The organism is Burkholderia sp. RF2-non_BP3 (assembly GCF_001522185.1).
Lineage (GTDB): Bacteria > Pseudomonadota > Gammaproteobacteria > Burkholderiales > Burkholderiaceae > Burkholderia > Burkholderia diffusa.
Genome location: NZ_LOSU01000028.1, coordinates 854,600 through 912,270 on the forward strand (window position 1 = coordinate 854,600; position 57,671 = coordinate 912,270).

The following is a 57,671-nucleotide window of genomic DNA, read 5'->3' on the forward strand; positions in this document are numbered from 1 at the left end:
CGGCTGTCGCGCTCGCGCCTGCTCGCCGCGAGCGCGTGGACGTTCGTCTGGCTGTTCCGCTCGATTCCGCTGATCGTGCTGCTGCTGATCCTGAACAATCTCGGTTACCTGTACGAACACGTGCGGCTCGGCGTGCCGTTCACCGACATCGTGTGGTTCGACACGCCGACCACCGACCTGATCAGCCCGTTCCTTGCCGCCGTGCTCGGCCTCACGCTGAACCACGCGGCGTTTTCCGCGGAAGTGATTCGCGGCGGTATTCTCGCGGTCGACCAGGGGCAGCTCGAAGCGGCCGCCGCGCTCGGCCTGCCGCGCGGCCGCCAGACCACGCGCATCGTGTTGCCGCAGGCGATGCGCGCGATCCTGCCGACCGCGTTCAACGACCTGATCACGCTCGCGAAAGGCACGTCGATGGTCTACGTGCTCGCGATGCCCGAACTGTTCTACACGGTGCAGGTGATCTATCGCCGCAATCTGGAAGTGATTCCGCTGCTGATGGTCGCGACCGTCTGGTACCTGATCATCCTGACCGTGCTGTCCGCGATCCAGGTGCAGGTCGAGCGCCACTATGCGCGCGGTGCGCTGCGCAATCCGCCGCCGTCGGCGCTGACGTTCGTGCTGGCGCGCATCGGTGCGCTGCGGCGGCGTGCGGCGACACACAGCGCGACGGCCGATGCGACGTTTCGGGGCAACGCTGAGCCAGTGCCGCGCACCGGCGGCGAGGTCGCCGTGCACAACGTGTCGAAGCAGTTCGGCATGCAGCGCGTGCTCGACAACGTGTCGTTCGTCGCGCCGCGCGGCAGCGTGACGGTGATCGTCGGGCCGTCCGGCTCGGGCAAGTCGACGCTGCTGCGCACGATCAACCATCTCGAACGCGTCGACGACGGCTTCATCGACATCGACGGCGAGCTGATCGGCTATCGGCGCGACGGCGACGTGCTGCACGAGCTGAAGGAGCGCGACGTGCTGAAGCGGCGCACGGCGGTCGGAATGGTGTTCCAGAACTTCAACCTGTTTCCGCATCTGACGGTGCTCGAGAACCTGGTCGAGGCGCCGGTCGCCGTCGGCGGCGTCACGCGCGAGGCCGCCGAGCGCACCGCGCGCACGCTGCTCGCGCGCGTCGGCCTCGCGGACAAGGCCGATGCCTACCCGCGCCAGCTGTCCGGCGGCCAGCAACAGCGCGTCGCGATCGCGCGGGCGCTCGCGTTGCGCCCGAAGGTGCTGCTGTTCGACGAGCCGACGTCGGCGCTCGATCCCGAACTGGTCAACGAAGTGCTCGACGTGATCAAGGAACTGGCGCGCTCGGGCACCACGCTCGTGATCGTCACGCACGAGATCGGCTTCGCGCGCGAGGTCGCGGACAACGTGCTGTTCATGGAGCGCGGCCGCATCGTCGAGTCGGGCCCGCCCGCCGTCGTGCTCGACGCGCCGGCCCATCCGCGCACGCGCGCGTTCCTGTCGCGGGTGCTCTGATGCGCGCCGCTCACGACTTCCGAGGCACCCGACGATGATCGACCGACGCCAGTTCATCACCGCCGCGCTCGCGGCCGCCGCCGGCCTCCGGTGGCACGCGGCCGCGACCGCCGATCTCGATCCGCGCCAGGCCGGCCGGATCCGCGCGTCGCGCGACGATGCGGCGATTCGCGCGGCCGGCAACTACCGCTGGGTACGCGACGGCGCGTTCACGGTTGCGATTTCGCCGCACGCACCGCCGGTGTCGACCTATGCGACCGACGCGCGCACGGTCGTGGGCGCCGATCCCGACTATGCGCAGCTCGTCGCGGACGCGCTCGGCCGCACGCTGGTGCTGGTGCCGATCGCGTGGGCCGACTGGCCGCTCGGGCTCACGTCGGGCAAGTACGACGCCGTGATCTCGAACGTCGGCGTGACCGAGAAGCGCAAGGAGAAATACGATTTCACGACCTATCGGCTCGGGCTGCACGGCTTCTACGTGCGCACCGCGAGCCTGATCGCGAAGATTGCCGAGCCCAAGGACGTCGCGGGCCTGCGCGTCATCACGGGTGCGGGCACGAGCCAGGAGCGCATCCTCCTCGAATGGAGCCGACGCAACGTCGCGCAAGGGCTGAAGGCGACCGAACTGCTCTATTTCGACGACGATGCGGCAGCCCGCGTCGCGTTGCTGTCGGGCCGCGCCGACGCCGAGCTGAACCCCAACGCGTCGCTGGCTTACGAGGCCGCGCGCGACGGCAGGATTCGTCGGGTCGGCGTCGTCAACGCGGGCTGGCCGGCGAATGCGGATGTCGCGATCGCGACGCGTCGCGGCAGCGGGCTCGCGCCGGCGCTGACGCTCGCGACGAATGCGCTGATCGGCAACGGCCGCTACGGGCAGGCGCTGGCGCGCTGGGGGTTGCAGAGCGAGGCGGTTGCGCGCGCGGAGACGAATCCGCCGGGGTTGCCGTCGTTTTGACGGTGCGGCGTCATGGCGGGCACGCCATGCGGTGCCGAACCTGTCACGGACAACGTTGCGCCACGGCCAGTTTCACGTCCGTCGTCGCCACCTGATTGCCGTTCACATGCAATTGATCACCGGGATGCATTCTCAGATGCCCCGGCAGAAAGCAGAAGCTGATCGACCAGTTCGAGCTTCAACGGCTTGTCTGCGTCGAGCTTCTTCTTCTCGATCACGACCTTCCAGTCATCGCCGCTTCCAGGGTTGCGGTAGAACGCAACGATCGCGACATACTTCGTATCGACCTGCATCGGCTGCGAGAGGCTCGCGGCCGCGCCCGGATTCAGGACCGTCGCCATGTTGGCCTGCAGATCCTGCACAAGCATTGTCCGATCGTTCTTCAGCAGGTCGTTGTAGGACGCGCCATCGAACATCTTGCGGTCCTTCAACTGATACACGCGCACCGCAACCGACGTCGGGCGGCCGGCGTCGTCCGGATTCAACGCCTCGCGGGCCGACAAATCGATGTTGAGCACCTTGACCTGCTTGAAGAAGACAGTGCGGTAGGCGCTCGACGAGGCATCGGAGACGGTTTGCCATGCGCCGCATGCCGACAGCAGCAGAACGGATGCAAGGGTTGAAACGGCGAAGCGGATAGTCATGGTCTTCTCTGGTCAAACATGTTGTGTCAGGTGTGGATTGGTCCCGGGCGCAGGAAACGCTTCATAGACGCCGAGCGCGATGTTGATCACGCGCTCTTCGTCGGCGGGCAGCACGGTCGTCCAGCCGAGGCGCGGCGCCTGATCGGCATGTGCCGGACCGATCGTCGGTTGCGGCGCATGACGTGACGACAATTGCATGCGCAGGTGCACGTCGGCCTTGACGCCGACATACAACTGCACGAACGCCATCAACTCACGATGCAGCCACGCGCCAGGCAGGAGATCGCGGGCCTGCTGCGCATCCGCTGGCCGTAGCGTCACACGCACCGCGCGACTGCGATAGGCCATCCGTTTGCCCAGCACGTAGCCGCCCCCGAGGCCCCAGCGCCTGCCCTCTTCCGATGAACCGGCAAACTGGCCGGCCGACGTCAGCGGCTGCGCTTGTCCGACGCGCATAGCCACTGGAAAGAACTCGTCGACGCGCACCTCGATACCGGGTACGGCCAGTGCGATGACGCCGGTCAGACCTTCGGGCGTGCGCGTGTGCTGGATCAGCAGCCCCAGCAGCGCGAGCAATCGCGAATCCGGCAGGCCGGCGCGCCGCGGCTTGTCGCCCCACCCAAAGCCGGCCAGGCACAGCAGGTTGCGCGAATGCGCGTCGCTGCCGCCCGGGCGGAAGCTTTCCGGATAGCGGTATTTCTTCCACGCGCGGTACAGCAGCGTGACGTACCGATGATTGAACTGGTCAAGAAACGCTTCGACGACCTCATGCCCCTCCTCGCGCAACACGATCTCGTCGATCATGTGCGGCGGCATCGCCGCGTCGACACCATACAGGCCCATGAACGTCGTGCGTACGGTCGGCGGCGCATCGGGACGCTCGTCGTCAAACTCTACCGCCGAGATTTCTCCCGCCGGAAAGCCGACGCGCGGCCGCGGCCGGAAGCGCACGCGCTCATGCTCGGCCGTGTCCTGCGTGCCCAAGCCCGGCAAGTCAGGCACCCGCACCTCGAGCAGCCTGCAAAGCTGCATGAAGTTCATGCGTGGCGCGCGGGCCAGCAGCGACGCGACCAGCGGCTCGAGATTCGGCAACGCGTCCCCCAAGGGGACTTCCTGCGGGGCGTGCGGCTTCATAGCGGCGCCCGTTGCGCCTTGCTGCGCGGCCACACGGTCCGGGCCTGCGACGGCAGGCTGATGATCGACAGCTTCGTGAACAGGTTGATCTCCGCGTATTGTGCAAAGAAGCGATGCAGCAACTCGCCGAACAGCATCACGTCACCCTCGCCCGCGAACGCATGCGAATCGAGCGTCACCTCGATCAGTACGCCGCGCTCGACCGAGCCGCCGGTTACTTCCTCGAGCAATTCCTGCGAAACCCACAGAATGCCCGCCAGCCGCCGGCGGTTCAGCTCATCGTCGGTCCAGTCATACAGCGCGAGCGCCCCGCGCAGCACTTCCGCGTTCATCATCGACAGAAAATTCGGCGCAAGATGCGACAGCACGCGCCACTGGAAGCGGTCCTCCGTCGGCGGATACAGCGGCAGCGTCGGCGACACGAGATTGCGCACGCCCGCGACGTTCGGCGTGCTGGCCGCGAGCTCGTTGAGACTGGCTTCACGCAGCCCCTTGCGCGGCAACAGGCCATTCGTTCCCGTCACGCGCAGCGACAGGCTTTCTTCCGGCAGCGTGTCCATCGTCTCCCACGCGTGTCCGCCGAGAATCACCCAGGTTTCATGCAGCCCCGACACCCCCGGTCGCACGCGCGTATGGAAATAGCGCTCCGGCGCCTCGTGTCGCAGCATGCCGCCGCGGTGCCGGAACGTCGCGAACGGCACATATTCGTAGCGTTCGGCCGAGTCGTGATCGAACGTCGCGATCGCGTCGACCGAATAGGTTTCGACGTGCTCGCCTTGATGGCCGGCCGGCACCACGCGATATTCAGTTTCGTGATGGTCGATCTCGATCGGCTCCGCGTCCAGCTCGAACAGGTTGATCACGGGCGAGCAGAACAGTCGCACGTTCTCCGCGGTGAAGCGCTGGTCCGACGGATAGGCATGCGTCAGTACGATCTCCAGCTCGAAGCGGGTCGAACTTTCGGGCAGCTTCGCGATGTCCAGTCCGCACAGGTCGACGAACAGAAATTTCTCGCGGAACGTGAAGTATTCGAGCAGCATCTGATAGCCGGAAAAGGCCGCATCGGCCTTGGGCCACAACCGCTCTTCGGCCGAGAAACCGGCCGGCTCGATCGTCACGCCGGCGAGCGGCACCGCTTCGCCGTCGCGGACTTCCGGAATGCGCCACTGGATCGCATCGACCTGCCGCGTGAGCGCGAGATGCATCGCGAACGCGGTCGGCAGATCCGCATTCAGGTGCAGGCGCAGCCGCGACAAATCCGTTTCCTTGCGAAGTGCCGAGCCGTCCAGCGCAAAGCCAAGCCGGATCACCGACCGTCCGTCGTAACGGACGAACGGTCCGGCGTGCGTAATGGCGACCGGTTGTAGCGCGACAGCCTGCGTGGTTCGGTACAGGCACTGCACGGTTCTCGGTGCCGTGCCCTCGGCACCGGGTGCAGGCGGCACGGCAATCGGCGCGGCACGCACCGGCACGCCGGCCGGCACCACCTCGGTCTTCTGAAGCTTTTCCGCGAGCGGGATCAGTTCGACCACCGACAGCGACGGAATCATCCGCAGATAATGCGGCCAGAGCAGGCTCACGAGCCCTTCGGTGAGTTCCGGCAGTTCGTCGTCGAGCTTCTGCCGAAGCCGGCCGGTCAGGAATGCAAAGCCTTCGAAAAGCCGCTCGACATAGGGGTCGCGATCGCCGACGCGATCGAGGTTGAGCAGGCGTGCGCGATCGGGATGTGCCTTCGCGAATTCCTTGCCGGACTCGCGCAGATAGCGCATTTCCGCTTCGTAGTAGCGCAGGATCGGGTCGTCGTTTTGCATTGATCTTCGTTCTTATGAGAGGGTCAGGGCGCGCGCCGGGTCCAGCACGGTCAGTTCCGCCTGCAGTTCGCCGATGCGGCGCGCAAGTGCCGGTTTGTCGGCGTCCTTGCGGTTGCTCATCGCTTTCAATGCACGAACGAGCTGTTGCTTGACCTCGAACACGAGCGCCGGCTCCCAGAGCATCAGCGGCAGCGCCCGGGATGACGTATCGAGCTCGGCAAGCAGCGCGAGCGCCGTATCAGGACGGCCGGCATGATCGGCAACACGCGCCATCACGAGCCGTTGCAGATAGCGGTGGCGTTCGGTCTTCACGCCCGGCAGCGCTTCGAGCCACGCGAATGCGGCCTCGACGCCTTCACGCGCGGTCGCGTCGCGCGCCTGCGCCTCGATTTCCGGCCAGTCGCCGGCGGCATCGCCCTCGCTGTCGGCCGATACGGGCAGCGGGACGACGGCCTCACCCGCTTCGAGGTCTCGCACAACCGCGTGCCGCGCGATCCATTCGAGCGTCGTGTCGTCGGCGAACGGTGTGCCGTCGTTGAACGCCAGCCGCTCGATGCCCGGCAAGCGTTCGAGGAACAGCGCGAAGTCCGCGCGCAGCAGTTCGCGCCATGTGCTGTACGGCGCACCGACGTGGTCGAGTGCGACATGCTGGAAGTACTGCAGGTCGAACCACAGGTGATTGACGCCTTCCATGAACGCGCCTTCGACGCGTTCGAGCAGTTCGTGCCACTGCTTCTGCAGCACGAGCCGTTTCATCTGCTGCCTCAGTTCACCACGTGGTGGTACGAGCCGCGTATGCGATGCTGCGTCCGCCGGCGGCACCTCGTGCAGCGTGTCCCAGCGGATGCTGCGTACGAGCCGCACCGACGGCAGGTAGCCGTTCTCCTGGCTGCGCAGCCACACCGCCATCGTGCGCGCCTGATCCAGCAAATCGCGTGTCGACGCTATCGCGCCGGACGTCGTCGACGCGGTTGTGGTTGTCGACGCAACCGTCTCGGTTTCCATGCTGCGCGGCGCTTCGCCATTGCGCTCGAAACGAGAGACGAGCGGCTGCAGGTTCGGGCGCGCTGCGTCTGGCCACGCGCCGGTGATGGCGACCAGCACATCGAGCGCGGCGAGCGCCCGCTCGAGATCGGCGGGCGCGAACTCGCCGCGGCTTTCCAGCAGCTCGAGCACGCGCGCGGTGGCCAGCATTTCGAGCGCGCCCTTCTTTGCCTCGGCGCGCGCGGGCAGCACCGCTTCTCCGAACCGGTCGACGAGCGCGGCCGCCAGCTCGAGTCCGTCCGCGAAACCGGCGGGGCCGTCCTGCCGCAACCGCGCAAACGCGTGGTAGCCCGCCAGACGCAGATCCTTGCCGGTTTCCTTGAGCAGCTGTTCGCAGGATCGGACGATCAGTCCGTCATCGATACCGGAAAGCTTTTGCGTTTCTTCCCGAAGCGCGAAGAATACGTCCTCGTAGCCGGGATCGCGGCCGACCCCGCCCTCGCCGGCAAGCGGCTGCAACCATGCACTCCATGTGTCGAGCCGTGCACGCACGAGTTGCTCGGCGTCGTCGCGCGCCGGAAAGAGGCTCTTGAACAGTCCACCCAGCATTATTCGACCTCCGAAAACGTGCCACGCGGCAAGGGCACCGCGGCGTGCTTCGCCGCCGCGATCATCGATGCCGGTAACGGCGGTGGATTGCTGGACGAAAGCTTCAGTCCCGATTTTGTCGAGCCTGTCACGAAGATTCGCTTCGGTAGCGTGAAGTTGCGCAACTGCAGCACGTCCAGCGGCCCCGCGCCCGTCTCGCTGCGTAGCTGCACCCTGAGCGGAATGCCTTGGCTCGTATCCGGCGTCCAGGTCAGCAGATAGCGCGCGCCGTCCTGCTGCGACACCTTCGCACGCTCCAGCAGCCGGATCAGGCCGAATCGGCCCTGCGAATCCAGCGCGGTACGCAAGCCGCCCTGCTCGGTCTGCCATTCGATGTGCGACAGGTTTTCCAGCGACTGGCCCGGCCACTCGAACGGCGTCCACTCCTGCTTCTGGTTGAAGTAGTGCAATTCGCGTCCGGACAGCACGAACCGCATGTCGGTGACGCCCGGTGTCGGCACCGCCTGCAACTCATAGCGCACGCGCGCGTCGCCGGACGGGAACAGCACCGTCGAGATTCGCGTGAGCTTGTTCAGGCTGGCGAGGAAGCCCGGATCGATCGTCAGCGCGCCGTGGTCGGCGCCCTGCGCGGCCACCCACCGGTCGCCCTGCCGCTCGATGACGCCGGCCAGCTGCGTCATGACGAACTGCGTGATCACGCCGTTGTCCGGGCGCATGAAGCGCGCCATTTCGGGTAACGACGCATCGTTGTCGGAGTCGGCGAACGGATAGCGGCCGCCGAATGCCCTGTTCCAGTCGGCCAGAATCGCGGTGCGCCAGATCTCGTTCAGGCTCGCGGCGGCCGGCTGCACGACGACCTGCCACGACTGATCGAACGGCGCGCGGAACAGTTCGCCGAACCCCGACCACTGCTCGCCCAGGCTGGCGGCCAACCGGCTTGCGTAGTCGCGGCTGTCGGCGATATCGGATGTCTTGCCCTGCAGCACCGACTGCGCTGCCAGACGCGCCATCGCGTCCGGATCGGCGCCGGAAACGATCTGCGACGCCTTGAGCCGCATCGCAGTGACCCGCTCGAGGTAGCGCGCGAGACTCAGGTCTCCAGTCGCGGCGAGCTGCGCGGCGGCTTTGCCGTTGCCTGGCGCACCTGACACCAGATCACTGCCGGTCAGGCGCAAGATCGGGCCGAAAACCGTGGCAAGCGGCGCAAGCTGCGGCTGAGCCTGCTTCGACGGGTCCTTCTCGCTGCCTCCGACAAGTTGCTGCGCCTTGTTGATCAGGTTGTCGGCCAGCGACTGCGCATTCGCGCCCGTGCCGGCCTGGTAGACGACTGCGTTCATCAGCGCGACGAGCGGCGAACGTTGTGGGTCGCCCAACAACGTCAGCTGGTCGGCCGTGGCCGACAGCGTTGCGGCGGGTTGCCAGCGCAGGCCGTTGAGGAACAGCGCCCAGGCGCGCGCGTAGTCGTCGAAGTAACGCTGGCGCAGGTCGGCTTTCAAGGTCGACGGGGTGGCCTGGGTAGTCTTGACGTCGGATAACACCCAGTCACCCGCAGCGTTTTGCCGCTCGCTCGCTTCGTCGATCGCCTTCGCGATCCGTTCGTCCCACGCGGCGCGCGTGAACACGCCCGGGACCGTCGCCGTCGTGTTGAACAGGCCGCGGCTGGTCGTATCGCCTAGCAGTGTCGCGAGCGACACGGGCGGATATTTGGCCTTCGCGTCGTCGAGGATCTGCTGGTACACAGCGTCGGTCGAGTTCTGGATGCCGCGCACGCCGATGACCGTCTGGCGGGTCGAAGCAACGAGGCCGAGATCCGGGGTGATTGCCGGCAATCCACCGCGGCCCAAATGGTCCGCAAAGAAGGCAATCGTGTGCTGGCGCAGGTCTTCCCAGGCGCCCGACGATAGCGGCGAGTTGCCCGGTCGCACGGGAGCCGCCGTTGCAGCGAGCTGCGGTGTCAGGAATGACGCGACAGCGCGTTCGGGCTTCGCGAGCATTAGGTAGGCCTTCAGAGTGTCGTAGGCGGCCTGTACCTGCGCATTCCCGCCGCTGGCGATCTCAGCGTCTGACAGGGACGCGAGCTGATGGAGGCGTTCCTCGAGCTTCTGACGGATCGGTGCAACGAGGATGCGGCTCGCCACGTTGGCGTAGCGCGGCCATAGTGCGTCGAGCAGCGCGCCGTCGCGGTTCAGGCCGAAACGGGTCAGCCAGGGCGCGCCGTCGCGCCGATGGACTTCGAGCGTGTCGATCTGCTTGTCGAGACGGTCCAGCGTCAACATCGCCTGGGTGCGATCCTGCGTTCCCGACAGCTTCGTGAGCGTGTCCCCTGCGGCCTGAATCGTCGCGCGGTTCGTGAAGCCCGACACCATCGTGCCGACGATCCACAAACCGATCAGGGTCGTGGTGAGCCACGCGGCCGTCGTCGACAGCGAGAAGCCGACCCGGCGGCCGTGGATCTTGCGACTGTGCTCGGCGACCATCTGCCAGATCGTTCGATGTTGCGGGCCGAGTGGCACCTCGTCGTCTTCCGGGGCGCCAGATGCCGGGGGGGCCAGTTCCCGCGCCTTGAACAACGGGGCGAACAGGACGCCGTGAACCGTGTGCCGCCAGACGCGGGACTGGGCGGTTTGCAGCACCAATCCCGACAACGCGACGCGCAGATCCGAAATATGCCGCGACAGCTCGGCGGGATAGCGGTCACCCGCATCCTTCGTCAAACGCACGACGCCCACGTCCGCGAGGTTGTAGGCGAGGTCGCCCAACGAAGCGTCGATCTCGTCGGCCTTGATGCACGCGTTCACCCACGTGAAGCCGATCGCTTCGTCGGGACTCGACGTTTCGTCGCCGAAATCCGTGACGTTGAGCAGATATGCGGGCGCGGCCCAATGCAGTGCGCGTGCGTGACGGGCGAGCCGCTGCGAGAGATTGTCGGCGTCGAACGGCGCATGGGCCGTGCTGCGGTTACGCGTCACCGCGACGATCGCGTCGACCGGGCGGCGACGGCGCAGGCGGCGGATCTGGTCGAGCCATTCTGCGTCGAGCGTGTTGCTCGTTTGTTTCGCGTAGAGCAGGACGGTGTCGCCTGTGATCGCGTAGCCGGCGTCGGCGAGGCCTGGTGCCAGGCGCTTGACGAGCGGTTCGTCGCCGGCAACCAGCACCCAGCGATCCCGGTAGCGCCAGCGCCAGCCGTTGCGATCCTGTAGCGCATCGCGCAGCGCTGCAGCCCGGTCGGCATGTTCGAGCGGTTGGTCCTGACCGTCGGGTTTAGCAGTTGCGGCGCGCTTGCCGGCGTCATATCTAGCAAACCAGCGGGAAGCCCCCAGCGACGCGATCCAGAGCAGTACGCCCTCGAAGTACTTAACCAGCAGGACCACCACTACCACGATAAAACACAGCGAAAACTCGATGATGATCCGCGTGTCGCGAGACCACCCGTAACGAGGGCCTTCCACCCATACTGCGATACCAAGCGCGAGGAACACGATGGCGGCGGCAATGGCAATGAAGAGGCCCGCAGGTAAAGTCTTGTTGTCGTTCATGTTTGTTTTCTGCACACGAGGGCGATCAGGTCTTGATCTTCTCCACACAGCACCATTTGCGAGTCACCCGTTGTGCGGGCATTTTCCGTGGCAAGGGCGACAGCCAGCCACGGTCCCGCGCCAGAACAATCGCCCACGGACGTCTCGATCAGGTTCCAACGGGTCTCGTCCGGAAATGATGTGGCTCGCCGAACCGCACCGACGCCGTCATCGGTCAGGCCGTGTGCCCACACTGTGCGCGGACAATCGCGCAACGCGTACCCCCAACGGGCAGCCAGCCCGACCGTTCGTGCGGCGGCATCTAGCGAGTCCTTGGCAGGACGATGCAACCGTAGCCCGGCGGGATTCGCCTGTGAAACGAGGCGCGGACTTCCCACGAGCAGGGCCACGCCCGCCTCTGCGACGCCACCTGACAGGACGGTACTGATGGCATCGCGAAGCTCAACGGCAATGAGCAGGTGGACCGTATTGACGGCTCGATTGTCAAGCCACGCGTCCGCTCGAAAGAGCGACGATGTGTGCTCTCCGGGCTTCAGGTCGACCGTTAAGACAGGGGCCCGTTCCGCGATCAATTCCCGTATCCGAGCCTCGACGATCTCCGGTTTCACTCTTGACCGGTGCTGAAGCTCGATCTGAAGCCGTGTTCGTGGTGGAAGCGCGCTGAGCTGTGGCAGCAGAGCGTCGATCAAGCGTTCAAGCAACCACATGCCCACTGCATGATGACGCGCATGTTCAGCGAGTTCGTTCCCCGGATAAAAAGGCTGATCGGGAATGTCGAGCCAACGTGCATGGACGTCGCTATCCGCGACAGCACTGCTTGGCCGTAGCGTTGACAGTTCGGTGCCGTTCAAGATACCGTCAAGCGCGTTCTCCGCATCGTTCGCGGTGAAGCACCAGGCATGGCCCAGTATCGCCAGCGGTCTGGCCGCCAATGCATGGCAGGCTTGCTCCGCTTCGTCGCTGACGCGGTTCGTCGCAAGCGCCTGATTCCGGCAGGCGTACCCGTACCCGAGCCATGCGAACAGCCCAAAAGCCCAAGCCAGAAAGGGGTAACCCACAACGCAAAACCAGAACCACAGCGTGTTGGTTGGTCGACCCGGGGGCCAGAGCATGATCGTCAGCCCCGCTCCCGCACCCATGACAAGCACCAGCAGGATCGTCCATACGATCATCGAAACCCGAGGCGGAGGCGGCACCACCACTCGCGGCGGCACGCGATTGAAATCAACAGGCATCGCTTACCGGACCCGTGCCCCGCCGGTCGACGCAATGAGTTCCGCACCACACCGCGTGTGATCGCCGTCGCGCGATAGCGGCGTCGTGCCATCCTTCATCCTGCTGCTGCCTTCGGCGATTTCATTATCGCCGTGGATCGGACATGAGACCTTGTCGCCAACACGGGCGGCCCGTCGCCCCTTTACCTTGATACGATCCGAGCCGGTCAGAATCTTGCCGCCATGACTCGTTGCGTCACCTTCATATACGAGATTTTTCATTGACTATCATCTTTTAATTGATATTGCGTGCGGCACCACACTTCCGCATTTCATGCCAAAAGTTTCCATGCAAATCGAGCCCAGAATGCTTTGACGAAAAAACCGCCACCCAATTGTTTAACAATCAACAAAATATGGGACAACATTGCCGCCCGCAATCAGCTCTGGACACCAAAATTTCGCCACCGCTTACCGCCTTCCAATCCGAATAGACAATTCCATAATCCGCCACACCACCGACACTTTTAGCAACACCCAGAAAAAAGGCCAATTCGACCCGACACCTCAAATTAGCATAGCGAGATTCAAACTTATAATAATTTCTTCGCTTCATTTCATGACGAACATATATCCGACCCAGCTCTCACGCTGGATTTACGTCACAACCCAACGGAACATCACGGACCTCAAAAAATATTTCCAAGAAAATCGAAACTAGACGATTCAATTTCCCGCAGAGCACACACTTACATCCTCACAGCGAATCCATCGCTCTATAATATTTCCACTCTTCTGACGATACCTTGAAACCACAAATCCCCTCGACAAGCTAGATTCATTCAACAATACCAAATCACCTTGCACAAGATATGCTCTAGTAACTGATGATTTCTCGGGCATTGCATACAGATATGCCTTCTTTGAAATCACCGTATGTCCAACCCAGGTGCCCGACTCAACTGGCGCTGCGTGAATAGATGTGCCATTTCGGCCGAGAATCAGAATCCTATTCAGCTTGGCGGCGTTTTCGGCATCTCCGTCCCTCTGTAATTTGGCAAATAGTTTCGAATAAACATTCCTGTTCCCTGCGCTGGGTGGATCGCATGCAAGTAAATTGTCAAACGCGGTACCTTCCGCCAGATATGCTAGGATCGGTGGCTGTGAAGTTTGATATCCGCTTTTGTGATTCGACGAATAACCAGCATAGATGTCGGTTACATTAGGTGGATTATCGAAGATTGGCTCAATGTTGACGGACCATTGATGAGGCGGGTGCCACTCGCCACCACAAACAGCATCTTGCGCCACATGCACAACGCAACCGTCCTTCATACGTACGAAGGCACACAGATACTCGGAATGCACCGACACACCGCTGGAATCAGCGAGATCTCCTTCTGCAGAAAAATTAACGATCGAGTACTGTTTGTCCGGCGACAAGCTGTTCGCATCAGGCTCGTAAAATCTCAATCCCTCATCGAAAGGGGTAAAAATCGTGCCATCTTGCCGCTTAAATCGAAGCGTTCGGTAGGAATTTTGCTCGCGATTGGTGTACTGCAAAGCATTCGATTCTTCGGGTACACTCACCTGGGCCTCAACGTGGGCAGACAGCACGGTCAAGAACAAAAATAGGGATCTATGAATCATTTGAAGCCTCGCCGCATCCTACGAATCTATTCCCGTCGGCTGCGCCAGTATTTCTTAACATCGGAAGCCGTTCTATATCGAAATTTTGACTCTACGCCCTGGGAGTATCCATCAATCCCAGTCATTGAGTCATCTTCAGAAACATGCTTATTTTCAACCAGCATGCCATCTTCATCAAAAAAATAGGCGTACACCTGATAGAGTCGCCCATAAGTGCCATCACCGCGACTGCTTATATCCCACGCAACAATGGAGAATACATTTACACGACCATGAAGCGGCATAAAAAATATCGATTCGACTGTCGGCGCCCCTCCCTCAACAGAATATCGTGCAAATTCAGTTTTTTTACACCCATATTTTGTTGGTCGATAAAAATCAAGAATAATCGGATATTCCGCAGTGCCATTCTCAATGGACACCCATGAGTTCTTTGCAAGCACCGATGCATCGAAGACATTCTTCTTTATGTTTCCGACGGAGCAGTGGGCAACATTTTCTGCCAGATAATTAGACTTGACCGATGAATGAGACACCAGGATGGCTTTTTTTGGAGCATAAAACTCCCCGTCGGCCGGGATTTTCACAATATGCCACACAAGCCTTCCATTACTGATATTTAAACTCGCCTTTCCATTTCTCGCCCCGAAGAAAGATGAGAAATTGACGATCGCCGATCGTCCCGCAATATCAACAATTCCATTGATATTGGCATCTGCTTTCCCATCGCAGTCCACCTTGTTTCCATTTTGAGCTACCGCACAATATTGCCCGTAGAGTTTGGTGCCATTCTGCGTCAAATCAATTGAAAATGTCATTGTGTCTGGCGCATCAACCCAGTCCCACTCTCCGGAAAATGAATCAATCGGTGACGCCACCCCGTTGATTGAGATCGCCAAAAATACGCAAAGAATAACCGAAATCTTAATTTTACCCATGACATCTATCACTTATAATTCAGGCAACGATCAACTCTTTTTATCCACCCATCCAGAAACTTGTAATTTTTGTTTGGCTTCCCCTCTTTATCGTACGCAAGCGATGTATAGTATTGCTTGCGGATTACGCCAATTTTTTTCACAAGCTCGCTTTGGTCCTCGATCGAATTTATTTTATGCACAAAGTCTTTTGACATTTTGTTATTTTGCGCGATTTCGATTGAATATTCCGACGTTAGCATTTCCTGAATTTTTTTAATTGCTCGACCGGATGTTATCGTCCAGTCATATATATTTAGAGCGGTTTTTTCGTTGGGTATGCCACAAAAGCCGCGAGGCTCCCAGTATCGTTTCAGATATATCGTTTTCGCTTGATCATCGGTCAGCGCTATCAGATTCTCTAGCGTAGGCTCTACCCCAATATCTTCCTTGGCATAAGCTTGCCACGTAGCCCATGCAATACCTTTGTTGGTCGCCCCTCCAGAGTCATCGGGATCGTTTACATATCCCCCCTCGTTAGCCAAAACGATCTTTGATACTTTTTCAAAGCGGACCTTGCAATCACATTCAACTGCGAAATTTTCAACAAGCCCAATTGGATTGATGTGGTAAACATCCTGTGTCGGAAAATCTGAAACGCCCGCTGCCACGTCATTCCACCACGCGAGCTTCTCGATCCGCTTCTGCTCTTCCCCATGTTGAGGCTTGGATCCCGTGTGCTTCTCCAGCTCGGCGATCAGCTGCGTCCATTTCGACGGGTTCGCCCACTCGCTCTCGTGCTTGACGATCAGTCGGGACGCGGCCTGCATCAACCACGGATATCCCCCGCGCCCGGCCTGCGCCAGCGTGCATAGTTCGTTAGCCGCCCGCTTGCCATCCCCTCTCGTGAACAGGGTGTCGTACACCTTGAGCATCAACGGGCTGAGATTCGAACGCGAAGCGATGTCGGCAACATTGGCGCCGCGCTCACAGTCGACCCACTTTGGGGTTGTCGCAAAGATCGTATGCGCCGGATCATGGGTATCCTCTATACACTCGAAGTCGATCCACTTCTGCGCGAATTCCCGCGTCACCCGCCCACTTGCATGATTGAAGTCGCACACCCAGCCGTCGATTGGTTGACCTTGTGCATTCACGCCGTCGACGTGCCACCAGTTCACCGGGTAACCCGGATTAGGATTCGGATGCGGCTCGGGGATTCGTCGCTTCGGGTCACGCGCCAGTTCGGCGAGCGAATACACCTGAACCGCGTCCGTCTTTCTCGACTGCGGATCAGCGCCTGGAACGAACTTGTTATTCTGGGTACGTTGATACAGCACCGTGCCTGGCGCGATCCGCAGGATTGTTGGCTCGGATGGCAGGCCCAATGCCGCCCAGTCCTCTTTATGCGCTCCATGCTCGTTGACCCATGCCCGGCCTTGTTCGAGAAACGATTGGATACTGTCGTCGCAAAACACTTCGATATGCGCCATCCGGGTTCCAGACGTGCGTTGGTTCAGCGAGTCGTATCGACCAAGGTGACCGACCAACTCACCCGCTTTGATCGGAATGCCGGGTGTGTCGCCTGGCTTGGTTTGGTCCGTCACCACAACCACCCGATCGAAAATCGAGTCCTGGATAGTCTCCTCGACAACCGGCCCACCGTTTTCCTGACCGAGATAGACCCACTGATCAATTGCACTTGACGGCTCGACGTATCCGCCTGCTTCTTGCGGATACAGTGATGTTCCGTGAAGAGCCGTCAACTGCCCCCACCGCTTTCCGTGCTTCGTCTCGATCTTCCCGATGCCAACGGTGGCCCCCTGGGGCAGAATGCCAATCGGAGTGCCGTTCGGAGTCTTGCGAACGCGCAGTCCCTGCTGCGCCGAATCGGGAACCTGCCCGTTTCGACCAGACGATGGCTTATCCTGCGCGTACTGTGTCACTCGCCATTGCCGCGGCCAGTATGATGGCTTGTCGCGCTTCGGGAAGTTCGCGTAGTCCTCGTACGACATCAGGTGCATGTACAGGCTGTAGAACGTCAGCTTCCTGCCCCGCGGAAATTCCATCGTGTGCCGCACTAGAGCAAAGCCGGTACTGTACGGTGCCTGATCGGGCGATTCGCTCCCGATCGCGGCTATCTCACTGAGTGGATATGTCTTGTCGGCGCGATACGCGATCAGTACGCCGTCGGCAATGCAACGCAATCCCGCCTCGAGATCCAGCGACTGTCCGGCGCCCGCTTCCGTGACGTGAATTCCACCGTGCCACATGCCTTTGCGGCCCACGAGATACGTGCCAGCCGGCTCATGCTCGGCTAGCAGCCGATAGATCTCATGCTCGTCCGTGAACTGCGCGGAGGCCTTGGACTGGCCCTGCCCCTTGCGCAGGAACGGAAACGCGAACGGCAGTGACTTCAGCTTGGCTGGTGCCGGCGTAGGCGCTTGCGGTTTCTTCGGTGCGGGTTGAGTTGTCATGGATGAGCTTATTCAGAGAATCCGAAGTTCGTGGCGTTCTTCACGTCGTTGAGTGGCACGTCGGACCACGTCGGAAATTTGAAACTGCCGCCGTCCGGGTCGTCGATTTTCAGGTTGCCCTTGAGCTCAATTTCTCCGGCTGGACTGCCGAGGATGATCTTGCCGCCCGAGAGCTTGATGTATGCTCCCGCCCCGTCGCCGATCGTGACACCCTTGCGACCCGTGACGATCACCTCGCCATCTGATGAACTCGCCACAAGATTCTGCAGCGACATCAGTTCCATCCCATCGCCCTGGGCCTGAACCTGTACCTTCCCCTTCGCTGCTAGGATCCGGATGCCCAGCTTTGCCGCAAAAAAGGAAAGCGCTTCGCCGGCGGCCATCGTGATGCGCTTCATGACGCCGATGTCGAGCCCCTCACCGGCAGTCACAAACATCTGCCTGCGAGCGGCGACCTGCACGTGCTGACCGCTGGCGATACCGACGCCCTCCGGTGCGGTTGCGACGATGACCGACTTCTGAAGATTGCTCAGCTTCTGTTCGATCAGGGTGCGCTGCTGCTCGACTTCGGCCTGAAGCGCCTTCGCAGCATTCGCGGTGTCATTGAGGGAGCGCAGGATTTGTATAGCCTGCTCAAACGTTGCATCTCCGTCCTGCATGGCGAGTTGTTGACCAGACGCGCCAGGTTGTGCCTCGGCACTGAACAGCATCCCCTTCGCGCCGCGCACGGCGACGTGGCCGTCTGAGCGAAGCTCGGCACCTCGGCCTCGCTCCTTGCGCTCCCCATCGACCATGTGCCCGAGATTGAGCTCACTGGTCTGAAACGGCGTCGTCAGATGAATATGCTCGACGCCTTCCTTATCCTCCATCCGCAACTCGTTCTGCGCGGCCGTGCGGATCAGGTTCCGGGTGTGATTCAGGTTGTTGACGAGATCCGGATGCAGGCTGTCGTGCATCGCGCCGATAATCACGGGCCGATCCGGATGGCCGTCCGTAAAGACGATCGCCACCTCCGCCCCGTCGATCAGCGGGAAATGATGCCCATAGTTGTCGCCGCTATACGGCTTCGCGAACCGCACCGGCCGGCTCGTGCCACCCGGACTCCACTCATCGAGGTCGAACGGTAGCTTGATCACGTACCAGCCCTGCTCGGTCAGGTACGCGTACTTGTAGTCGCCCGGTGACGTAATGCGGGCCGGCAGGATGCCGTCGATAGCCGGTCGCTCGATCGAGGCCATCGGCGTACGCCAGACCCGGTCCGACGCAATTCCCTCGAAGCTCACCCAATACGCGTCGCTGCGCCCGCCGCGCGATTCGACCGACGTGATGAAGATCCCGTGCTTCGCATCGGCCTGAACCGGGTCGACGCGCATCACCTCGCCCGCTTCGAGCCAGAACGGATTGCCCGTGCCGTTGAAGGTGATCTGCGCGGCTAGATACTCCTCGTGGCGCCGACGGGCGATCTGCTGACCTTCCTCCGGCGTCTCGTAATGCTCGCCCCAGCGATAGTCGATGCCGTTCGTCGACTTGTCCGCTCGCGCGGCGTTTTCCTCGACGAGCAGCGACACACCGGCCTGCCGGTGGTTGTAATCGTGCAGCCGCACGGCTTCAGGCACGCGCCGGGTCCGCTTCTCGAGCGTCTTGATCGCGTCCCGGCCGGCGCTCTCCAGCCCCGAGTCGCGCCGATACGACACGGTACGCTGCTTGCGCGCGTACGCATCGAGATCATCGCCGAACACCAGCACCGCGTGATCCTTCTTCTGCTCCCAGCGAAACCAGATTCCCTCTTCCGCGCACAGGCGCCGGATAAAGGCGAACGTGGTCTCGTGATACTGGGTGATGTATTCGTGCCGCTTGTACTTCCCGCGTAGCTGGAACTGGAAGTCGACGCCGGCCCGGTAGCCGTAATGGCGTAGGGTATCGGTCACGATCTCCTCGACCGACTGCTTCTGGAACAGCCGGCTCGTCACGCCCCGATTCAGATCGGCGAGCGTCGGCTCGAGCCGGACCCGATAGTGCGTCTCGTCCGCCGAGGTGCCGAGCTCATCGAACTCCGTGATAACGCCGTGGATCGTGTACGCCGGCGGCATCTTGCTGAATTGCGCCGCCCGCTCGCCGAACATCCTGCGCAGATAGTCCATGTTCGGATCGACCGGGGCGATGATGAATTTTGCCGGGCGACCGACCATCTGATCCATCGGAATACCGGCCATCGGGCTCGTGAACTCGATGTCGTAGCGATACAGCTCGCTCACGGCATCCCGCCCCGCGAACTTGAGGACGGACGTTGGCGCCGGATGTGGCGCCAGCTTCAATTCATAAGACTGGGTAGGCAGGATCATCGACATGCAGGAATTCTCATAAACGCGCGAGAGGGACGGACAACAACGCCGGGCCATGACGGCCCCGGCGGCTCATGCGACAAACGTCAAATCAGCTCTTGGCCTTCGGCATCTGCGACACCAGCGACAGCCCGATGTCCATACCCTCTACCTGGAAGTGCGGGATGATGAAGAGCTTGATACGGAAGAAACCCGGGTTGTCCTCGATGTCCTCGACTGTCACCTTCGCGTCGCGCAGCGGGTGCGAGGCCTGCAGCTCGTCGCCCGGATCCTTCATCTCGGTCACGAGACCCTTGATCCAGCTGTTCAGCTCGAGCTCGAGCAGACGCCGATCCTTGGTCGTGCCGATGTTCTCGCGCTGGATCAGCTTCAGATAGTGGGCAATCCGCGACAGCAGGAAGATGTACGGCAGGCGTGCGTTGATGCGGCTGTTGGCCGTCGCTTCCTTGGTCTCGTACAGCGCGGGCTTTTGCGTCGAGCTGGCCGAAAAGAAGCACGCGAAGTCGTGGTTCTTGTAGAACGACAGCGGAATGAAGCCCAGATTCGCGAACTCGAACTCGCGCGTCTCCGGAATCAGCACTTCCGTCGGGATCTTCGGCTGCACGCCGGTGCCGAGGTCGTACAGGTGGACCGGCAGGTCCTCGACCTTGCCGCCAGCCTGCGGGCCGCGGATCTGCACGCACCAGCCGTTGTTCACGAAGCTGCGCACCATGTTGGCCGCGAACGCGAAGGAGGCGTTGACCCACAGGTACTTGTCGTGGTCCGGGCCCTTCACGGCTTCGTCGTAGTTGAACGCGCGCACCGGCGTCGTGTCCTTGCCGTACGGCAGGCGCCCCAGCACGCGCGGCATCGTCAGGCCGACATAGCGTGCGTCATCGGTGTCGCGGAAGCTCTTCCACTTGATGTACTCGGCGCGATCGAAGTAATTGCCGATGTCCTGAATGGCCGCCACTTCCTCCATCGACTGCTTGCCGAAAAACGCTGCGCCGACCGAGCCGATAAACGGCATGTGCGCGGCGGCCGCCACCTTCGAGATGTTGCGCAGGAGCGCCACGTCCATCGGCGAGTTCTCGAACTCGAAGTCGCTGATCATCGCGCTGATCGGCTGGCCGCCCGGCGTGTCGTATTCCTCGATGTACGTCAGGCGATACAGGCCGCTCTGGATCAGTTCCGGCGTGTCCTCGAAATCGCGTTGCAGTGCATCCTTCGATACGTCCAGCACTTCGATACGCGCGTTCTTGCGGAAGTCCGTGCGTGACACGAGCATCTTGAGACCGCGCCAACGCCCCTCGAGCGCCTGGAATTCCGGCGTATGCATCACGGCGTCGAGCTGGCGGCTGATCTGCCGGTCGAGCTGACCGATGTGGAAATCGAGTAACGACTTGTCGAGACGGTCGACCGGCTTGCTTTCCTTCGCGATCAGGTTGAGCAGCGCGCCCATGCCGCGCGCGACGCGTTCGTCGGCCGATGCCTCCGACAGCGTGTCGTTATCTCGGAACGCTTCGAGCGGACGCGCCTCGGCGACCGTCTTCAGGTTGATCTTGTTGCACAGCGCGGCGTAGACGCTGTCGTTCTCGAGCACAACGGTCTCAGCTGCCCCCTGACGGGATTCGTTCTGTTTCATTGCTTGTCCTGTCTGCGTATGTAAAGCGATCTGGTTGCGGAATGCGGTAAAGGCTCGCTTGGGCCGGCCGCGTTCAGGCATGGCCTTCCGGTTGCGTCGCTGCCGTCGCGATCTGCGACAACTCGCCGCGCAGCTTGTCAGACAGGCGCTTGTCCTTCAGGATCTTCTCGAACTCGCGGCGGAACGTGCCGTTGTCGAGCAGGTTGCTCTTCAAATCGCGCATCAGATTTCGCATCGCCAACATCGCCTGCAGTTCCGGGATCTGGCGCGCAACCTGTTCCGGCTCGAAGTCCTTCATCGAGCGGAACGACAGATTTACCGGCAATTCCGAGCCATCGCCGGCCAGGGTGTTCTCCGCGGCGATCTTGAGATCGGGCGCATAGTCCGCCAGGACCGCATCGAAGTTGTTCTTGTCGATGTTGACCTTCTTGCGCTCGGCCAGCGGCGCCTGCTCGCGGCCCGCGCTGAAGTCGCCAGCCACGAGCAGCTTCAGCGGCAGCTCGATCTTCTTCTGGGCGCCGCCCGTATGCAGATCCAAGGTAATTGAAACGCGACTTTTCGGAATTTCTCTCTGGAAGCTATCCATTTGCAATCCTTAATTGTTAATGGTAGAGCACGGCGCAGACGCACATCGCATCCGGCACGATATCGACGTGGTCGCCACCTTGCGCACGTGTGCCAAGCACCTGATGCAGGGTGTGTCCCGATCGATTATTCATCGTGTGGTCTCCGTTCGTACGGCGAAATCGAACGGGACTTATACATGGGAAACACGGCACACGTCAAAGCCTGTTGCGTATTCGCCTCTAAATAAAATCTCAATAAAACGTCAAATTACGTGTCTAATTTTTTATATTTAACGTTTATCAACATCAATTCAGACAAATCCTAGCGAAATCGCACCAGCGATCAATTATCTCGGTATTTCACATCGCAACTTATGCCCGTCAGGCAACGCCCACACCACTATCTCAAAATGGCAATAATTCCGTAATCTCAATAAGAAAAATCCAAACAAATGTGCCTTCACTGTTTTTCCGCCTCACCCGCCGCCACGACTCCAATTAGTAAACCAAACTACTTGGCTATTTCACTACGCGATGAAGATCATGTATAGGCTTACGCCCTTGACCCGATAACGAACAAACAGACCATACTCATGCGGATCGATAAACCGCTGTTCCACGAGGGGCTCATCCTGACGCAGCAGCATTTCCAACAGCAGCAGCGTTGGGCCGAATTTGCGCTCCATCAATTCGCGACGGCTGCGCTCGCGCAACCGTGGGGCACACTGGGCGTCGAGGTCGACGAGGAAGCGCTGGCCACTGGCCGCATCAAGCTCACGCGACTCAAGCTTCGGTTTACGGACGGCACGCCGATCGATACGACCCTCGCCGATCCGCTGCCTTCCGCGCGCGATCTGACTCAAGGCGTCCCCGCCGATCAGCAGAGCGTTGTCGTGCTCGCCGCGCTCGCACTGCCGAATGCGAACGGCAACAACTGCCGCTTCGACGAGGCCACACTCGCGCGCCCACGCCGCTCGTACCGGGAGTTCGTCAAGGTCACGGACCTGAACGGGACGGGAGAAACGGAGATCGCGGCCGAGCGCCACGCTGTGCGCCTGCTGTTCGACTTCGAGTCGCATGCGGACGACACGGTTTGCGCGATCGCACGGCTTACGCGAGGAACAAATGGCCAGTTCCAGATCGATCAGCGGTTCGTGCCGCCGTGCCTGACGCTCGGCAGTCATCCACTGCACCTTGAGCGCATCAATCGCCTGGCGGACATCCTGCATGCCAAGAGCCTCGCGCTCGGCGCGCGCCGCAGCGAGCGCATCGATCAGGTCGCCGAATACGGTGTCGCCGATGTGCAGCTCTTCTGGCTGCTTCACTGCATCCATGCCGCCTGGCCGCAACTGAGGTTGTTCGCCACCCACCCCGGCCGATCGCCGGAGCACCTGTACGCCACGCTCGCGCAACTGGCCAGCGCGCTGATGACCTTCTCGACTTCGTCTGATCTCACGGACATTCCGGCGTACGACCACGCGCGTGCCGACAAAGTGTTCACGAAGCTCGAAGCGATGATTCGCGACCTGCTCGACGCGATCATTCCGTCGCGCGTCGTGCCGATCGGCCTCACCCGCCAGAGCCCGACGACGTGGACCGGGCAGTTCCTCGACGAGCGGATCGTCGAAGACGCTGCCGACTGGTACCTGTCGGTCAATGCGCCGACACCCGCCTTCACGCTCGTCGAGCAGTTCCCGCGGCTCTGCAAGATCGGCGCGCCGGACGAAGTCGAACACATCGTCAATTCCGCGCTGCTCGGCATTCCGCTCAAGGCCGTACAGCGTGTACCGGCCGCGATTCCGGTGCGGCTCGACAACCAGTATTTCGCGCTCGATTCGAACGATCCGGCGCATGCCCGGATGCTCGCTGCGCGCGCCTGTCAGATCTACCTGCCGGCGTCCGTGCCCGACGCCTCGCTCGAACTCTACGCGGTGCTTCGCTCATGAACGCCCTGACTTCTGGCCGTAGTGAAGCGGCCCTCCCGCTGGAAGCGCCTGGCGCAGGCCGCGTGCCGGGTAGCGGTATCCGGGACCTGCTGAGCAATACGGCGCTGCTCGTCACGACGCTTGCGCCGGGCGGCCGGACGCGCGATGCGGACGAATTGCGCGAACACTGCGGACAGCTCATCAACCAATTCTCGACCGCGCTGCAGCAGCGCGGTTATCCGGACGACGTACGCAATGAGGCGCTGATCGCGCAATGCGGCTTGCTCGACGAGGTGGCGCTGCGGCATCTGCCGCTCGATGTAAGGTCCGAATGGGCCGGGAAGCCGTTGCAGGTCGAGCGCTTCGATCTGCACGATGCCGGCGAGCGCGTGTTCGACCGGCTCGAGGAGCGCATGCGAGAAACACCGCCGCAGACCGATCTGCTCGAGTGTTATTCGGCCATCCTCGGGTGCGGTTTCGTCGGCCGCTACGCCCGTGATGCGCTCGAGGGGGAAGCAAAGCGCGCGGCGCTGATCGATTCGTTGGATGCCCGGTTGAACAAGCTCCGCCCATCGTCGGACCGGCCGTTCATCACCGATCGCGCCGGCCTGCGCCTGTCCGACTGGTTCTACCGGCTGTCCCCGTGGGCGATCGCGGGTTTCGCTTGCGTAGCCGCGGCGATCGTCTGGGGCGCATGGGCCACGGGGCTCGACATGCAGGTTGCGCAACTCGTATCCGCAAAGGTCGCCCGGCCGTGAAATCCGACCTGCCTGTCCTGTCCGCGACATCGGCGCCGGCACCCGACCATCCTCACGAGGGGCTCGGCTACCCGTTCCGAGTAATGACCGTGTTCGCGACCGCGTCGGCGCTTGCGTTGATCTGGCTTGTGCTGCCGCTCGAGCGCGGCATGGTCTGGACGCTCACGGCGATCATCGGGCTCGTTGCTGTCGCGCTCATCGGGTGGCGCAGCCACCAGTTGTTCCGCGTGCGTGAGCAAAACGCACACATCCTGGCGGCGCTCGGTGAGGCGACCGCGGAGATCCCCGTCAAACTGCGCACGCGCATGCCGTTGGTGCTCGTGACGGGCGACGGCTTGTCGGCGCTGTTCAACCGAGCTGGAGAGGCACGACATGCGCACGTCGGCGACGGCGGGATCTGGCTGCGCGTCGACCGCGTGCAGGATCTGCCACGGCTGGCCGTGGCGGTCAGGCAGTGGCGCGATGGACGCGCGCCGGACGGCGTCTTGCTGACGGTCGCGCCAGCCCTGCATACGGGAACGGACATGCTGACACAACAGCTGCGTGCCGTACGGCAGGCGTTCGCCGATGCGGCGCGCATGCTCGGCGTGAGATTGCCCGGGTATGTTGCGATCTATCAGCGGCTTACGACCGGCCGCGTCAGTCCCGCGATACCGCAGTGGTACGGGGTGTCCTCCGCTACGCGCCTGGTGGACGCGGGCCGTTTCGAACCGGTGATCCGTGCCGCCGAGAACGAGATGCAGCACTCGGCCGGAGAACAGACCACGGCGGTTCGCACCGCGGCCCTCGCATCGATCATCGGATGGACGCAGCGGGTCGTGATCGGCGCACTGACGGATCGTCATCATCCGGCGACGCCCTCGACACTGTTTGGCGCCGGCTGGATCGACTGCGGCCCCGAGAGCGGAACGGGGAACCCTTGGGAACGTGACGTCGAGATGCAGACCCGGGTGATGCGGGCCGATGCCAGCGCCTCGCCACTGCCGTGGCCGCTGCCGCAACCGTTGATCGAGGCGATGCCTCACCGGCATTGGATATCGCCACGCATGGCGGCCATCGCTCATGCGCTCGCGTTGCTGGCGTGTACGGCCGCTGTCGCCTTCTGGGGCGCCGCAAAAAATAATGAGGCGTTGCTGACGCGTATCAGCACCGATCTCGATCGGTATTCGATGACCCCGGCCGCGCACGATGCCGCGAAGCGCGACGCATTGAAGGTCCTCATCGCCGATCGCGACCGGCTCGACTTGTATGCGCGCACGGGTGTTCCGCTGCGCCTATCGTTTGGCATGTACCGGGGCATGCACGTGATGCCGGCGCTGAACGACGCGATCGCCTCCTACGAACCGCCCCCCGCCCCGCCGCCGCCCGCCGTCGTCACGCTGGACAGCATGTCGCTGTTCGACAGCGGCAAGTCCCGACTGAAGTCTGGCACCACGCGCGCGATGGTCGGCGCGCTCGACATGATCAAGGCGCATCCCGACAAACGGATTCTCGTCGCGGGCTACACCGACAACGTCGGCAATCCGGATAGCAACCTCAAGCTTTCGACGGCGCGCGCGCAAGCCGTGCGCGACTGGCTGATTGACGCGTCTGGTATTCCGGCCACGCAGTTCGCCATCCAGGGCTACGGCGTGACGCGGCCGATAGCGGACAACGACACGCCCGACGGGCGCGCGCGAAACCGACGCGTCGAGATCACGCTGATCCCGGACGTCGGCAAATAGAAACAGTTTTACCCCCGGAGCAAACCACTTCGGGATTCTGAGGCTCGGGGACTGACTCCGGGTATTGGTAGTAGTACGAAAAATGGAGTGAAAGATGGCAATTCCGGCATATATGTGGCTCAAGGACGACGGTGGCGCCGACATCAAGGGATCGGTGACGGTTCAGGGCCGCGAAGGCAGCGTCGAGCTCGTCGAATTCGGTCACGGCGTGCACATCCCGACCGATGGCAACACGGGCAAGCTGACTGGGACGCGCGTACACAAACCGATCACGCTGACCAAGGAAACCGACGCGTCGACGCCGTACCTGTACAAGGCGGTAACAAGCGGCCAGACGCTGAAGTCGGTTGAGATCAAGTGGTACAAGATCGATGACGCGGGCAAGGAAAAGGAGTACTTCAACACCAAGCTCGACAACGTGAAGGTCGTCGCCGTGAATCCGGTGATGCACGACATCAAGAACCCGGACTACGAGAAGCACAACCACCTCGAGAACGTTGAGTTGCGCTACGAGACGATCACCTGGTCGTACAAGGACGGCAACATCATCCACAAGGATACGTGGAGCGAGCGTTCCTGATCCTGACCGAATGGTCGGAACCGACTGGCTCCCTGGCGGTTCCTTGCCGGCCTGACCGATTCAGGCTGGCCTTTTTATATCCGCGGGTGGCGCGCCCAACGGCTGCCGCCGCCCCAATCCCGACCGCCCTGTCATGACTCTGCGAGACACCACTCACTTGCTCCGCCAGCTCAATCCGCACTGCGCGAAAACACTCGAGGCGGCCGCGAGCCTATGCCAGGGTCGGCTTTCGGACGAAATCACCGTCGAACACTGGCTGCTGAAGCTGATCGAGGCAGGCGACGGCGACATTTCGGCGGTCCTCCGACACTACGGGATCGACATCGATGCCGTCTGGAATGCGCTGATCGCCGCGATCGAGCACCTGCCCCGCAACCTGCGCGGCAAGCCGGCGCTTTCGCCGCAACTGGCAACAATGCTGCAGGACGCGTGGCTTCGCGCATCGCCCGAGGGTGACGATGCGTCGATCCGGTCAGGTAACCTGTTGCAAGCGATCGTCGACGCGCCGCACGTGTTGCGCGCTCAGAATGCATGGCCGCTGCTGTCGGTCAGCAGCGCACAGATTGAGCGGCTCCTGCCGCGTCTCGCGCACCGCTCCTGCGAAAGCAGGCTCGACGGACACGAAGCCGATGCCGGCGAGCCGGTCACGGCGATGTCTAACGATGCGCGTGCGGGCGTGCCCACGACTACCGAAACCCATTCGCCCCGACGGACGACCGAGAGCGACGCACTCGCCCGCTTCGCGATCGACCTGACCGACAAGGCCCACAACGGCCGGATCGATCCGGTGTTCGGCCGCGATCGCGAGATCCAGCAGATGGTCGACGTGCTCGCGCGGCGGCGCAAGAACAATCCGATCCTCGTCGGCGAGCCCGGCGTCGGCAAGACCGCGCTCGTCGAAGGCCTCGCGCTGCGCGTCGCAGAGGGAAGCGTGCCGAACGTGATTCGAAATGTACGCATCCTCACGCTGGACCTGGGTTTGCTGCAGGCCGGCGCCGGCGTGAAGGGCGAATTCGAGCAGCGCCTGAAGAACGTGATCGACGAAGTGCAGGCGTCGCCCGTGCCGATCCTGCTGTTCATCGACGAAGCGCACACGCTGATCGGCGCGGGCAATGCCGCCGGCGGCGCCGACGCAGCGAACCTGCTCAAGCCCGCGCTCGCGCGCGGCGAGCTGCGCACGATCGCGGCCACTACGTGGTCCGAGTACAAGGAATACTTCGAGCGCGACGCCGCGCTCGAGCGCCGTTTCCAGATGATCAAGGTCGATGAGCCCGACGACGACACAGCGTGCCTGATGCTACGAGGGCTCAAGAGCCGATACGCGACATACCATAATGTGCACATCAGGGATGAGGCGCTCGTCGCCGCGGTCAAGCTCTCGCGCCGCTACATTCCCGCGCGGCAGTTGCCGGACAAGGCGGTCGACCTGATCGATACGGCCGCCGCCCGCGTACGCATGGGTCTGGAATCCCCGCCGGCGGAGCTGCAGCGAGCACGGGCCGCGGTCTCCGCGCTGGAACTGGAAGTCGACATGCTCGAAGCCGATCAGCAAGCCGGTATCGACGGTGCGGACGCACGCCGAGCCGCGCTTGACGCAGCGCTCGCAAACGCGAAGGCAACGCTGGCTGATTTGCACGCGCGCTATGAGCAGGAGTGCAAGCTCGTTCAGGCGCTGCACGAACAACGCGACCTCGATCCATCCAAGCGCGGCGACGCGTCGCTGGCGCACGCACGCCACGCGCTCGCCAGCGTGCAGGGCAAGGCGCCGTTGATCTTCGCCGACGTCGACGCCCAGGCGATCGCGCGCGTGGTCGCCGAATGGACCGGCGTACCGGTCGGCAATCTGGTCGAGGATGAACTGCGGAGCCTGCTCGCGCTCGAAGCTCAGCTCGCCACGCGCGTGGTCGCACAGGACGACGCGTTGGCTGCACTGGCCGAAAGCCTGCGTACCGCGAAAGCTGGACTCAAGAACGAGCATGCGCCGCTCGGCGTCTTCCTGCTCACCGGGCCATCGGGCGTCGGCAAGACCGAAACGGCGCTGGCTCTGGCCGACCTGCTGTTCGGTGGGCAAGGTGCGCTTACGACGATCAACATGTCGGAGTACCAGGAATCGCACACGGTGTCGCAGTTGAAAGGCTCTCCGCCCGGCTACGTCGGCTATGGCCGCGGCGGGATCCTGACCGAGGCCGTGCGGCAACGCCCGTACAGCGTCGTGCTGCTCGACGAAGTCGAAAAGGCGCATCGCGACGTGCTCGACCTGTTCTATCAGGTGTTCGACCGCGGCATGATGCGCGACGGCGAAGGGCGCGAGATCGATTTCCGCAATTGCGTGATCCTGATGACGTCCAACCTCGGTAGCGTCCAGATCGACGAGGCGACTGCCGACGATGCCGAAACATCGCAAGCCGACCTGATCCGGGCCATTCATCCGCAACTCGTGTCGCACTTCCAGCCGGCTCTGCTCGCGCGCTTCCAGACACTGGTTTACCGGCCGCTCGACGTGACCGCACTCGCTTCGATCGTACGTCTGAAGCTCGCCAAGATCGCCGACCGCTTGCGCAGGCAGCATGAGGTCGAGCTCACGTGCGACGACTCGCTGATCGGCGCAATGGCCGAGCTGTGCCGTGCTCGCGAATCCGGCGCGCGCAATGTCGATGCATTCCTCAATCAGCGCATTCTGCCCGCCGTGTCCCGTGAGTTGCTGGCGCGTATGGCTGCCGGCAACACACCGGCCCGGATCTTGCTCGCGAGTTCGGCCGACGGCAACGTGACGATCGACTTCGTCGATCGCGACAACGCTGTCGTCGGCCATCCGGCGCCCGCGGCGATGATCGCATAACAGGAGCGACACCGTGCCGGCAGGCCCATCCCTTTATGACATGCTGCTCGGGCAGATCGGTGGCGAACCGCTCGATGCGTACGACGACCGAACGCTGGAATGCCTGAGCGTGCAGCAAAACGTGCGGCGCATCCTGAACACGCGCGCCGGCGCGCTCAAGCATCTGCCTGACTACGGTCTGCCGGACCTGACGAACATCTACAAGGCGCTGCCGGCGTCCGCGCACATGCTCAAGGAGCAAATGGAAGCGACGCTGCTGAAATTCGAGCCACGCATCCGTTCGATCGACGTCGAGATCCTCGAGAACGACGACCCCGGCGTGCTCGTGAGTTTCGAAATGACGTGCCATCTGAAGAAGGCCGGACTCGTTCGGTTCGGCACGTACTTCGAGCCGCCCGGGCGGATGCGGTTGGAGCGAATGCAACAGGCGAAATCCGGCAGATATTGACCGTTCCACAAATCGCGACATCACCAAAGTGTGGCCTGCTTTCAGCAAGGAGCGGCCGAGGACGCCGACGTCAATCGCGTTGCCGTTCAGGCTTTCGCCGATGGGCGTGGCCGCCTGGAAGTGCTTCCACTCAATCGTGTACGGGCCGGTCCTTCAGCACGCCGGGAACCACACCGTCCGCCGGGCTTCACGGCAAGTCGTTCGAATGATTCCTCGACAGATATTTCGCGCACGAAATAAATCCCGGACTATATTTCGCATACGAAATACCTACCCGAACGAGGACGGCCATGACGTCGGAACCTGTCGAGTTTTGCGCCGCCGACGGCTATACGCTGCGCGGCACGCTGTGGTCGCCGGACGCGCCGCCGCGCGCGCTGGTGTTGATCCATCCGGCCACCGCCGTGCCGGAGCGGCTGTACGCGGGCTTCGCGCGCTTCCTGACCGAACGCGGCTTCGCGGCGCTGACCTACAACTATCGCGGCATCGGCGCGTCGCGGCCCGCGCGGCTGAGCGCGCTGCAGGCCCGCATGCGCGACTGGGTCGAGCTCGACGTCGGTGCCGCGATCGCGTGGGCGCGCAATGCGTACGCGGGGTTGCCGCTGCTGGCGGTCGGGCACAGCGTCGGCGGCCACGCGATCGGGCTGTCGGCCGGCACCGCGCACCTGCGCGCGGCCGTGCTCGTCGCCGCGCACGCCGGCAGCACGCGGCTGATTTCCCGCGGGGCCGAACGGCTGAAGGTGCGGCTGATCCTGCGCGTGCTCGGCCCGCTCGCGTCCGCACTGCTCGGCTACGTGCCCGGCAAGCGGCTCGGGCTCGGTGAGGACCTCCCCGCCGGCGTGTTCCGCGAGTGGAGCCGCTGGACCACGTTGCCGCGCTACTTCTTCGACGATCCGACGCTCGGCGCAGCCGAGCGCTTCTCGAAGCAGCAGTTGCCGATTCTCGCGCTCGGCTTCGACGACGATCCTTGGGCGAATCCGCCCGCGATCGACCTGCTGGTAAGCTACCTGACCCGGGCGGCCGTCGAACGCCGCCAGATCGATCCGAACGCCGCGGGCAGCGGACCGGTCGGACACATGGGCTTCTTCCGCAGCCGGCCAGGCACCGTGCTGTGGCCAGCAGTCGCCGACTGGCTCGCGCAGGCGCTCGACGTGCCGCGGGCTGCGGGTCGCCCGTCCCTTTCCATTGCAGCCGGGAACCGAGCTTGAGCGAAGACCGACGACTGTTTTTCCTGTTGAACATCGGCCAGCGGCGCGTGCAGCGCTGGGTCGACCGCAAGGCCGAGACCGATGCGCACGCCAGCGCCGCGCAGGCCGGCGTGCTGTTCTGCCTCGCGAGGCAGGACGGCGCGCTGATCGGCGAAGTCGGCGCGGCGCTGCAACTGGCGCCGTCCGCGATGACGGGGCTCGCCGACCGGATGGCGAAGGCCGGCCTGCTCGCGCGCCACGCCGATTCGGACGACGGGCGGGCAACGCGCCTGTTCCTGACCGACGAAGGACACGCGGCGCTCAAGCGCGCGCGCGTGGTGCTGCGCGAACTGAACGGCAAGCTGTGCGACGGGTTTTCCGACGAGGAACTCGACGTCGTCGCGCGCTGGCTCCACGCGTTGCAGGACCGCTTTCCGGCCGATCGCTGAACGGCGCCGGCGGTGCGCTGCATCGGCAAGATACCGCGTAATCGATAGCGATTCCGATTCGCGCTTTCGATTCGGTTTCCGAACTTTCAGGCGGCAAATTTTGCGTTCTGGATCCGCCGCTTCGGCAACGCTTTCCGGCTACGTCCTGTTACAAAAAATTGCCTGCCGCGCCGCATATCGATCGCCTACATTGCTATCCACTTCGACGCATTCGTCGTATGCACGGACTGCCTTCCCGTCGCGTCCGTATCCCGGGACGCACCCGACAAGTAACGAAAACGAACAGGTGTCTTGACCGACGTGCTGGCGGCATCCAGCACACGCGGATTGCGATGACTGAAGCGGCCTCCTGAACGACACGATCCGACGCGTGGCACGGCATCCATTGCCGCCGCGTACCGGCGCGCGACGTGCCGCTGTTCCTTGACATCGCCGCCGCACGTGAACGAGGAGCAGTCCCATGCGACGCACGATGGTGTCCCACTCGCTTGTCACCCGCCTCACCCGCCTGTCCGCCGCGACGGCAATGGCGATGGCCGCCGCCGCGGCCGCGCATGCCGACCCCGTGGTCGTGTCCGGTCCGAGCCCGTTCGCCGCCTGCACCATCGGCGGCCCCGGCACGAACTACGTGAACGCCGAGGTCGAACCATGGCTCTCGGTCAATCCGGCGAACCCGACCAACATGATCGGCGTGTGGCAGCAGGATCGCTGGTCGAACGGCGGTGCCCACGGGCTCGTCGCCGGCTATACGTTCGACGGCGGCGCGACCTGGGCGCGCACGCCGCAACCGTTCAGCGCCTGCGCGCCGGGCGGGCTCAAGTACGAGCGCGCGTCGGATCCATGGGTGTCGTTCGGGCCCGACGGCACCGCGTATTCGGTATCGATCTCGTTCAACCAGTCGAACAACGGCAATGCGGTCGCGGCCTCGGTGTCGACCGACGGCGGACAGACGTGGAGCAGCCCGGCCGTGCTGATCGCGAACGACGAACCGACGACGCAGTTCTTCAACGACAAGGAATCGGTGACGGCGAACCCGGTGAAGGCCGGCACGGCCTATGCGGTGTGGGACCGCCTCGAGCTGCCGAACGGCAACCCGTACGCGAACCTGCACACGCAGGCATATCGCGGGCCGACGTTCTTTTCGAAGACGGTCGACGGCGGCAAGACGTGGAGCAGAGCGAAGGTCATCGTCAACGTGCCGTCGCGTCAGCAGACGATCGGCAACCAGATCGTCGTCGACCCGAAGACCGGTACGCTCTACGACTTCTTCGACCTGATCCAGCCGCCGTTCAGCAAGGCGGCCGGCAAGGTCGCGTTCATCAAGTCGACCGACGACGGCGCGACCTGGACGAAGCCGCAGGTGATCGCCGGGCTGCAGACAGTCGGCGTGACCGATCCGAACACCGGCGAAACGGTACGCACCGGCGACATCATTCCGGAGCCCGCGATCGATCCGGCATCGGGGCAGCTGTACGTCGTCTGGCAGGACAGCCGCTTCAACGGCGGCAACTACGACGAGATCGCGCTGTCGACGTCGAAGGACGGCGGCGCGAGCTGGAGCGCGCCGCTGCAAGTGAACACGCCGACCGGGCGTGCCGCGTTCAATCCGTCGGTGCGCGTCGACAATGCCGGCTCGGTGATGGTCACCTACTACGACTTCCGCGACCTGCAGGCCGGCAACACGACGACGCTGCCGACCGGGTTCTGGCGCAAGATCTCGCATGACGGCGGCACCACGTTCGCCGACGAGCGGCGCGTCGGCGGCCCGTTCGACATGAAGCTCGCGCCGAACGCGGAAGGCTTCTTCATCGGCGATTACCAGGGGCTCGACGTGCTGCCGTCGTCGTCGTTCCACCCGTTCTTCGTCCAGACCAACGCGGGCAACCTGACGAACCGCACCGACGTGTTCTTCGCGCCGTGATACGCGCATGAGCGCAACGCAGCGCTGCCGCGACGTCCCTAGCGTCGCGGCAGCGTGCCCGCATGCGCGTCAATGCATGTCGGTCAGCACGATGCGGCCATCGACCTTCCCTTCGCGCAGCCGCGCGAATATGTCGTTGATGTTGCCGAGCCGGTCGCGATGGATGTGCGCGCGCACCAGTCCGTCCGCCGAGAAGTCGAGCGATTCCTGCAGATCGCGACGCGTGCCGACGATCGAGCCGCGCACCGTGATGCCGTTCAGCACGGTCGAGAAGATCGGCAACGGGAAATCGCCGGGCGGCAGGCCGTTGAGCGCGACCGTGCCGCCGCGCCGCACCATCCCGAGCGCCTGCGCGAACGCGCTGCGCGACACGGCCGTGACCAGCACGCCATGCGCCCCGCCGATCTCCTTCTGGATGACCTTCGCCGGATCGTCGGTCGACGCGTCGATCGTCAGTTGTGCGCCGAGCTGGCGCGCAAGTTCGAGCTTGGCCGGAGACACGTCGATCGCCGCGACGTGCAGGCCCATCGCGCGCGCGTATTGCACGGCCACGTGGCCGAGCCCGCCGATACCGGAAATCGCGAGCCACTGGCCCGGACGCGTGTCGGTGACGCGGATGCCCTTGTAGACCGTCACGCCCGCGCACAGGATCGGCGCGATCTCGTCGAACGCGACCTGCGCCGGCAGATGGCCGACGTAGTCGGGATCGGCCAGCACATATTCCGCATAGCTGCCGTTGACCGAATAGCCGGTGTTCTGCTGCCCGTGGCAAAGGGTTTCCCAGCCGGTGTGGCAATACTCGCAGTGACCGCATGCCGTGTAGAGCCAGGGCACGCCGACGCGGTCGCCCTCGCGCACGTGCGTGACGCCCGCGCCGACCGCCGCGACGACGCCCACGCCTTCGTGTCCGGGAATGAACGGCAGCGTCGGCTTCACGGGCCAGTCGCCGTCGGCTGCGTGCAGGTCCGTATGGCAGACGCCCGACGCCTTGATGTTGACGAGGATCTGGCCTGCGCCCGGCGTCGGGATCGGCACTTCCTCGATGCGCAACGGTTCGCCGAACGCGTGCACCACGGCCGCTTTCATGGTTTGAGTCATGCGTCGCTCCTGTCTGGTCGATGACCGCGCCAGTATCCGGGCTCGAAACCGCAACGCATTGATACGCATCAACGGGGCAGAAATCGTGCGCGGCGGCGGCGGATTCATCGCGAGACATGGTTCCCCGCGTCGCCGGCCCCGCTGCCGGTCTGACGTACCGCCTCTGCTATCTCAGCCATTTCGCCAGGTTGTCGGAAACCCCGGAGCTCACCGCCGTTCCGCTTGGAATTCGAAATGATATAACATATCATTTCGCGAGCTCGTCCACCTGCAGCCGTTCCATCCGGGTGGCCGGGTTACGCCGAGTCATATCCAAACGGGTCACTGCGCGCCGCAGACGCAACAATATATCGTATCCAAGGCGTGACCCACATGACTCGTTTCCCGATCCGATTCCAACCGATTCACCGACCATGCGCGACCTCCCTCGTCTACCGCTTCGCCCGCTCCCGCCCGTTTCGCTGATGCTGTTCACCGCCGTCGCGCACGCGCAAGCCGATACGCCCGCCTCGTCGACGCCGACGCACACCACGCCGCTCGCGCCGATCTTCGTGACCGCGAACCCGCTCGGCGACACCGAACTGATCTCGCCGACCGTGCAGCTGTCCGGCGACGCGCTGACGCGCCGCCAGGCCGATTCGCTCGGCGAAACGCTCGATGGCCTGCCCGGCGTGTCGACCACCACCTACGGCCCGATGGTCGGCCGCCCGATCATCCGCGGGATGGACGGCGACCGGATCCGGCTGCTGCAGAACGGCGTCGCCGCCTACGACGCGTCGTCGCTGTCGTACGACCACGCGGTGCCGCAGGATCCGCTGTCGATCGAACGCGTCGAGATCGTGCGCGGGCCGGCCGCGCTGCTGTATGGCGGCAACGCGGTCGGCGGTGTCGTCAACACGATCGACAACCGGATTCCGCGCGAGGCGATCGAAGGCGTGACGGGCGCGCTCGACGCGCGCTACGGCGGGGCCAATTCGATGCGCGCGGGCGCCGCGCAGGTCGAAGGCGGCAACGGCCGCTTCGCGTTCCATGTCGACGCGTTCGACCGGGAAACGAGCAAGCTGCGCATTCCCGGCTACGCGCGCAGCAGCCAGCAACGGGCGATCGACGGCCCCGACACGCCGCAACCGTACGGCAACGTGCCGAACAGCGACGGCCGCGTGCATGGCGGTGCGCTCGGCGCGTCGTACACGTGGGCCGATGGCTTCGCGGGCTTGTCGTACAGCGGCTACGAGTCGAATTACGGCTCCGTCGCCGAGGACGACGTTCGCTTGCGGATGCGCCAGGAACGCCTCGCGCTCGCGTCCGAGGTGCGCAACCTGAGCGGCCCGTTCACGAAGCTGAAGTTCGACTTCGCGTACACCGACTATCGCCACAAGGAAGTCGACAACGGCGCGACGGCCACCACCTTTCGCAACCGCGGCTACGAGGCGCGCATCGAGGCGCGGCATCGCCGGATCGGCCCGTTCGAAGGCGCGATCGGCGTGCAGTTCGGCCAGAACACGTTCTCGGCGCTCGGCGACGAATTGCTCGTGCCGTCCACGCGCACGAACAGCGTCGCGCTGTTCGGTCTCGAGGAATGGCAGGTCGCCCCCGCGCTGAAGCTGAGCCTCGGCGGGCGCTTCGAGCACGTGAAGGTCGATCCCGATCCGGCCGGCGTCGAGAAATTCGCGCTCGCACAGCCGCGCGACTTCAATGCCGGCAGCGTATCGGCCGGCGCGCTGTTCTCGCTGACGCCCGTGTGGTCGGTCGCGGCGAACGTCGCGTACACGGAACGCGCGCCGACCTTTTACGAGTTGTACTCGAACGGCCCGCACGACGCGACCGGCCAGTTCCTGATCGGCAACCCGAACGCGTCGAAGGAAAAGGCCGTGTCGACCGATCTGTCGCTGCGCTATGCAAGCGGCCCGAACCGCGGCAGCGTCGGTGTGTTCTACAACCGCTTCTCGAACTATCTGACCGAGTACAACACGGGCCGCATCGTGAACGACGACGGCGAACCGGTCGCACCCGGCGCCGGCGATACGCTCGACGAAGCAGTCTATCGCGGCGTGCGCGCCGAATTCTACGGCGTCGAACTCGACGGCAAGTGGCGCGCGTTCTCGCGGCGCGGTCACACGGTCGACCTGGAACTGACCGCCGACTACACGCATGCACGCAACGTCGACACCGGGCAGCCGCTGCCGCGCATCGCGCCGCTGCGCGCGACGCTCGCGGCCGATTATGGCTACGGCCCGTTCGGTGCGCGCGCGCAGGTCACGCACGCGTGGTCGCAGCACCGCGTGCCCGACAACGACTTTCCGACCGACGGCTACACGTCGCTCGGCGTGATGCTCACGTACAAGTTCCGTGTCGGCGCGACGCACTGGCTCGCGTACCTGCGCGGCGACAACCTGACGAACCAGGAGATCCGCTATGCGACCTCGGTCGTGCGCGGCTTCGCGCCGCAAGGCGGCCGCAGCGTGATGGCCGGCCTGCGCACGACGTTCTGATCGCCGGACGGCCCGCGGCGCCGGCCGCGGGCCGGATCGGGCGTTCCCGAACGTCCGGCCGTAAATACGCGATTCACCCGTAAATCGACGAACATGCCAATCGGACGATTTGAGAAACCGACCGGAACTTATTAACTTTCTGCAAAAAAGCGGATATTTATATCCGCGTATGAACGCGATGATCATCGATGATTCCCGAGCGTTTCTCCGGATCGAGAACGCCCGACCGGCGGGGGATTCCAGCGAAAAAGAATAAATATCAGGGTTTTCGATGGGTAAAGAAATATCCGGCATTCCCGTTAATGACGGCACGGGCCTGCACGCGGTCGAACAATAAATTCCCATCGCCAACCACTCGCACGGGGGCACATCGTGAAAATCGCCAGAATAACCATCAAGACAAAACTGCTTGGCGGCTTCGGTTTGCTCGCCGTGGTCGTCGTGATCGTGTCGGGCATGGCGCTGAAAGCGCTGTCCGATACGAACGACGAGTTTTCCCGGTACATGAACGGCGTCAACGCGCGCGCAAACTTGTCCGCGCAAATCCGTACGGCGGTCGACCGGCGCGCGATCGCCGCGCGCAACCTGGTGCTCGTGACCACGCCTGCCGACATCCAGATCGAACTGGCCGAAGTGCAGCAGGCGCACAAGGACGTGCAGGACCGTCTCGCGAAGCTGAAGGACATGATGGCGAACGCGACCGACACGACCGATCGCGCGCGCGAACTGGTCGCCGAGATCGGGCGCATCGAAGCGAGCTACGGGCCGGTTGCGCTGAATATCGTCGGGCTCGCGCAGGCCGGCAAGAAGGACGAGGCAACCGCCGATATCGACAATCGCTGCCGTCCGTTGCTCGCGCAACTGGTTCGCGCAACCGATGCGTACGCAACCTATACGCACGAGCGCGAAGTCGCGATCGCGCAGGCATTCGCGGATCGCTACGCGATCGAGCGCAACCTGCTGCTCGCCATCTGCGCAATCGCGCTCGTCGTGGCGGCTGGCGGCGGCCTGTGGCTGACGCGCAGGATCACAGCACCGATCGTCGCGGCGGTCGACGTCGCGCGCACGGTGGCAAACGGCGATCTCGGCAGCCGCATCAGCGTGAGCGGCAACGACGAAACGCGCGACCTGCTCGACGCGCTGCGCACGATGAATGCGCGGCTGATCGACATCGTCGGTCGCGTGCGCGATTCGTCGAACAGCATCGCGCATGCGGTGGGCGAAATCGCATCGGGCAATCTCGACCTGAGCCAGCGCACCGAGGAACAGGCTGCATCGCTGCAGGAAACCGCCGCGACGATGGAGGAATTCACGTCGACGGTGCGCCTGAACGCGGAGAACGCGCAGCAGGCGAGCACGCTCGCCGCGAACGCGTCGGACGTCGCGCTGCGCGGCAGCGCGGTGGTCGGCCGCGTGGTCGACACGATGACGGAGATCGGCCACAGCTCGTCGAAAATCGCGGACATCACCGGCATCATCGAAGGCATCGCATTCCAGACCAACATCCTCGCGCTGAACGCGGCCGTCGAGGCGGCACGCGCGGGCGAACAGGGCCGCGGCTTCGCGGTCGTCGCGAGCGAGGTGCGCAGTCTCGCGCAACGTTCGTCCACCGCCGCGAAGGAAATCAAGGAACTGATCTCGGCATCGGTACAGACGATCCAGGACGGCTCGGCGCTCGCGGGCGAAGCCGGCATGACGATGTCGGAGGTGACGCGAGCCGTCGCGCGCGTCACCGACATCATGGGTGAAATCGCGGCCGCATCGGCCGAACAGAGCCGCGGCATCGATCAGGTGAACCTGACGATCACGCAGATGGACGAGACGACGCAGCAGAACGCGGCACTCGTCGAACAGGCCGCGGCCGCGTCGAAATCGCTCGAGGCGCAGGGTCGCGATCTGTCGGAGACGGTGTCCGCGTTCCGGATGCCGGCCGGCGAACATGCAGCGTCGGCACGCGCGCGCACGCATGCGGCCGACGGCGCATCGCACTGGCAGGCAGCCGCCGCGTAACGCGTCACGCGTCGCTCGAAACACGATGCGCGGCCGCGCGGTACGCGGTCCGGCCGCGCTTCGCCCCCGCCTGCGTGCGACGGTCGTCGTGCCCGTTCGAACCTGAAACGGCAGGCGTCGCGCGGCACGCATTCTCTCGCGCGTCGACCACGCGCATCGCGCTCGATCGAAGCAATGTCGATCGACGTGGAATACGATCCCGTTTCTCCGGGATCGCAATTTCCGGTCCCGCCCCATACGCGACACGGCAAGTAATGAACCGACGTGCGAATTCGCCGATCGCGGTCATGCACTTTTAAATCAGCCGAATGACGAGTATGCTTAAAAAAGCACTCCACGTTCGAACGGCGAATCGCATGCCCCTGATTCCCGTCCGCTCGTATCGCGGCCCCATCGCGCCACGCGTCGATGGCGGCGTCCGCCTCGCGCCCTGGCCGCACGAACCTTCCCCAACCATTCGCAGGAGAGCTGGTGAGCCGACTCGTCGTCGTATCCAATCGCATTGCAGATCCCCGTAAAGCCGCGGCAGGCGGGCTTGCCGTGGCCGTGAAAGACAGCCTGCAGGAATCGGGCGGCGTCTGGTTCGGGTGGAGCGGCAGGCTGCGTGGCGAAGGCGAACGCCCCGCGCACGGCGACGACGTGCAGATCCAGAATGTCGGCGGCATCCAGCTCGCGACGATCGATCTCGATCCGCAGGATTACGACGCGTATTACCTCGGCTACTCGAACAACGTGCTGTGGCCGGTGTTCCACTACCGCCTCGATCTCGCGCAGTTCGACCGCCGCTTCGCGGACGGCTACCGGCGCGTGAACCAGTTGTTCGCGCGCAAGCTGAGCACGCTGCTGCGCCCCGACGACGTCGTCTGGGTCCACGACTACCAGCTGATTCCGCTCGCCGCCGAACTGCGTGCGACGGGCTGCACGAATCCGATCGGCTTCTTCCTGCACATTCCGATGCCGCCGCCGCCGATCATGGCCGCGATCCCGGAGCACGAGTGGCTGATGCGCTCGCTGTTCGCCTACGATCTCGTCGGCTTTCAGACCGAATCGGATCTGCTTCACTTCGAGCACTACGTCGAGGCCGAAGCCGGCGCCGCGCGGCTGCCGGACGGCCGCCTGCACGCGTTCGGCCGCACGCTGTCGGCCGGTGCGTTCCCGATCGGCATCAACGTCGACGAATTCGCGGCGCTCGCGGAGAATCGCGACGGCATCGACATGTTCGAGCGGATGCGCGACGAATATTCGCGCCGCCAGCTGCTCGTCGGGGTCGATCGGCTCGACTACACGAAGGGGCTGCCGCAGCGCGTGCACGCATTTCGTCAGTTGCTCGAACAATATCCGGAGAACCGCGACCGCGCGACGCTGATCCAGATCGCCGCGCCGAGCCGCGAGGATCTCGGCGCATACGACGACCTGCGGCGCGAGATGGACAGCCTGTGCGGCGCGATCAACGGCGATTACGGCGAACTCGAGTGGATGCCGATGCGCTACATCCACCGCACGGTCGCGCGCAAGCGCTTGCCGGGCCTCTACCGCGCGAGCCGCGTCGCGCTCGTCACGCCGCTGCGCGACGGGATGAACCTGGTCGCGAAGGAGTTTCTCGCCGCGCAGGACGAAGCCGATCCGGGCGTGCTCGTGCTGTCGCGTTTCGCGGGCGCGGCCGAGCAACTGAAGCCCGCGCTGCTCGTCAATCCATACGACACGCAAGGCACCGCGCAGGCGATCCAGCGCGCGCTCACGATGCCGCTCGACGAGCGCCGCCAGCGTCACGACGCGCTGATGGCGATCGTGCGCAAGACCGACGTGCACTGGTGGCGCACGCGCTTTCTCGACGCGCTCGCCGAAGCGGCGGAAGTCGCCGCCGCGACTGCCTCCTGACGCACGCTCACACGCCGGTCGTCTCGCGGTCGAGCACCGCGCCGTTCACATCCCGTACCGCGACCGAAATCGGAATGCCTTCGCGCATGCTCTCGGTCACCACGCAATATGCATCGAACCGGTCGAGCATGCGCGTGGCCGCCGCGAGATCGGCCCACGCCTTGCCGACCGACAGCGTCACGGCCATCGCGCCCACGCGCACCCTGCCCGCTTCGTTCTGCACCATGTCGACGTCGATATGCGCGGTGACCGGCTGCGGATCGACGCGCTGTTTCTCGAGCGCGAACAACAGGCTCGCCGCGAGGCAGCTCGCGACCGCCGCGGCCAGCAGCCGGACGGGATTCGGACCGCGGCCGGCGCCAAGCGGCGGCGGCTCGTCGGTGAGCACCGGCGAAAGCTCCGTGCCGGCAAACGTGACTTCGAAACTGAAACGCGCATGCTGCGCGACATCGACCGATACGTGCGCCTCGCTCATGGCGACTCCGTGACTGGAAAAAAGGGAAACGAAACGCCGGCGCAACGCCTCGCCGGCGAGATTGAATCGCAGCGACGGCGCGGCACGCTCGTGGCCATCCGCCGGCTGCGCGACAGGCTCGCACTTCAGCGTTCGGGTTCGCGCGGCGGCCCGTATGCGACGAAATCGCGTTCGATCGCCGACGCCTGCTCCGGCGCATTCGCGCCCGCGCCCGGCCCGAGATCGGTCGCGGATGGCGCGGCGCCCGGCACCTCGCGCCCGTCGATCAGTGCCTGCAACGCATCGCGTTCGAGCACCTCGCACGCGAGCAGCCGTCGTGCGATGCGCTCGAGCGCATCGCGACGTTCTCCGAGCGTCGACGCGACGCGCGCATGCGCATCGGTCAGCAGCGTATGCACCTCGTCGTCGATCATCCGTGCGGTGTGCTCGCTGCAGCGCGCCTCGCCCGCATGCCATGCGCCGGGTATGCCGGTGCGCGCATCGCCGTCGTCGAAGCTCACCAGCCCGATCTGCTCGCTCATCCCGTATTGCATGACCATGTGGCGCGCCATCGCCGTCGCGCGCTCGAGATCGTTCTGCGCGCCCGTCGACACGTCGCCGAACACGAGTTCTTCCGCGACACGCCCGCCGAGCAGCGCGTCGATCCGGTCGAGCAGCTCGCTGCGGCGCAGGACGTAGCGATCCTCGGTCGGCACCTGCTGCGTATAGCCGAGCGCGGCCACGCCGCGCGGAATGATCGACACCTTCTTCACCGGATCGCAATGCGCGCGACTTTCCGCGACGAGCGCATGGCCGGCCTCGTGATAGGCGATCGTCAGCTTCTCCTGCGCGTTCATCACGCGGCTCTTGCGCTCGAGGCCGGTCAGCGCGCGATCGATCGCCTCGTCGAAGTCGTCCATCCCGATCGCCGGCTTGCCGAGTTCCGCCGCATGCAGCGCGGCCTCGTTGACGACGTTCGCGAGATCGGCGCCGACGAAGCCCGGCGTACGCGACGCGAGTTCGCCGAGGTCGACGTCGGCCGCGAGCTTCACGCGCTTCACGTGCACGCCGAGGATCTGGCGGCGGCCGTTCACGTCGGGCCGGTCGATCGCGATGTGACGATCGAAGCGGCCCGGACGCAGCAGTGCGGGATCGAGAATCTCCGGCCGATTGGTCGCGGCCATGATGATCACGCCGGAGCCGGCCTGGAAGCCGTCCATCTCGACGAGCAACTGGTTGAGCGTCTGCTCGCGCTCGTCGTTGCCGGACATCGGGCCGACGCCGCGTACCTTGCCGAGCGCATCGAGCTCGTCGACGAACACGATGCACGGCGCCTTCTGCTGCGCCTGCTCGAACAGGTCGCGCACGCGCGCCGCGCCGACGCCGACGAACATCTCGACGAACGCGGAGCCGCTGATCGAGAAGAACGGCACGGCCGCCTCGCCCGCCACCGCGCGCGCGAGCAGCGTCTTGCCGGTGCCGGGCGCGCCGACGACCAGCACGCCCTTCGGAATCTTGCCGCCGAGCCGCTGGTAGCGATCCGGATCGCGCAGAAACGAGACGAGCTGCTGCAGCTCGGCCTTCGCTTCGTCGATGCCCGCGATGTCGTCGAACGTGATGCCGGTTTCCTGTTGCACGTATACGCGTGCGCGGCTCTTGCCCATTCCGGTGAAATCCTGCAGCCCGCCGCGCTTGCGCAGCATCAGGTTCCAGATGAACACGAACGCGACGAGCGGCACCAGCCACGACGCGAGCGACGCGATCCAGCCGGTGTCGGACGCGCCGTGAAAGCGGATGCCGGCGGCGCTCAGCGTGTCGATCAGCTGCGGGTCGGTCACGCGGTTGGTGGCGAAGCGCGGCGGCGTGCCGCCCGACTTCACGGCCGCGACATCGGACGCCGGCAGCATCGCGCCGGCCTGCGGCATCGTCAGCGTGCCCGTGATCGTCGTCGATCCGATCTCGAGATCGTCGACGAGCCGCGCTGCGACGAGCCGATGGAAATCGCTGTACGCGATCAGCGTCGACGCCGGACGCAGCATCAGCAACTGCGCGGCGAACAGCACGAAGAAGCCCGCCGCGATCAGTAATCCTGCGAAGTCGAATTTCCTGTCCATGGCATCGGGCCGGCCGGTCGCGCCGCTGCGCGCTTATGCGTGCCCGCGCGCCGGGCCGGCACGCGGCATCGGGAGCCACGCGCATACGGAATGCATCCGCGTCATCGTCGCCTCGTTTCGTCGCATGAATGACACCGCGAAGGCGCGCCAAGCGCCGTTCGCGCGGACGACGCACGGCAATGCGCCGCCCGTGATTCAAGTCTAGTTCGCGCGCGGGCGTCCCGCATCGTCCGACAAACAGCTTTCGTCGACGCGGCCCGGCGCGTTATAGTCGCGCTCATGACATTTTTGTGACAGCCGGCATCGCCCCGCCCGGGCGCGACGCCGGCCGCTGCGTCCCGTCCCGCGTCGCGGCAGGCCGCGCGACGCTGCCGCGCATCGATCGACAACCGCCCATCCGAGGAGCTCACGACGTGAACGACACCCCCGATCGCCCCGACGACCTTCCCGTTGATCCCGACCGCCGCCGCATGCTCGGCGGCCTCGCCGCGCTCGGCGCGGGCGTCGCGCTCGGCGGCTGCGAGACCACGCCGGGCAGCGCGCCGCGCTCCGCCGCCGACCTGCGGCTCGATGAAGCGCTGCGCCGGCAGGTGCGCCACATCGTCGTGATCTATGCGGAGAACCGCAGCTTCGCGAACCTGTACGGCGACTTTCCCGGTGTGCGCTACCCGCTGAGCGAGGTGCGGCCCGAGCATGCGCAGCAGCTCGATCGCGACGGCAAGACGCCGTTGCCCGTGCTGCCGAAAATCTGGGGCGGACTCGTGCCGCAGGCGCAGGAAGTGGACGGCAAGCGCTACGCGATCGCCGAGCGCGACATCGACAAGCTGCCGAACGCGCCGTTCCGGATCGCCGATGCGCAGGGCAAGCCGCTGCCGAACGGCGTGATCACCCGCGACCTGTGGCATCGCTTCTATCAGAACCAGATGCAGATCGCCGCGGGCCGCAACAACCAGTTCGCCGCGTGGGCCGATTCGGGCGGCCTCGTGATGGGCCATTACCGCAATTCGGCCGACACGCTGCGGCTGTGGAACCTCGCGCGGCAATACACGCTGTGCGACAACTTCTTCATGGCGGCCTTCGGCGGTTCGTGGCTGAACCACATGTTCCTGATTTCCGCGCAGCCGCCGATCTATCCGGATGCACACAAGCATCCGCACGCGGCGAAGCTGCTGTCGAAGGTCGACGGCGACGATCCGGCCGGCACGCGGCTGACGCTCGCCGCCGATTCGCCAGCGTCCGCGCTCGAGGGCCCGCCGAAGTTCGCGGTCGACGGGCCGTTGACGCCCGACGGCTACGGCGTCAACACGATGGCGCCGCCGTACCAGCCGAGCTACGTGCCGCCGGCCGATCCCGGCAACGCCGCATACGCGGATCCGGCCGACCATCGCGTGATCCCGCCGCAGGGCCATGCGACGATCGGCGACCGCCTGTCGGAGAAGAACGTCGACTGGGCGTGGTACAGCGGCGCGTGGCAATACGCGCTCGAGCACCGCGATACGGGCATGGTGCCGGATTTCCAGTACCACCATCAGCCGTTCAACTACTTCGCGAACTACGCGCCCGGCACCGACGCGCGCCGCAAGCACCTGCGCGACGCGGGCCTCGGCGACGAGCCGTCGACCAACCACTTCATCGCCGACATCGACGCGGGCCGCCTGCCGGCCGTCGCGTTCTACAAGCCGCAAGGCAACCTGAACATGCACGCGGGCTATGCGGATGTCGAATCCGGCGATCGCCACATCGCGAACGTGATCGAACGCATCCGGCGCGGCCCGCAGTGGGCGAACACCGTGATCGTGATGACGCACGACGAGAACGGCGGCTGGTGGGACCACGTCGCGCCGCCGGTCGGCGATCGCTGGGGCCCCGGCTCGCGGATTCCCGCGCTCGTGATCTCGCCGTTCGCGAAGAAGGGTTACGTCGACCACACGATGTACGACACGAACTCGATCCTGCGTTTCATCAGCCGCGTGCACGGGCTCGCGCCGCTCGACGGCGTCGCCGCGCGCGACAAGGCATTCGCGTCGCGCGGCGCGACGCCGCCCGGCGACCTGACGAACGCGCTCGATCTCGGCTGACGGCCTGTCGACGCGTCGCCGACGTCCGCCTGAAACGACGACGCCCCGGCGCAACCCGGTTGCCCGGGGCGTCGTGCTTTCTCGTAAAGGGTAAAGGCGACGCTACGCGGCGCTGCGCAGCGCCTCGCTCGCCGAACGCGCGGCGTGACGGCCGGCCTGCCGGCCGAAGAACGTCGCGTCGGCCAGCGACAGCCCCGAACTGTACCCCGCGCCCCAGCGCGGCAGCCCGCAGCTCGTGCGGCCGGCCGCATAGAGGCCCGCCACCGGCACGCGCGCGGCGTCGAGCACCTGCCCTGTCGGCAGCGTATCGAGGCCGCCCAGCGTGAAATGCGGATAGAACGCGTAGTCGATCCGGCAATCGAGCGCGACGAACGGCGGCTCGATCAGCGGCTTCAGCCACTTCTTCGCCTTGTGGAACAGCGGATCGACGCCTTCGGCCGCGTGGCGGTTGTAGACGTCGACGGTCGCCGTCAGCGTGCCGGCCGGCATCCGCAGGTCGCGTTCGACTTCCTCCCATGTCTCGCCCGCCGCCGCGATGCCGATCCGCGCGATCGCGGGCGGCTCCTGGTAGGTCGCCTGGTCGACCAGCAGGTAGATCCGGTCGTCGGCCTGGTGGAACGCGTGATGGCCGGTGCGGCCGTGATAGCCGTCCTCGTTGATGAAGCGCTGGCCGCGCGCGTTCACGAAGATCCCGTGGATCAGCGATTCGGGCGCGTAGAACGGCAGGCTGACGAAACCCTGGTCCATGTGGATCGCGGCCCCGCCCGCGCTCTGGCCGAGCAGGATGCCCGAGCCGTCGTCGCCCGGGCTGCCGATCGGTTCGTCCGAGCGCAGCAACTGCGGCGCGTGCCGACGCACCATGTCGCGGTTCATCGCGAAGCCGCCCGCGCACAGGATCACCGCGCGGCGCGCCCGCACGCATGCCGTCTGACCGTATGCGCGCAGCACGACGCCGCGCACCGCGCCGGCATCGTCGACGATCAGCGCCAGCGCGCGCGTGTCGTAGCGTGTCGACACGCCGAGCGCCTGCACGCGCTCGGCCAGCACGCGCATCAGCATCTGCCCACCGCCCCAGCCCGGCCATTGCGGCGTGTGGCCGCGCGGGCACGGCTTCGCGGCCTCGCTGAACGGCCAGGCCTCCTCGCTGCCCGACCAGATCAGGCAGTCGTCGGTTTCCGGTTCGACGATCCGCTCGGCGATGAACGTGTTCTTGTACGTGAGGCCCTGCGCGACGAGCCAGTCGTGATGCGCGAGGCTCTCGTTCGCGTAGAGACGCACCTTCGCCTCGTCCGCGTCCCGGCCGCCCGCGAGCATCAGGTAGCGGTACAGGTCCTCGGTCTCGTCGCTGAAGCCGGCCTGCCGCTGCGCGGGCGTGCCGCCGCTGCCGCCGAGGTAGATCTCGCCGCCGGACAGCGCGCTCGTGCCGCCGTAGCTCGATGCGCGCTCGACGATCAGCGTGTCGGCGCCGGCGCTCGCGGCTTCGATCGCCGCGCACGCGCCGGCCGCGCCGAAGCCGACGATCACGACGTCGTGTTCGGCATCCCAGCGAGGCACGTCGCGGATGTTCAGGGGGCGGGTCAGGGAATAGTCGGATGACATCGCGTAATGGTTCTGCGTGAAGGGAATCGGTGAAAGACGGTGGTCGCGGCGAAGCACCGCGGGCAGGCGGCCCGACGCGGACCTCGGCGCGTTGTCGATGCGCGCATTCGAGCGTGCACAGGCGAGCCGCGCGTGGTGTCGCGGACGGGAGATTCGAACGACGACGGAAACCGGATGGGCGCCACGCGACGCATGTATCGCGGTGCTCCACCCGGTCGGTCCGCCAGGACGCCGCCGCATCGCGACGGCTTCCGGGCGACATCGAAGCGGCGCGGCGCACGGCCGCGCCGGCGTCACATGCCGCGCAGCGCGGCGAAGCCGAAGTGCGACGGATCGATCGGTACGCAACCGGTCGGCAGGCCGTTCGAGTCGACCGAGCGGCATTGCAGGATGCCGGCCGCATACGGCGGCGACGGGACCTGCTCGGCGCCATATCGCGCCATTGCCATGGCCGCGAACGTGCCCATCGCCAATACGCACAGCTTGCGAATCGTGAGTCTCATGATCGTCGTCCCCTCCGGTTGGCCGCTATCGCGGTTCGTGTCCGGCGACCGGCCACATGCAGCGGCACCGGATGACTGCACGGTAGCCAGCGCCGGCTCGCCGGCCATCGTCCGTTTCGACTAGGGACAAACGCGAAGCGGGCTGCATGCGGCGTGCCGCGTTGCAGCATTGACGCGCGGTCGATTCGACCGAAGGACCCGCCAACCGTCTGCCCCGGCTCGTTGCGACGAGCCGCGTCACGTCGGGCGAATGCCATGCGTCAGCCGCCGCAACGCAACATCGGACGCTGCGTCACCATCGGCCCCGGTGTTTTCCCCGATCCGTACCCTGCTCCGTATGGATGATGAGGATCGATCGGTCCGATGCGAACCTGCGCGTCGACGTCGCAATGCCGCCGCGTCCGCGCTCGCGGCGCGGCAGACGCTTTCCGTTCACTCACGGGAGTACCGCATGACCGATTCGAATCCCCGCCACGCGCTGTACGAACTTGCGTGCCGTTACGCGCAAGCCGTCGACCGGCGCGACTGGCCGCACCTCGCCACCCTCTTCACCGCCGATGCGCAGCTCGACGGCCCCGGTTTCCGCTTCGACGACCGCGACGCGATCGTCGCCGGAATGAGCGCGATCGAGCGCTACGAGACCACCCAGCATCACGTGCACAACCAGCTCGTCACGCTCGACGGCGGCGAAGCCGATGTCGAGACCTACTGCGTCGCGTGCCACGTGTATGTCCGCGACGGCGTGAAGCGCAAGCTCGACTGGGGGCTGCGCTATCGCGACCGCTGCGTGTTCGACGGCGGCACGTGGCGCTTCGCCGCGCGCACGCTGCACGTCGACTGGTCGCAAGACCTGCCGCTGGAGGGCTGAACGATGCGCTCGCCCCTTCCCCTCGCCGGCCGCACCGCGCTCGTCACGGGCGGCGCCGGCGGCATCGGCGCGGCCTGCGCGCACGCGCTCGCCGCCGATGGCGCGGCCGTCGTGCTGATGGGCCGCCGCCGCGACGCGCTCGAACGCACGCAGCGGCGCCTTGCCGACACGGTGCCCGGCAGCCGCGTCGCGATCCACGCCGGCGACGCCTGCGACGACGCCGACCTGCAGGCCGCGCTGGATACCGCGTGGGCGCTCGACGGCCGTCTCGACATCGTCGTGCCGACCGTCGGCGGTGCCGGGTTCCGCCCGCTGCTGATGCACGACGCCGACAGCTTCCGCGCGGAAATCGACCTGAACCTGCACAGCGCGTTCGCCGCGATCCGTCACGCCGCGCCGCGGCTCGCCGATAGCGGCGGCGGCGCCATCGTTTGCATCTCGTCGACGGCCGCGCAGATCAATTTCCGCTGGCTGTCCGCGTACTGCACCGCGAAGGCCGCGCTCGAGGCGCTGGTGCGCGGCGCGGCCGAGGAACTGGCCGGCGCGAAGATCCGCGTGAACGCGGTGCGGCCGGGCCTCACGCGCTCCGAAGCCACCGCCCCGATGTTCGACGACCGTGCGCTGGTCGACAGCTTCCTCGAACAGATTCCGCTCGGCACGCTCGGCGAACCGGATGCGATCGCGCATGCGGTGCGCTACCTCGCGGGCCCCGAGTCGGGCTGGGTCACCGGCCAGAGCTTCGCGGTCGACGGCGGCCACGAGTTGCGCACCAACCCGCGCGTCGACGACACGATCGCGCAGATCTACGGCGCGGCCGCGCTCGATGCGGTCAAGGCCGGCCGCGCGCCGGGCGCCGCATGAGCGCCCGCCTTCTTTCAATGTCACAGGAAATCGACCCCAAGATGAATCGAGTCGCAAACAAGGTCGCGCTGATCACCGGCGCGGCGAGCGGCGTCGGCCGCGCCGATGCGCTGCTGCTGGCCGCCGAGGGCGCGCGCGTCGTGCTCACCGACATCGACGAGGATGCGGGCCGCGCGCTCGCGCGCGACATCGGCGATACGGCGCTGTTCGTGCGCCAGGACATCGCCGACGAGGACGGCTGGCGGCACGCGATCGCGTCGACGCTCGATCGCTTCGGCCGGCTCGACATCCTCGTCAACAACGCGGCGATCTGCCCGGTCGGCTCGATCGAGGACACGAGCCTCGACACCTGGCGGCGCGTGCTGCGCGTCAACGCGGACGGCTATTTCCTCGGCTGCAAGTACGCGATCGGCGCGATGAAGCACAACGACACGCCGGGCTCGATCGTGATGATGTCGTCGGTCGCCGCGCTCGGCGGCCTGCCGATGATGTGCGCATACACCGGCTCGAAAGGCGCGGTGACGGCGCTCGCGCGCAGCGTCGCCGTGCACTGCAAGCGCAGCGGCTACCGGATCCGCTGCAACTCGATCCACCCGGACGGCATCTGGACGCCGATGACGCAGGCGCTGATGCCCGGCCTCGATCCGGCCGAACTCGGCATCGGCAACGATCCGATGGCACGCATGTGCGACCCGCAGGACGTCGCGAATCTCGTGCTGTTCCTCGCATCCGACGAGTCGCGCTTCGTGAACGGCGCGGAGCTGCGGATCGACAACGCGCAACTCGTTTCGTCGCTGTGATGCGGCTCGCGGCTTTTCCGTTCGAAGGAGTGTTGTGATGATTTCATTTACCGGCAAGACGGTCCTGGTCACCGGCGGCGGCGCGGGCATCGGCCGCGCGTGCGCGGAAGCATTCGGCGCGGCGGGCGCGCGCGTCGCGGTGGCCGAGCTCGACCCCGCTCGCGCGCAGGACGTGCGCCAGGCGCTCGAAGCCGCGGGCGTCGACGCGCTCGTCGGTGACGTCGACGTCACGCGCCGCGACGAGGTCGACGCATTCGCGCGAACGATCGACGCACGCTTCGGCGGCCTCGACGTGCTCGTCAACAACGTCGGCGATTTCCTGCAGATCGCGAAGCCGTTCGACGACCATACCGACGACGACATCGCGCGGCTGTTCGACGTGAACCTGCGCCAGGTGTTCGTCGTCACGCGCGCGATGCTGCCGTTGCTGCGCAAGCGCGGCGCGGGCGGCAGCATCGTCGGCGTGTCGTCGATCGAAGGCTTCCGCGCGATTCCGAACTGCAGCGTCTATGCGTCGTTCAAGGCCGCGCTGACCGGCTTCACGAAAAGCCTCGCGCTCGAACTCGGGCCGGCCGGCATTCGCGTGAACCAGATCGCGCCGGAGACCACCGAGACGCCGCAGGTGCCCGTGAGCGCGATGGTCGCGGCCGAGCATCGCGCGCACATCCCGCGCTGGATTCCGCTCGGGCGCTTCGGTGCGGCCGGCGACATCGCAGGCGCCGCGCTGTTCCTCGCGAGCCCGCTCGCCGCGTGGGTCACCGGCACGACGCTGCACGTGGACGGCGGTGCGCTCGCGGCGGCCGGCTGGTATCGCGACCCGAACGGCTTCTGGACCAACATGCCGGTCGTCACGGGCAACGGCTTCAATTTCTGAGCGCCGATCCGCGCGGCTTCATCCGTTCAATCGTCGGTTCAATTCATGCGGCGCGCCTGCGCCGCCCTCGGAGACACCATGAAAATCCTGATCATCGGCGGCACCGGCCTCATCGGCGGCCACGCCGCGCTGCATCTGCACGCGCAAGGCAACGACGTGACGCTCGCCGCCCGCAAGCCGCCCGCGCCGGGCAGCGCGCTCGCGCAATTCGACGTGCTGCTGCGCGACTACGTGGCCGGCAACTTCACGCGCGACGATCTCGCGCCGTTCGACGCGGTCGTGTTCGCGGCAGGCAACGACATCCGTCACCTGCCGCCCGGCACCGACGAAGCCGCGCACTGGGAACGCGCGAACGTCGACGCGGTGCCGCGCTTCTTCGCGCTCGCGCGCGATGCGGGCGTGAAGCGCGCGGTGCTGGTCGGCAGCTTCTATCCGCAGGTCGCGCCGGCGCTCGTCGACACGGTGCCGTACGTGCGCTCGCGCCATCTCGCCGACGAACGCGTGCGCGCGCTCGCGTCGCCTTCGTTCGCGGTGTGCAGCGTCAATGCGCCGTTCGTCGTCGGGTCGGTGCCGGGGCTGCGCAACGAGATGTTCGCCGCGTACACGGGCTATGCGCAGGGCAAGCTCGCCGGCCTGCCGGTGTACGGGCCGGCCGGCGGCAGCAACTTCATCTCGACGCAATCGCTGTCGGAAGCGATCTGGGGCGCGCTGCAACGCGGCGCATCCGGCAAGGCGTATCTCGTCGGCGACGAGAACCTGAGCTTCGCCGACTACTTCGCGGCCTTCTTCCGCGCGGCCGGGAATCCGCAGCCGGTGCCGTCGCTCGATCAGGAGCATCCGCTGCTGCCCGATATGGCGATCTACACGGGGCGCGGCAACGTCGTGTCGTACGAACCCGATCCGGCCGATATCGCGCTGCTGCGCTACCGGCGCGGCGACGTGCAGCGCGCGGTGAACGAAGTGGTCGCGCATTGCGGCTCGTAAGCGCACCGCCGGCGCAACACGCGCAACGCTGAAACGAAGCAGAAACGAAACGTCCCGCCGCCGGCGATGCATGCCGGCGGCGGGACGTTCATGCCACTACTTCGTTGCTTCGTTGCTTCGTTGCTTCGTTGCTTCGACCCGGATCGTCAGCCGCCGATGCGCTGCTCGATCTTCTTCATCGTGTCGGTCAGTTCGGCCGGCAGACGCAGCTTCAGCGTGTCGAACAGCGCCGCATGCAGCTTCAGTTCCTCGCGCCATTCGCCGGCGTTCATCGACGTCACCGCCTCGAACTGCTCGCGCGTGAAGTCGAGCCCGTCCCAGTGCAGGTCGTCATACGCCGGCGACACGCCGAACGCATGGTCGCCGCCGCCGCCATTGCCCTCGAGGCGATCGAGCATCCATTTCAGCACGCGCATGTTCTCGCCGAAGCCCGGCCACACGAACTTGCCGTTCGCGTCCTTGCGGAACCAGTTCACGCAGTAGATCTTCGGCAGCGTGGCGCCGGCGCCTTCGATCTGCTTGCCGAGCTTCAGCCAGTGCGCGAAATAATCGCTCATGTTGTAGCCGCAGAACGGCAGCATCGCGAACGGGTCGCGGCGCACGACGCCCTGCTGGCCGGCAGCCGCGGCGGTCGTCTCCGAGCCCATCGTCGCGGCCATGTACACGCCTTCGATCCAGTCGCGCGCCTCGGTCACGAGCGGCACGGTCGTCGAGCGACGGCCGCCGAAGATGAACGCGTCGATCGGCACGCCGGCCGGATTTTCCCAGTCCGCGTCGATCGACGGGCATTGAGATGCCGGCGCCGTGAAGCGCGAGTTCGGGTGCGCGGCCTTGCGGCCGGTTTCCTTGCCGATCTCCGGCGTCCACGGGTTGCCCTGCCAGTCGGTCAGCTTCGCGGGCGGCGTGTCGGTCAGGCCTTCCCACCACACGTCGCCGTCTTCCGTCAGCGCGACGTTCGTGAAGATCACGTTTTCCTTCAGCGTCGCGATCGCGTTCGGATTGGTCTTCACGCCCGTGCCCGGCGCGACGCCGAAGAAGCCGGCTTCCGGATTGATCGCATACAGGCGCCCGTCGCGGCCCGGCTTCAGCCAGGCGATGTCGTCGCCGATCGTCGTGACCTTCCAGCCGTCGAAACCCTGCGGCGGGATCAGCATCGCGAAGTTGGTCTTGCCGCACGCGGACGGAAACGCCGCCGCGACGTGATACTTCTTGCCGGCCGGCGACGTCACGCCGAGGATCAGCATGTGTTCGGCGAGCCAGCCCTGGTCGCGGCCCATCGTCGACGCGATGCGCAGCGCGAAACACTTCTTGCCGAGCAGCGCGTTGCCGCCGTAGCCCGAGCCGAAGCTCCAGATCTCGCGCGTATCGGGGAAATGCACGATGTACTTGACCGGGTTGCACGGCCACGGCACGTCCTTCTGGCCCGCTTCGAGCGGATGGCCGACGCTGTGCACGCACGGCACGAATTCGCCGTCCTCGCCGAGCACGTCGTAGACGTCGCGGCCCATGCGCGTCATGATCCGCATGTTCACGGCCACGTACGGGCTGTCGGACAGCTCGACGCCGACGTGCGCGATCGGCGAGCCGAGCGGGCCCATCGAGAACGGCACGACGTACAGCGTGCGGCCGCGCATCGAACCGCGGAACAGACCGTTCAGCGTCTCGCGCATTTCTTCCGGCGCGATCCAGTTGTTGGTCGGGCCGACGTCGTCGGGCGATTCGGTGCAGATGAAGGTGCGGTCCTCGACACGCGCGACGTCGGACGGATCGGACTGCGCGAGATACGAGTTCGGGCGCTTCGCCGGATTCAGGCGCGTGAGCGTGCCCTGATCGACCATCGCCTGGCACAGCGCGTCGTTTTCTTCCTGCGAGCCGTCGCACCAGACGACGCGGTCGGGCTCCGTGAGCGCCGCGATACGCGACACCCAGTCGATCAGTTTGCGATGCTTGACGAATGCCGGGGGAGCGATCAGCGGGCCGTGCGTCGCTTCGGCCAGATTGTTTTGCGACATGGAAATGTCTCCAGACTATTGGGCGGGGATGGGGGATGCGGGACGCGCCCGCGAGATGGGGAATGCGGTCGGAGCGCAGGAAGCAGCGACGCGCAAGGCGGGACACGCGAGCGGAGCGCGTGCCGATGCCGCGATGCGGGCGAGAGAATGTGATGTCTCGTATGAGCGTGCGAACGCGAGTTTCGCCATGCAAGCAACCTGCCGTACAACTCCATGCCGGCCAGCATACCATCGCCGTTATCGTGCGGGCGTTGCGTTGCAACAAGAAACAACTGTGACGACGTGCCGGCATGCCGCTTGCCGGCGCGTCCTTTTCACTGCGCCGACGCGTGAGCTTTGGGGACGAAACGGCTGGAACGTCCGTCCTGCAAGGGTTTCGCGAAAACGGAAAAATCGCGCGACAGGTTCGCATGCGATGCGCGCGAACGGTCGCGGCGCAGATTCGTGTTTTCGCTACTCAGGCAAACCCTGAATTAGGTTGCGCACACAAACATCCATCGCGCATGCGTCGTGTGCGCTACCGCTCAAAACGGCGCGCCCGGCAATCCGGGGTAATACGCGCCTGCCGCCATCCCGCCGTCGACGGACAGTTCGGCGCCGTTGCAGTACGACGCTTCGTCGCTCGCGAGAAACAGCGTCGCGCGCGCGATTTCGTCAGGCAAGCCGACGCGCTGCAGCGGCACGTGCGTGTAGTGCTTGTTGATCTCGTCGAGCGGCGCGCCGGTCGGATTCGACATCGCGGTGTTGACGCCACCGGGATGGATCGAATTCACGCGCACGCCCTGGTGGCCGAGTTCGAGCGCCGCCACCTTCGTCAGGCCGCGCACGCCCCATTTGCTCGATACGTAGGCGGCCAGCGCGTTCACGCCGCGCAGCCCGTCCACCGACGAGATGTTGACGATCGACCCGCTCTTCTGCGCGATCATGCGCGGCGCGATCGTGCGAATGCCGACGAAGGTGCCGACGAGATTGATCGATACCGCGCGCTCGAAATCCCGTTTCGACAATTCGGTGATCGCGCCGAACATCAGCACGGCCGCGTTGTTCACGAGCACGTCGATGCGGCCGAACTGCTCGACGGTCGCATCGGCGACACGCGCCCAGTTCGCCTCGTCGCTCACGTCGAGCCGCATGAAGCGTGCCGCGTCGCCGAGTTCGCGCGCAAGCGCCTCGCCTTCCGCGTCGAGCACGTCGCCGATCACGACGCGCGCGCCCTGCTCGACGAACAGCCTGCATGTCGCGGCGCCCATCCCGCGCGCGCCGCCCGTGACGATCGCCACCTTCCCTTCCAGTCGACCCATGTCGCTCTCTCCTCGATGCTTTCCGATTCCGGTTTGCCGGCCGCGACGCGCTGCCACGCGCATCGGTGCCGGCCGTTGATGTGCGTCGCGTTCGCCGTCAGCCCCAGTACGCCTGCCCGCCGTCGAGCGGCAGCGTGGCGCCCGTCAGGTACGCGGCGTCGCGGCTTGCGAGAAACACGATCGCGCGCCCGATGTCCTGCTCGCAGTCGCCGACGCGGCCGAGCGGGATCGTGCGGAAGAACGCGGCCGCTTCGTCCGGATTCGCGTCGATCCAGCCCTTCAGCCCCGGCGACAGCGCGTGCGGCGCGACCGCGTTCACGCGAATGCCGTCGGCGCCCCATTCGCATGCCGCCGCACGCGTGAGCGCGCGAATCGCTTCCTTGGTCGCCGCGTAGGCGCCATAGCCCGACGCGTCCCAGCGCACCGCGGCCGACGACGCGAAATTGACGATCACGCCATCACCCTTCAGATGCGGATGGCACACGCGCATCATTCGCAGCGTCGCGATCGGCCCCGACTCGAGGCCCGCGAGAAAATCCGCGTCGGTCACGTCGAGCAGGCGACCGAGCGGCACGACCTGCGCGTTGTTGATCAGGATCTGCACGCCGCGAAACCGCTCGACGACCGCATCGACGCAGCGCGCGATCTGCGCGGCGTCCATCACGTCGCACACGAACGGCTCCGCGATACCGCCGCGTGCGCGGATCGCGTCGCAGGTCGCGACCAGCTTGTCGCGCGTGCGGCCGACCACGGCCACCTGAGCGCCTTCGGCCGCGAGCGCGTGCGCGACGCCTTGCCCGACGCCCTGCCCCGCGCCCGTCACGAGCGCGACCTTCCCTTCGAGGATGCCCATCTGCACTCCTTAAGCGACGATCGCCGGATGAGCCTGCACCGGCCCGCCAAGCAGTTCGCGATACGACGGCGGCTGCTTGCCGTCGACGTCCGCGATGCCATACTGCAGCGCGGCTTCCGCGCCGACCAGCACCTGCCCCGACAGCGCCATGCGCTGCGGATCGGCGTGGATCGCATGAATCACGCGGCCGGTGAATTCCGGGCTTTCGGCAACGAGCGAGAATTCCTTGTAGAGATCCGGATGCTCGTCCCACACGCGCGTCGTGCGTTCGGTGCGCAGCGGCCCCATCCAGATCGACACGGCCGCGACGTCGAACGGTTTCAGGTCGACGGCCATGTCCTTCGCGAACTTGTCGACGCCGGACTTCTGCGCGCCGTACGCGGCGCCGTGCATGTAGCAGCTCGCGCCGAACGACGACGTGAACGCGATCAGCCCGCTGCGGCGCCTCGCCATCAGCGGCGCGGCGTGCCAGCTCGCGACGTACGCCGAGCGCAGCCCGACGTCGAGGATGTTCACGAGGTCGAGCGACTTCTCCCAGAACGGGCCCGGCATGATCAGCTGGTCGTGCAGGTAGGTCGCGTTGTTGACGAGGATGTCGAGCCGCCCGCTGTCGCGTTCGACGCGCGCGAACAGCGCCTTCACCTGTGCGTCGTCCGCGTGGTCGCACGCGACGGCGATTCCGCGGCCACCAAGCGCGTCGATCTCGCGCGCGGTTTCGTGGATCGTGCCGGGCAGCGGCGCGTCGCCTTCGTTCTGCGAGCGGCCCGTCACGTAGACGGTCATGCCGGCCGCGCCGAGCGCGCGCGCGATGCCCTTGCCCGCGCCGCGCGACGCACCCGTCACGACGGCGACCGGCGCCTCGTTGTTCTGTGCCATGTTCGATGTCTCCTGAGGATTGCTTTTCAACCTGCGCGGGTAGTGCGCGTCGTCACGCGGCAGGCGGCTGCGCGCCGGCGAACAGCACGCCCGGCGCATCGCCGTCGTAGCTGGCGGACAGCGTCGACGTGACGACGCAGCGCGTGCTCACGATCTTCCATTCGCCGTCGACCTTCCGGTATTCGTCGTCGTAGGTCGCGCCGAGCTGCGTGAGCGTGCGCGCGTTGGTGTCGAGCATCTGGTAATGCA

General features: G+C 65.2%; 43 protein-coding genes and 1 pseudogene (2 of these 44 running past the window's edge). 20 read left to right on the forward strand and 24 right to left on the reverse strand.

The features are described 5' to 3' along the window. Nucleotides 1-1,473, forward strand: partial view of an amino acid ABC transporter permease/ATP-binding protein gene (locus WS45_RS36425; RefSeq protein WP_082721913.1) — the 3' portion only. Its footprint begins 306 nt before the window's first position; 1,473 of the gene's 1,779 nt are visible here — the last part of the coding sequence; its start codon lies beyond the left edge, outside the window; it ends in the stop codon at nt 1,471-1,473. A gap of 34 nt (nt 1,474-1,507) precedes the next feature. Then, nucleotides 1,508-2,428 carry an ABC transporter substrate-binding protein gene (locus WS45_RS14145; protein WP_059700445.1) on the forward strand — a complete coding sequence of 307 codons (921 nt, stop codon included), beginning with the start codon at nt 1,508-1,510 and terminating at the stop codon, nt 2,426-2,428. A 116-nt stretch (nt 2,429-2,544) separates the two neighbouring features. Here the strand turns inward: WS45_RS14145 and tssJ are convergent, their stop codons facing one another. The 13 genes from tssJ to tssB form a co-directional block, all read right to left on the reverse strand. Further along, nucleotides 2,545-3,072 carry a type VI secretion system lipoprotein TssJ gene (gene tssJ / locus WS45_RS14150; RefSeq protein WP_059700446.1) on the reverse strand — a complete coding sequence of 176 codons (528 nt, stop codon included), beginning with the start codon at nt 3,070-3,072 and terminating at the stop codon, nt 2,545-2,547. A 12-nt stretch (nt 3,073-3,084) separates the two neighbouring features. Further along, on the reverse strand, nt 3,085-4,206 hold the full coding sequence (gene tssG, locus WS45_RS14155) for a type VI secretion system baseplate subunit TssG (protein WP_059690232.1): 1,122 nt from the start codon (nt 4,204-4,206) through the stop codon (nt 3,085-3,087). Beyond that, nucleotides 4,203-6,017 carry a type VI secretion system baseplate subunit TssF gene (gene tssF, locus WS45_RS14160; RefSeq protein ID WP_059700448.1) on the reverse strand — a complete coding sequence of 605 codons (1,815 nt, stop codon included), beginning with the start codon at nt 6,015-6,017 and terminating at the stop codon, nt 4,203-4,205. The genes tssG and tssF overlap by 4 nt, the downstream gene beginning before the upstream one ends. Before the next feature lie 12 nt (nt 6,018-6,029). After that, nucleotides 6,030-7,610: a type VI secretion system protein TssA gene (gene tssA / locus WS45_RS14165; RefSeq protein WP_059700451.1), complete on the reverse strand. Its 1,581-nt coding sequence runs from the start codon at nt 7,608-7,610 to the stop codon at nt 6,030-6,032. After that, a complete protein-coding gene (locus WS45_RS14170; protein WP_059700453.1) occupies nt 7,610-11,146 on the reverse strand; it encodes an ImcF-related family protein in 3,537 nt (1,178 codons plus the stop codon). Before WS45_RS14170 ends, tssA begins: the two co-directional genes overlap by 1 nt. After that, nucleotides 11,143-12,381, reverse strand: a complete 1,239-nt coding sequence (locus WS45_RS14175) for a hypothetical protein (protein WP_059700456.1) — start codon at nt 12,379-12,381, stop codon at nt 11,143-11,145. Before WS45_RS14175 ends, WS45_RS14170 begins: the two co-directional genes overlap by 4 nt. Nucleotides 12,382-12,384: 3 nt before the next feature. Further along, nucleotides 12,385-12,642, reverse strand: coding sequence for a PAAR domain-containing protein (locus WS45_RS33465; RefSeq protein WP_082721914.1), 258 nt, complete (start codon nt 12,640-12,642; stop codon nt 12,385-12,387). 444 nt (nt 12,643-13,086) lie between these two features. Further along, complete coding sequence (locus WS45_RS34965; protein ID WP_156437142.1) at nt 13,087-14,010, reverse strand: hypothetical protein; 924 nt, start codon at nt 14,008-14,010, stop codon at nt 13,087-13,089. 26 nt (nt 14,011-14,036) lie between these two features. Beyond that, nucleotides 14,037-14,948, reverse strand: coding sequence for a hypothetical protein (locus tag WS45_RS34970; protein WP_156437143.1), 912 nt, complete (start codon nt 14,946-14,948; stop codon nt 14,037-14,039). An 8-nt stretch (nt 14,949-14,956) separates the two neighbouring features. Continuing rightward, nucleotides 14,957-17,404 (reverse strand): glycoside hydrolase family 108 protein, encoded by a 2,448-nt coding sequence (locus WS45_RS14180; protein WP_082721915.1) that lies wholly within the window; start codon nt 17,402-17,404, stop codon nt 14,957-14,959. A gap of 8 nt (nt 17,405-17,412) precedes the next feature. Continuing rightward, nucleotides 17,413-19,752, reverse strand: a complete 2,340-nt coding sequence (locus WS45_RS14185) for a type VI secretion system Vgr family protein (protein WP_059700459.1) — start codon at nt 19,750-19,752, stop codon at nt 17,413-17,415. An 85-nt stretch (nt 19,753-19,837) separates the two neighbouring features. Beyond that, nucleotides 19,838-21,370, reverse strand: a complete 1,533-nt coding sequence (gene tssC / locus WS45_RS14190) for a type VI secretion system contractile sheath large subunit (protein WP_059700461.1) — start codon at nt 21,368-21,370, stop codon at nt 19,838-19,840. Between the two features lie 73 nt (nt 21,371-21,443). Then, nucleotides 21,444-21,956 carry a type VI secretion system contractile sheath small subunit gene (tssB, locus tag WS45_RS14195; RefSeq protein WP_059700463.1) on the reverse strand — a complete coding sequence of 171 codons (513 nt, stop codon included), beginning with the start codon at nt 21,954-21,956 and terminating at the stop codon, nt 21,444-21,446. A gap of 573 nt (nt 21,957-22,529) precedes the next feature. On the opposite strand from tssB, the gene tssK reads away from it, so the two are divergent. From tssK to tssE, 6 genes are all read left to right on the forward strand, one after another. Then, on the forward strand, nt 22,530-23,882 hold the full coding sequence (tssK, locus tag WS45_RS14200; protein ID WP_059700465.1) for a type VI secretion system baseplate subunit TssK: 1,353 nt from the start codon (nt 22,530-22,532) through the stop codon (nt 23,880-23,882). After that, complete coding sequence (locus tag WS45_RS14205) at nt 23,879-24,619, forward strand: DotU family type IV/VI secretion system protein (RefSeq protein ID WP_059700467.1); 741 nt, start codon at nt 23,879-23,881, stop codon at nt 24,617-24,619. The genes tssK and WS45_RS14205 overlap by 4 nt, the downstream gene beginning before the upstream one ends. Beyond that, nucleotides 24,616-26,343: an OmpA family protein gene (locus WS45_RS14210; protein WP_059700469.1), complete on the forward strand. Its 1,728-nt coding sequence runs from the start codon at nt 24,616-24,618 to the stop codon at nt 26,341-26,343. Before WS45_RS14205 ends, WS45_RS14210 begins: the two co-directional genes overlap by 4 nt. A gap of 94 nt (nt 26,344-26,437) precedes the next feature. Further along, nucleotides 26,438-26,923, forward strand: coding sequence for an Hcp family type VI secretion system effector (locus tag WS45_RS14215; RefSeq protein ID WP_059690140.1), 486 nt, complete (start codon nt 26,438-26,440; stop codon nt 26,921-26,923). Between the two features lie 133 nt (nt 26,924-27,056). Beyond that, nucleotides 27,057-29,762: a type VI secretion system ATPase TssH gene (gene tssH, locus WS45_RS14220; protein WP_059700471.1), complete on the forward strand. Its 2,706-nt coding sequence runs from the start codon at nt 27,057-27,059 to the stop codon at nt 29,760-29,762. 13 nt (nt 29,763-29,775) lie between these two features. Then, complete coding sequence (gene tssE, locus WS45_RS14225; protein ID WP_059700474.1) at nt 29,776-30,210, forward strand: type VI secretion system baseplate subunit TssE; 435 nt, start codon at nt 29,776-29,778, stop codon at nt 30,208-30,210. Between the two features lie 42 nt (nt 30,211-30,252). Here the strand turns inward: tssE and WS45_RS36110 are convergent. Further along, nucleotides 30,253-30,354, reverse strand: a pseudogene (locus tag WS45_RS36110) (ABC transporter substrate-binding protein); the annotation flags it as partial. A gap of 146 nt (nt 30,355-30,500) precedes the next feature. Between WS45_RS36110 and WS45_RS14230 the strand changes: the two are divergent. From WS45_RS14230 to WS45_RS14240, 3 genes are all read left to right on the forward strand, one after another. Then, nucleotides 30,501-31,418 carry an alpha/beta hydrolase family protein gene (locus WS45_RS14230; RefSeq protein ID WP_059700476.1) on the forward strand — a complete coding sequence of 306 codons (918 nt, stop codon included), beginning with the start codon at nt 30,501-30,503 and terminating at the stop codon, nt 31,416-31,418. Further along, entirely contained in the window at nt 31,415-31,846 is a 432-nt protein-coding gene (locus tag WS45_RS14235; RefSeq protein ID WP_059700479.1) for a MarR family winged helix-turn-helix transcriptional regulator, read from the forward strand. Before WS45_RS14230 ends, WS45_RS14235 begins: the two co-directional genes overlap by 4 nt. Before the next feature lie 460 nt (nt 31,847-32,306). Beyond that, nucleotides 32,307-33,767: a sialidase family protein gene (locus tag WS45_RS14240; RefSeq protein ID WP_059700481.1), complete on the forward strand. Its 1,461-nt coding sequence runs from the start codon at nt 32,307-32,309 to the stop codon at nt 33,765-33,767. A gap of 69 nt (nt 33,768-33,836) precedes the next feature. Here the strand turns inward: WS45_RS14240 and adhP are convergent, their stop codons facing one another. Beyond that, nucleotides 33,837-34,865, reverse strand: a complete 1,029-nt coding sequence (adhP, locus tag WS45_RS14245) for an alcohol dehydrogenase AdhP (RefSeq protein ID WP_059700482.1) — start codon at nt 34,863-34,865, stop codon at nt 33,837-33,839. Nucleotides 34,866-35,329: 464 nt separating this feature from the next. Here adhP and WS45_RS14250 point away from each other — a divergent pair, with 464 nt between their 5' ends. The 3 genes from WS45_RS14250 (at nt 35,330) to otsA (ending at nt 41,245) form a co-directional block, all read left to right on the forward strand. After that, nucleotides 35,330-37,357, forward strand: coding sequence for a TonB-dependent receptor (locus WS45_RS14250; RefSeq protein ID WP_059700484.1), 2,028 nt, complete (start codon nt 35,330-35,332; stop codon nt 37,355-37,357). Nucleotides 37,358-37,729: 372 nt separating this feature from the next. After that, nucleotides 37,730-39,367 (forward strand): methyl-accepting chemotaxis protein, encoded by a 1,638-nt coding sequence (locus WS45_RS14255; RefSeq protein WP_059700486.1) that lies wholly within the window; start codon nt 37,730-37,732, stop codon nt 39,365-39,367. A 471-nt stretch (nt 39,368-39,838) separates the two neighbouring features. After that, nucleotides 39,839-41,245, forward strand: a complete 1,407-nt coding sequence (otsA, locus tag WS45_RS14260; protein ID WP_059525559.1) for an alpha,alpha-trehalose-phosphate synthase (UDP-forming) — start codon at nt 39,839-39,841, stop codon at nt 41,243-41,245. Nucleotides 41,246-41,252: 7 nt separating this feature from the next. Here otsA and WS45_RS14265 read toward each other — a convergent pair whose 3' ends face one another. Together WS45_RS14265 and ftsH are read right to left on the reverse strand one after the other, a co-directional pair. Continuing rightward, a complete protein-coding gene (locus tag WS45_RS14265) occupies nt 41,253-41,720 on the reverse strand; it encodes an OsmC family protein (RefSeq protein ID WP_059525561.1) in 468 nt (155 codons plus the stop codon). A 125-nt stretch (nt 41,721-41,845) separates the two neighbouring features. After that, nucleotides 41,846-43,813, reverse strand: a complete 1,968-nt coding sequence (gene ftsH, locus WS45_RS14270) for an ATP-dependent zinc metalloprotease FtsH (RefSeq protein WP_059700488.1) — start codon at nt 43,811-43,813, stop codon at nt 41,846-41,848. Nucleotides 43,814-44,226: 413 nt separating this feature from the next. Between ftsH and WS45_RS14280 the strand changes: the two genes are divergently transcribed. Further along, complete coding sequence (locus tag WS45_RS14280) at nt 44,227-45,891, forward strand: acid phosphatase (protein ID WP_059525567.1); 1,665 nt, start codon at nt 44,227-44,229, stop codon at nt 45,889-45,891. Between the two features lie 102 nt (nt 45,892-45,993). On the opposite strand, the gene WS45_RS14285 is transcribed toward WS45_RS14280, so the two are convergent. Then, complete coding sequence (locus WS45_RS14285) at nt 45,994-47,490, reverse strand: FAD-dependent oxidoreductase (RefSeq protein ID WP_059700493.1); 1,497 nt, start codon at nt 47,488-47,490, stop codon at nt 45,994-45,996. A gap of 293 nt (nt 47,491-47,783) precedes the next feature. Then, nucleotides 47,784-47,993: a hypothetical protein gene (locus tag WS45_RS14290; RefSeq protein WP_059525742.1), complete on the reverse strand. Its 210-nt coding sequence runs from the start codon at nt 47,991-47,993 to the stop codon at nt 47,784-47,786. A gap of 451 nt (nt 47,994-48,444) precedes the next feature. On the opposite strand from WS45_RS14290, the gene WS45_RS14295 reads away from it, so the two are divergent. From WS45_RS14295 to WS45_RS14315, 5 genes are all read left to right on the forward strand, one after another. Then, nucleotides 48,445-48,861: a nuclear transport factor 2 family protein gene (locus WS45_RS14295; protein ID WP_059700495.1), complete on the forward strand. Its 417-nt coding sequence runs from the start codon at nt 48,445-48,447 to the stop codon at nt 48,859-48,861. Between the two features lie 3 nt (nt 48,862-48,864). After that, nucleotides 48,865-49,722: an SDR family NAD(P)-dependent oxidoreductase gene (locus tag WS45_RS14300; RefSeq protein WP_059700497.1), complete on the forward strand. Its 858-nt coding sequence runs from the start codon at nt 48,865-48,867 to the stop codon at nt 49,720-49,722. 41 nt (nt 49,723-49,763) lie between these two features. Further along, nucleotides 49,764-50,522 (forward strand): SDR family oxidoreductase, encoded by a 759-nt coding sequence (locus WS45_RS14305; protein WP_059700499.1) that lies wholly within the window; start codon nt 49,764-49,766, stop codon nt 50,520-50,522. 37 nt (nt 50,523-50,559) lie between these two features. After that, complete coding sequence (locus WS45_RS14310) at nt 50,560-51,396, forward strand: SDR family NAD(P)-dependent oxidoreductase (protein WP_059700501.1); 837 nt, start codon at nt 50,560-50,562, stop codon at nt 51,394-51,396. A gap of 78 nt (nt 51,397-51,474) precedes the next feature. Beyond that, on the forward strand, nt 51,475-52,380 hold the full coding sequence (locus tag WS45_RS14315) for an NAD-dependent epimerase/dehydratase family protein (RefSeq protein WP_059700502.1): 906 nt from the start codon (nt 51,475-51,477) through the stop codon (nt 52,378-52,380). A 146-nt stretch (nt 52,381-52,526) separates the two neighbouring features. Here the strand turns inward: WS45_RS14315 and WS45_RS14320 are convergent, their stop codons facing one another. The 5 genes from WS45_RS14320 to WS45_RS14340 form a co-directional block, all read right to left on the reverse strand. Then, nucleotides 52,527-54,392: a phosphoenolpyruvate carboxykinase (GTP) gene (locus WS45_RS14320; RefSeq protein WP_059700504.1), complete on the reverse strand. Its 1,866-nt coding sequence runs from the start codon at nt 54,390-54,392 to the stop codon at nt 52,527-52,529. A gap of 524 nt (nt 54,393-54,916) precedes the next feature. Beyond that, complete coding sequence (locus WS45_RS14325; RefSeq protein ID WP_059690153.1) at nt 54,917-55,693, reverse strand: glucose 1-dehydrogenase; 777 nt, start codon at nt 55,691-55,693, stop codon at nt 54,917-54,919. A 97-nt stretch (nt 55,694-55,790) separates the two neighbouring features. Next, nucleotides 55,791-56,546, reverse strand: a complete 756-nt coding sequence (locus tag WS45_RS14330; RefSeq protein ID WP_059700506.1) for an SDR family NAD(P)-dependent oxidoreductase — start codon at nt 56,544-56,546, stop codon at nt 55,791-55,793. Between the two features lie 9 nt (nt 56,547-56,555). Continuing rightward, nucleotides 56,556-57,422, reverse strand: coding sequence for an SDR family NAD(P)-dependent oxidoreductase (locus tag WS45_RS14335; RefSeq protein WP_059700509.1), 867 nt, complete (start codon nt 57,420-57,422; stop codon nt 56,556-56,558). Nucleotides 57,423-57,474: 52 nt separating this feature from the next. Continuing rightward, a protein-coding gene (locus tag WS45_RS14340; RefSeq protein WP_059690156.1) for a nuclear transport factor 2 family protein crosses the window boundary here: on the reverse strand, nt 57,475-57,671 show its 3' portion. It continues 304 nt past the right edge of the window; the window shows 197 of its 501 coding nt (coding positions 305-501); its start codon lies beyond the right edge, outside the window; the stop codon is at nt 57,475-57,477.

Excerpts from the sequence above, each read along its gene's own strand:
- WS45_RS14205 (WP_059700467.1), top strand. The coding sequence starts at position 23,879 with ATGAACGCCCTGACTTCTGGCCGTAGTGAAGCGGCCCTCCCGCTGGAA.
- WS45_RS14170 (WP_059700453.1), bottom strand. The coding sequence starts at position 11,146 with ATGAACGACAACAAGACTTTACCTGCGGGCCTCTTCATTGCCATTGCC.
- WS45_RS14330 (WP_059700506.1), bottom strand. The coding sequence starts at position 56,546 with ATGGGCATCCTCGAAGGGAAGGTCGCGCTCGTGACGGGCGCGGGGCAG.
- WS45_RS14230 (WP_059700476.1), top strand. The coding sequence starts at position 30,501 with ATGACGTCGGAACCTGTCGAGTTTTGCGCCGCCGACGGCTATACGCTG.
- WS45_RS14290 (WP_059525742.1), bottom strand. The coding sequence starts at position 47,993 with ATGAGACTCACGATTCGCAAGCTGTGCGTATTGGCGATGGGCACGTTC.
- WS45_RS14315 (WP_059700502.1), top strand. The coding sequence starts at position 51,475 with ATGAAAATCCTGATCATCGGCGGCACCGGCCTCATCGGCGGCCACGCC.
- WS45_RS14285 (WP_059700493.1), bottom strand. The coding sequence starts at position 47,490 with ATGTCATCCGACTATTCCCTGACCCGCCCCCTGAACATCCGCGACGTG.
- adhP (WP_059700482.1), bottom strand. The coding sequence starts at position 34,865 with ATGACTCAAACCATGAAAGCGGCCGTGGTGCACGCGTTCGGCGAACCG.
- tssJ (WP_059700446.1), bottom strand. The coding sequence starts at position 3,072 with ATGACTATCCGCTTCGCCGTTTCAACCCTTGCATCCGTTCTGCTGCTG.
- WS45_RS14180 (WP_082721915.1), bottom strand. The coding sequence starts at position 17,404 with ATGACAACTCAACCCGCACCGAAGAAACCGCAAGCGCCTACGCCGGCA.
- WS45_RS14335 (WP_059700509.1), bottom strand. The coding sequence starts at position 57,422 with ATGGCACAGAACAACGAGGCGCCGGTCGCCGTCGTGACGGGTGCGTCG.
- WS45_RS14305 (WP_059700499.1), top strand. The coding sequence starts at position 49,764 with ATGAATCGAGTCGCAAACAAGGTCGCGCTGATCACCGGCGCGGCGAGC.
- WS45_RS14215 (WP_059690140.1), top strand. The coding sequence starts at position 26,438 with ATGGCAATTCCGGCATATATGTGGCTCAAGGACGACGGTGGCGCCGAC.
- WS45_RS14185 (WP_059700459.1), bottom strand. The coding sequence starts at position 19,752 with ATGTCGATGATCCTGCCTACCCAGTCTTATGAATTGAAGCTGGCGCCA.
- tssF (WP_059700448.1), bottom strand. The coding sequence starts at position 6,017 with ATGCAAAACGACGACCCGATCCTGCGCTACTACGAAGCGGAAATGCGC.
- WS45_RS14145 (WP_059700445.1), top strand. The coding sequence starts at position 1,508 with ATGATCGACCGACGCCAGTTCATCACCGCCGCGCTCGCGGCCGCCGCC.
- tssG (WP_059690232.1), bottom strand. The coding sequence starts at position 4,206 with ATGAAGCCGCACGCCCCGCAGGAAGTCCCCTTGGGGGACGCGTTGCCG.
- WS45_RS14175 (WP_059700456.1), bottom strand. The coding sequence starts at position 12,381 with ATGCCTGTTGATTTCAATCGCGTGCCGCCGCGAGTGGTGGTGCCGCCT.
- tssH (WP_059700471.1), top strand. The coding sequence starts at position 27,057 with ATGACTCTGCGAGACACCACTCACTTGCTCCGCCAGCTCAATCCGCAC.
- WS45_RS14295 (WP_059700495.1), top strand. The coding sequence starts at position 48,445 with ATGACCGATTCGAATCCCCGCCACGCGCTGTACGAACTTGCGTGCCGT.
- WS45_RS34965 (WP_156437142.1), bottom strand. The coding sequence starts at position 14,010 with ATGATTCATAGATCCCTATTTTTGTTCTTGACCGTGCTGTCTGCCCAC.
- WS45_RS14300 (WP_059700497.1), top strand. The coding sequence starts at position 48,865 with ATGCGCTCGCCCCTTCCCCTCGCCGGCCGCACCGCGCTCGTCACGGGC.
- tssK (WP_059700465.1), top strand. The coding sequence starts at position 22,530 with ATGCGGATCGATAAACCGCTGTTCCACGAGGGGCTCATCCTGACGCAG.
- ftsH (WP_059700488.1), bottom strand. The coding sequence starts at position 43,813 with ATGGACAGGAAATTCGACTTCGCAGGATTACTGATCGCGGCGGGCTTC.
- WS45_RS14265 (WP_059525561.1), bottom strand. The coding sequence starts at position 41,720 with ATGAGCGAGGCGCACGTATCGGTCGATGTCGCGCAGCATGCGCGTTTC.
- WS45_RS14310 (WP_059700501.1), top strand. The coding sequence starts at position 50,560 with ATGATTTCATTTACCGGCAAGACGGTCCTGGTCACCGGCGGCGGCGCG.
- WS45_RS14240 (WP_059700481.1), top strand. The coding sequence starts at position 32,307 with ATGCGACGCACGATGGTGTCCCACTCGCTTGTCACCCGCCTCACCCGC.
- WS45_RS33465 (WP_082721914.1), bottom strand. The coding sequence starts at position 12,642 with ATGAAAAATCTCGTATATGAAGGTGACGCAACGAGTCATGGCGGCAAG.
- tssA (WP_059700451.1), bottom strand. The coding sequence starts at position 7,610 with ATGCTGGGTGGACTGTTCAAGAGCCTCTTTCCGGCGCGCGACGACGCC.
- WS45_RS14250 (WP_059700484.1), top strand. The coding sequence starts at position 35,330 with ATGCTGTTCACCGCCGTCGCGCACGCGCAAGCCGATACGCCCGCCTCG.
- WS45_RS14320 (WP_059700504.1), bottom strand. The coding sequence starts at position 54,392 with ATGTCGCAAAACAATCTGGCCGAAGCGACGCACGGCCCGCTGATCGCT.
- WS45_RS34970 (WP_156437143.1), bottom strand. The coding sequence starts at position 14,948 with ATGGGTAAAATTAAGATTTCGGTTATTCTTTGCGTATTTTTGGCGATC.
- WS45_RS14325 (WP_059690153.1), bottom strand. The coding sequence starts at position 55,693 with ATGGGTCGACTGGAAGGGAAGGTGGCGATCGTCACGGGCGGCGCGCGC.
- tssB (WP_059700463.1), bottom strand. The coding sequence starts at position 21,956 with ATGGATAGCTTCCAGAGAGAAATTCCGAAAAGTCGCGTTTCAATTACC.
- tssC (WP_059700461.1), bottom strand. The coding sequence starts at position 21,370 with ATGAAACAGAACGAATCCCGTCAGGGGGCAGCTGAGACCGTTGTGCTC.